The 57,671-nt window shown below is 50.6% G+C and carries 50 protein-coding genes (2 of these 50 running past the window's edge); 26 read left to right on the top strand and 24 right to left on the bottom strand.

Features of this window, described 5'->3' with window-relative positions; all coding sequences use genetic code 11:
* Window positions 1-1,580 carry the 5' portion of a SusC/RagA family TonB-linked outer membrane protein gene (locus HGH92_RS15250; protein WP_168871669.1) on the bottom strand. 1,579 nt of this gene lie to the left of the window's left edge, so the window shows 1,580 of its 3,159 coding nt (coding positions 1-1,580); its start codon is at window positions 1,578-1,580; its stop codon lies off the left edge, out of view.
* A 991-nt stretch (window positions 1,581-2,571) separates the two neighbouring features.
* Here HGH92_RS15250 and HGH92_RS15245 point away from each other — a divergent pair.
* The 7 genes from HGH92_RS15245 (at window position 2,572) to HGH92_RS15215 (ending at window position 13,108) form a co-directional block, all read left to right on the top strand.
* Window positions 2,572-3,210: an RNA polymerase sigma-70 factor gene (locus tag HGH92_RS15245; protein WP_168871668.1), complete on the top strand. Its 639-nt coding sequence runs from the start codon at window positions 2,572-2,574 to the stop codon at window positions 3,208-3,210.
* A gap of 148 nt (window positions 3,211-3,358) precedes the next feature.
* Window positions 3,359-4,330, top strand: a complete 972-nt coding sequence (locus HGH92_RS15240; RefSeq protein ID WP_168871667.1) for a FecR family protein — start codon at window positions 3,359-3,361, stop codon at window positions 4,328-4,330.
* A 179-nt stretch (window positions 4,331-4,509) separates the two neighbouring features.
* On the top strand, window positions 4,510-8,097 hold the full coding sequence (locus HGH92_RS15235; RefSeq protein ID WP_168871666.1) for a SusC/RagA family TonB-linked outer membrane protein: 3,588 nt from the start codon (window positions 4,510-4,512) through the stop codon (window positions 8,095-8,097).
* Between the two features lie 21 nt (window positions 8,098-8,118).
* Complete coding sequence (locus tag HGH92_RS15230) at window positions 8,119-9,576, top strand: RagB/SusD family nutrient uptake outer membrane protein (protein ID WP_168871665.1); 1,458 nt, start codon at window positions 8,119-8,121, stop codon at window positions 9,574-9,576.
* Between the two features lie 21 nt (window positions 9,577-9,597).
* Window positions 9,598-10,452, top strand: a complete 855-nt coding sequence (locus tag HGH92_RS15225; RefSeq protein ID WP_168871664.1) for a putative zinc-binding metallopeptidase — start codon at window positions 9,598-9,600, stop codon at window positions 10,450-10,452.
* Between the two features lie 34 nt (window positions 10,453-10,486).
* Window positions 10,487-11,797, top strand: coding sequence for a DUF4302 domain-containing protein (locus HGH92_RS15220; RefSeq protein WP_168871663.1), 1,311 nt, complete (start codon window positions 10,487-10,489; stop codon window positions 11,795-11,797).
* 24 nt (window positions 11,798-11,821) lie between these two features.
* Window positions 11,822-13,108 carry a DUF4302 domain-containing protein gene (locus HGH92_RS15215; RefSeq protein WP_168871662.1) on the top strand — a complete coding sequence of 429 codons (1,287 nt, stop codon included), beginning with the start codon at window positions 11,822-11,824 and terminating at the stop codon, window positions 13,106-13,108.
* 89 nt (window positions 13,109-13,197) lie between these two features.
* On the opposite strand, the gene HGH92_RS15210 is transcribed toward HGH92_RS15215, so the two are convergent.
* The gene (locus HGH92_RS15210) at window positions 13,198-15,327 is read right to left on the bottom strand and encodes a thiamine pyrophosphate-dependent enzyme (protein ID WP_317166415.1); all 2,130 of its coding nucleotides are present in this window, start codon (window positions 15,325-15,327) and stop codon (window positions 13,198-13,200) included.
* An 81-nt stretch (window positions 15,328-15,408) separates the two neighbouring features.
* Here HGH92_RS15210 and HGH92_RS15205 point away from each other — a divergent pair, with 81 nt between their 5' ends.
* Window positions 15,409-15,852 (top strand): MarR family winged helix-turn-helix transcriptional regulator, encoded by a 444-nt coding sequence (locus tag HGH92_RS15205; protein ID WP_168871661.1) that lies wholly within the window; start codon window positions 15,409-15,411, stop codon window positions 15,850-15,852.
* A gap of 101 nt (window positions 15,853-15,953) precedes the next feature.
* Here HGH92_RS15205 and HGH92_RS15200 read toward each other — a convergent pair whose 3' ends face one another.
* The 4 genes from HGH92_RS15200 to HGH92_RS15185 form a co-directional block, all read right to left on the bottom strand.
* Window positions 15,954-16,565 carry a fumarylacetoacetate hydrolase family protein gene (locus HGH92_RS15200; RefSeq protein WP_168871660.1) on the bottom strand — a complete coding sequence of 204 codons (612 nt, stop codon included), beginning with the start codon at window positions 16,563-16,565 and terminating at the stop codon, window positions 15,954-15,956.
* Between the two features lie 58 nt (window positions 16,566-16,623).
* A complete protein-coding gene (gene pth / locus HGH92_RS15195) occupies window positions 16,624-17,199 on the bottom strand; it encodes an aminoacyl-tRNA hydrolase (RefSeq protein WP_168871659.1) in 576 nt (191 codons plus the stop codon).
* Between the two features lie 65 nt (window positions 17,200-17,264).
* Complete coding sequence (locus HGH92_RS15190) at window positions 17,265-17,855, bottom strand: 50S ribosomal protein L25 (protein WP_168871658.1); 591 nt, start codon at window positions 17,853-17,855, stop codon at window positions 17,265-17,267.
* 38 nt (window positions 17,856-17,893) lie between these two features.
* Entirely contained in the window at window positions 17,894-18,850 is a 957-nt protein-coding gene (locus tag HGH92_RS15185; protein WP_168871657.1) for a ribose-phosphate pyrophosphokinase, read from the bottom strand.
* 219 nt (window positions 18,851-19,069) lie between these two features.
* Here HGH92_RS15185 and radC point away from each other — a divergent pair, with 219 nt between their 5' ends.
* Together radC and HGH92_RS15175 are read left to right on the top strand one after the other, a co-directional pair.
* Entirely contained in the window at window positions 19,070-19,777 is a 708-nt protein-coding gene (radC, locus tag HGH92_RS15180) for a RadC family protein (protein WP_168871656.1), read from the top strand.
* A gap of 55 nt (window positions 19,778-19,832) precedes the next feature.
* Entirely contained in the window at window positions 19,833-20,816 is a 984-nt protein-coding gene (locus tag HGH92_RS15175) for a Gfo/Idh/MocA family protein (protein ID WP_168871655.1), read from the top strand.
* Window positions 20,817-20,949: 133 nt separating this feature from the next.
* Here the strand turns inward: HGH92_RS15175 and HGH92_RS15170 are convergent, their stop codons facing one another.
* The 4 genes from HGH92_RS15170 to HGH92_RS15155 form a co-directional block, all read right to left on the bottom strand.
* The gene (locus HGH92_RS15170; protein WP_168871654.1) at window positions 20,950-21,630 is read right to left on the bottom strand and encodes a 2-C-methyl-D-erythritol 4-phosphate cytidylyltransferase; all 681 of its coding nucleotides are present in this window, start codon (window positions 21,628-21,630) and stop codon (window positions 20,950-20,952) included.
* A gap of 128 nt (window positions 21,631-21,758) precedes the next feature.
* Entirely contained in the window at window positions 21,759-22,808 is a 1,050-nt protein-coding gene (queA, locus tag HGH92_RS15165) for a tRNA preQ1(34) S-adenosylmethionine ribosyltransferase-isomerase QueA (protein WP_168871653.1), read from the bottom strand.
* A 102-nt stretch (window positions 22,809-22,910) separates the two neighbouring features.
* A complete protein-coding gene (locus HGH92_RS15160; protein ID WP_168871652.1) occupies window positions 22,911-24,659 on the bottom strand; it encodes an ABC transporter ATP-binding protein in 1,749 nt (582 codons plus the stop codon).
* A gap of 20 nt (window positions 24,660-24,679) precedes the next feature.
* Complete coding sequence (locus HGH92_RS15155) at window positions 24,680-25,450, bottom strand: AMP nucleosidase (RefSeq protein ID WP_168871651.1); 771 nt, start codon at window positions 25,448-25,450, stop codon at window positions 24,680-24,682.
* Window positions 25,451-25,535: 85 nt separating this feature from the next.
* Between HGH92_RS15155 and HGH92_RS15150 the strand changes: the two genes are divergently transcribed.
* Entirely contained in the window at window positions 25,536-25,976 is a 441-nt protein-coding gene (locus HGH92_RS15150) for a type I restriction enzyme HsdR N-terminal domain-containing protein (protein ID WP_168871650.1), read from the top strand.
* Between the two features lie 103 nt (window positions 25,977-26,079).
* Here HGH92_RS15150 and HGH92_RS15145 read toward each other — a convergent pair whose 3' ends face one another.
* The 4 genes from HGH92_RS15145 to HGH92_RS15130 form a co-directional block, all read right to left on the bottom strand.
* A complete protein-coding gene (locus HGH92_RS15145) occupies window positions 26,080-27,498 on the bottom strand; it encodes a Glu/Leu/Phe/Val family dehydrogenase (protein WP_168871649.1) in 1,419 nt (472 codons plus the stop codon).
* Window positions 27,499-27,538: 40 nt separating this feature from the next.
* Window positions 27,539-27,772, bottom strand: a complete 234-nt coding sequence (locus HGH92_RS15140; protein WP_168871648.1) for a CcmD family protein — start codon at window positions 27,770-27,772, stop codon at window positions 27,539-27,541.
* On the bottom strand, window positions 27,769-28,431 hold the full coding sequence (gene ccsA, locus HGH92_RS15135) for a cytochrome c biogenesis protein CcsA (protein WP_168871647.1): 663 nt from the start codon (window positions 28,429-28,431) through the stop codon (window positions 27,769-27,771). Before ccsA ends, HGH92_RS15140 begins: the two co-directional genes overlap by 4 nt.
* Window positions 28,432-28,574: 143 nt before the next feature.
* The gene (locus tag HGH92_RS15130) at window positions 28,575-29,237 is read right to left on the bottom strand and encodes a heme exporter protein CcmB (RefSeq protein WP_168871646.1); all 663 of its coding nucleotides are present in this window, start codon (window positions 29,235-29,237) and stop codon (window positions 28,575-28,577) included.
* Window positions 29,238-29,406: 169 nt separating this feature from the next.
* Here HGH92_RS15130 and accC point away from each other — a divergent pair, with 169 nt between their 5' ends.
* On the top strand, window positions 29,407-30,897 hold the full coding sequence (gene accC, locus HGH92_RS15125) for an acetyl-CoA carboxylase biotin carboxylase subunit (protein WP_168871645.1): 1,491 nt from the start codon (window positions 29,407-29,409) through the stop codon (window positions 30,895-30,897).
* A gap of 56 nt (window positions 30,898-30,953) precedes the next feature.
* The gene (locus HGH92_RS15120) at window positions 30,954-31,439 is read left to right on the top strand and encodes a GtrA family protein (protein ID WP_168871644.1); all 486 of its coding nucleotides are present in this window, start codon (window positions 30,954-30,956) and stop codon (window positions 31,437-31,439) included.
* Between the two features lie 110 nt (window positions 31,440-31,549).
* Here HGH92_RS15120 and HGH92_RS15115 read toward each other — a convergent pair whose 3' ends face one another.
* On the bottom strand, window positions 31,550-32,119 hold the full coding sequence (locus HGH92_RS15115) for a thymidine kinase (protein WP_168871643.1): 570 nt from the start codon (window positions 32,117-32,119) through the stop codon (window positions 31,550-31,552).
* A gap of 89 nt (window positions 32,120-32,208) precedes the next feature.
* Here HGH92_RS15115 and HGH92_RS15110 point away from each other — a divergent pair, with 89 nt between their 5' ends.
* Window positions 32,209-33,102 (top strand): hypothetical protein, encoded by an 894-nt coding sequence (locus tag HGH92_RS15110; RefSeq protein ID WP_168871642.1) that lies wholly within the window; start codon window positions 32,209-32,211, stop codon window positions 33,100-33,102.
* Here HGH92_RS15110 and HGH92_RS15105 read toward each other — a convergent pair.
* Window positions 33,072-34,331, bottom strand: coding sequence for a 3-deoxy-D-manno-octulosonic acid transferase (locus tag HGH92_RS15105; protein WP_168871641.1), 1,260 nt, complete (start codon window positions 34,329-34,331; stop codon window positions 33,072-33,074). The two genes, HGH92_RS15110 and HGH92_RS15105, sit on opposite strands and share 31 nt — an antisense overlap.
* A 125-nt stretch (window positions 34,332-34,456) precedes the next feature.
* Here HGH92_RS15105 and HGH92_RS15100 point away from each other — a divergent pair, with 125 nt between their 5' ends.
* Genes HGH92_RS15100 through rfbD form a run of 6 tightly spaced genes read left to right on the top strand, consistent with a single transcriptional unit; the run spans window position 34,457 to window position 40,376 of the window.
* A complete protein-coding gene (locus HGH92_RS15100) occupies window positions 34,457-35,581 on the top strand; it encodes a DegT/DnrJ/EryC1/StrS family aminotransferase (RefSeq protein WP_410493931.1) in 1,125 nt (374 codons plus the stop codon).
* On the top strand, window positions 35,578-36,888 hold the full coding sequence (locus HGH92_RS15095; RefSeq protein ID WP_168871639.1) for a UDP-glucose dehydrogenase family protein: 1,311 nt from the start codon (window positions 35,578-35,580) through the stop codon (window positions 36,886-36,888). Before HGH92_RS15100 ends, HGH92_RS15095 begins: the two co-directional genes overlap by 4 nt.
* Before the next feature lie 24 nt (window positions 36,889-36,912).
* The gene (locus HGH92_RS15090) at window positions 36,913-37,857 is read left to right on the top strand and encodes a UDP-glucuronic acid decarboxylase family protein (RefSeq protein WP_168871638.1); all 945 of its coding nucleotides are present in this window, start codon (window positions 36,913-36,915) and stop codon (window positions 37,855-37,857) included.
* Window positions 37,858-37,875: 18 nt separating this feature from the next.
* Window positions 37,876-38,931 (top strand): dTDP-glucose 4,6-dehydratase, encoded by a 1,056-nt coding sequence (gene rfbB, locus HGH92_RS15085; RefSeq protein WP_168871637.1) that lies wholly within the window; start codon window positions 37,876-37,878, stop codon window positions 38,929-38,931.
* An 8-nt stretch (window positions 38,932-38,939) separates the two neighbouring features.
* Entirely contained in the window at window positions 38,940-39,494 is a 555-nt protein-coding gene (rfbC, locus tag HGH92_RS15080; RefSeq protein WP_168871636.1) for a dTDP-4-dehydrorhamnose 3,5-epimerase, read from the top strand.
* A 15-nt stretch (window positions 39,495-39,509) separates the two neighbouring features.
* Entirely contained in the window at window positions 39,510-40,376 is an 867-nt protein-coding gene (gene rfbD, locus HGH92_RS15075) for a dTDP-4-dehydrorhamnose reductase (protein ID WP_168871635.1), read from the top strand.
* Window positions 40,377-40,428: 52 nt separating this feature from the next.
* On the opposite strand, the gene HGH92_RS15070 is transcribed toward rfbD, so the two are convergent.
* Window positions 40,429-41,124 (bottom strand): hypothetical protein, encoded by a 696-nt coding sequence (locus tag HGH92_RS15070; RefSeq protein WP_168871634.1) that lies wholly within the window; start codon window positions 41,122-41,124, stop codon window positions 40,429-40,431.
* 180 nt (window positions 41,125-41,304) lie between these two features.
* On the opposite strand from HGH92_RS15070, the gene tyrS reads away from it, so the two are divergent.
* The gene (gene tyrS, locus HGH92_RS15065; RefSeq protein WP_168871633.1) at window positions 41,305-42,585 is read left to right on the top strand and encodes a tyrosine--tRNA ligase; all 1,281 of its coding nucleotides are present in this window, start codon (window positions 41,305-41,307) and stop codon (window positions 42,583-42,585) included.
* Window positions 42,586-42,658: 73 nt separating this feature from the next.
* On the opposite strand, the gene HGH92_RS15060 is transcribed toward tyrS, so the two are convergent.
* The gene (locus tag HGH92_RS15060; RefSeq protein ID WP_168871632.1) at window positions 42,659-43,951 is read right to left on the bottom strand and encodes an amidohydrolase family protein; all 1,293 of its coding nucleotides are present in this window, start codon (window positions 43,949-43,951) and stop codon (window positions 42,659-42,661) included.
* Window positions 43,952-43,965: 14 nt separating this feature from the next.
* Window positions 43,966-47,031 (bottom strand): amidohydrolase family protein, encoded by a 3,066-nt coding sequence (locus HGH92_RS15055; RefSeq protein WP_168871631.1) that lies wholly within the window; start codon window positions 47,029-47,031, stop codon window positions 43,966-43,968.
* A 195-nt stretch (window positions 47,032-47,226) separates the two neighbouring features.
* Between HGH92_RS15055 and HGH92_RS15050 the strand changes: the two genes are divergently transcribed.
* From HGH92_RS15050 to HGH92_RS15035, 4 genes are all read left to right on the top strand, one after another.
* Entirely contained in the window at window positions 47,227-47,658 is a 432-nt protein-coding gene (locus tag HGH92_RS15050) for a hypothetical protein (protein ID WP_168871630.1), read from the top strand.
* A 9-nt stretch (window positions 47,659-47,667) separates the two neighbouring features.
* Entirely contained in the window at window positions 47,668-48,984 is a 1,317-nt protein-coding gene (locus tag HGH92_RS34180) for a glycerate kinase (RefSeq protein ID WP_317166443.1), read from the top strand.
* Between the two features lie 114 nt (window positions 48,985-49,098).
* A complete protein-coding gene (gene uxuA / locus HGH92_RS15040; protein WP_168871628.1) occupies window positions 49,099-50,274 on the top strand; it encodes a mannonate dehydratase in 1,176 nt (391 codons plus the stop codon).
* A gap of 227 nt (window positions 50,275-50,501) precedes the next feature.
* On the top strand, window positions 50,502-50,966 hold the full coding sequence (locus HGH92_RS15035; RefSeq protein ID WP_168871627.1) for a MarR family winged helix-turn-helix transcriptional regulator: 465 nt from the start codon (window positions 50,502-50,504) through the stop codon (window positions 50,964-50,966).
* 93 nt (window positions 50,967-51,059) lie between these two features.
* Here HGH92_RS15035 and HGH92_RS15030 read toward each other — a convergent pair whose 3' ends face one another.
* Window positions 51,060-51,983 carry a hypothetical protein gene (locus HGH92_RS15030; protein ID WP_168871626.1) on the bottom strand — a complete coding sequence of 308 codons (924 nt, stop codon included), beginning with the start codon at window positions 51,981-51,983 and terminating at the stop codon, window positions 51,060-51,062.
* Between the two features lie 142 nt (window positions 51,984-52,125).
* Between HGH92_RS15030 and HGH92_RS15025 the strand changes: the two genes are divergently transcribed.
* Window positions 52,126-53,418: a hypothetical protein gene (locus tag HGH92_RS15025; protein ID WP_168871625.1), complete on the top strand. Its 1,293-nt coding sequence runs from the start codon at window positions 52,126-52,128 to the stop codon at window positions 53,416-53,418.
* On the opposite strand, the gene HGH92_RS15020 is transcribed toward HGH92_RS15025, so the two are convergent.
* The 4 genes from HGH92_RS15020 to HGH92_RS15005 all read right to left on the bottom strand — a co-directional run.
* Window positions 53,407-53,649, bottom strand: a complete 243-nt coding sequence (locus tag HGH92_RS15020) for a hypothetical protein (protein ID WP_168871624.1) — start codon at window positions 53,647-53,649, stop codon at window positions 53,407-53,409. The two genes, HGH92_RS15025 and HGH92_RS15020, sit on opposite strands and share 12 nt — an antisense overlap.
* Before the next feature lie 54 nt (window positions 53,650-53,703).
* A complete protein-coding gene (locus HGH92_RS15015) occupies window positions 53,704-54,855 on the bottom strand; it encodes an alginate lyase family protein (protein WP_247654950.1) in 1,152 nt (383 codons plus the stop codon).
* 77 nt (window positions 54,856-54,932) lie between these two features.
* Window positions 54,933-56,726: a glycoside hydrolase family 36 protein gene (locus HGH92_RS15010; protein ID WP_168871622.1), complete on the bottom strand. Its 1,794-nt coding sequence runs from the start codon at window positions 56,724-56,726 to the stop codon at window positions 54,933-54,935.
* Window positions 56,727-56,734: 8 nt separating this feature from the next.
* Window positions 56,735-57,671 carry the 3' portion of an alpha-L-fucosidase gene (locus tag HGH92_RS15005; RefSeq protein WP_168871621.1) on the bottom strand. It continues 923 nt past the right edge of the window, so 937 of the gene's 1,860 nt are visible here — the last part of the coding sequence; its start codon lies beyond the right edge, outside the window; it ends in the stop codon at window positions 56,735-56,737.

The raw sequence follows: 57,671 nt of genomic DNA, 5'->3' as shown, positions 1-57,671 counted from the left end.
TAGTTTTCAAAGGACCAGAAAGATTCGCGGTCATTGGCCACAATGGCAATACCTTTCTGGGAAGCGGAGATATCCAGCAGGGAGCGGCCATTCCATTCGTTACGGCCACGTGTCACGATGTTGGCGCCAAGGGTGCTGCGCAGTTCGAGGCCTTTGGCCAGCGTCAGGTTAGCGTAGGCGTTACCGAGGGTGGTCTGTGTGTTCAGGATGTATTTTCTGTCTGTCAGGATCTGTACCGGGTTGGAACCGCCTTCAGCGCCTGGGTACATCTTGTTGTTGGTCCAGGTGCCGTCCGCCAGTTTCAGCGGCAGGAAGGGCAGCGCTTCGGTGATCATACGAACGGAGTTAAGACCGCCGGTACCAATGTCCACGAGGTTTTCTTCCTGGTTGTTATAACTGAGTGAACCGCCTACTTTCAGCCATTCCTTGATTTTGGTGTCGATGGTAAAGCGTGCGGAATAACGTTTTAGATAGGAATTCAGCAGCAGGCCGTTATCATCGAGGTAACCGAGGTAGAGACCGTATTGTGTATCAGGATTGCCACCAGAGAAACCTAACTGATGGTTCTGTGTAAGTTTATGCTGGATGGATTCTTTGAACCAGTCAGTATCGTACAGCGGGTTACCGTCTTTATCAAAGAAGCGGGAGTCCGTTCTTTTCAGCGCAGGGTTGCTGCTTACGTAGTTGCCGGCGTCCCATCCTGGTTTATCATAGATCTGTGCATTTTTCCAGCCCAGTGTTTCCAGGTCGAGGTATTCTTTGGCGTTGAGCATTTTCACGCGGTGCGGGCCCGGTGTATTGATGCCGAAGTAGTTGTCGTACGTTACGCGGCCGCCGGTAGCAGACCCTTTTTTGGTGGTCACCAGCACTACGCCGTTAGCGCCTCTGGCGCCGTAGATGGCGGTAGAGGAAGCGTCTTTCAGTACTTCGATGGATTCGATGTCATTCGGATTGATATAGTCAATCGCGTTAGAGTTCTGTGTCTGGTTGCCCATGGGGAGTGCCACTCCGTCCACTACGTAGAGTGGGTTGCTGGTGGTGTTGATAGAGCTGAAACCGCGGATGCGCACTCTTGTCTGGCCGCCGGGGCGACCGGAGTTGGTGCTTACCTGTACGCCGGGCATACGGCCGCTGAGCGCCTGGTTCACCGAAGGTGCAGGACGTTCCTGCAATGCGCCGGCCCTTACGGAGGCAACGGCGCCGGTCACGTCGGATCTTTTCTGTGTACCATAACCGATTACCACCACGTCCTGTAATGATTTCACGTCGGTACTCAGTGCGGCATTGAGCGTGGTAGCGCTGCCTACCAGTTTTTCAGTGGGTGTGTAGCCAACGAAAGTAAATATGAGGGTGGTGTTATTACCGGGTACGTTAATGGTATAGCTGCCGTCAGGGCCGGATTGTGTACCGGTGTTGGTGCCTTTCACCTGCACTGTCACGCCAGGAAGCGGCGTGTTGTCCCGTGCATCAAACACCTTACCGGTGATCTTCTTTCCCTGGGAGAAGGCCAGCAGCGACAGCAATAGCAGGAAGCTGCTCTGCAAGCTGGTCCGTACCAGGAAGGTCAGTTTTTTCTTCATACATGTTTGTTTTTTGGTTAATAAAGGTTCAATGCTAAAGAGTTTTCGCTAAAACGATTTTGCAAAGAAGGCCCGTTATCCCTTCCGGATGATTTTAGGAAGGGAAGCATTGCTGAAATACAGTAAGGACAGGCAGCCTGCGTTGTATCTGCGGACGGTGGGCCGTCTGAAGCACATGCCGGTGGTTGATAAAGCACATACGGGCGGTCATGTCACAAAAGGAGTGATGCGAAAACTCCTGATACCCGGAAAAAGTATCCACTTGTTGACAATCTGCTGTATGGGCTGATGCTGCCACACAGGGCAGTTGTACCAACTACCCCGCTACCTGGGAAAATGTACACGGTAAAGGCTATACGAAGATGCCGTGGAAGCATTGAGTTGATTTACTTCCGGCAATCCGGAAAAGGGTCCATCAATGAACGTGGTACCATTGTGGAATTTTCAAGGTGCCTTTTGTTAACGTGCTAAAACGATTTTGTTTAATGATTGATCATTCCCCTGATGTACAAAAACGATTTTGTTTTAATTAATGTGATAAATACCTGTTTACACTGCCAGACAAGGCAGTTGCCTGATTCAAAAAAATATGGCTTACAACCTCTAACGTGAAATGCGACGGGAGCTGAATCGATTTAGTACTCCTGCCGGCTACAAGTGATTTTCATTTAACAGTGCTACCATTACAAGTGAATAATTTTTTAGATTTAGATCTGAGCTGGCATATTATCCACATACTTTTTTGGCTTTTTCACTACAGCTCTGAACATAAAAATATAATTATTTCCAGATAACTAAAACGTTTTTGCAATTTTTTTTATCACTGGTAGCGGGTTGATGATAAATTACCCGCCAACTGACAAAAGAACAGAAAAAAACGAAATAACCCATATGAAGCCCGCCTGCCATTCTTTTCTTTCTTTCCCATTAACTGAATTATGATTTTTTTTATACCTTATACCCTGATACCTGGAAAAGAGTAGGAAAACTAATGGTGAGAACCAGCGATATTGCCCAACTGAGCGAGGCTGCATTGATCAGGGAAATTCATGCGAAAAACAGGCAGGCCTTTACCTATGTATATGAACGTCACTTCCGGGAACTGGTGATGGCGGCCTTCCGCTACTGCAAAGATGCAGGCATCGCACAGGAACTGGTACAGGAAGTGTTCATCAGAATATGGGAAAACCCTGCCCTGCTGGATGAAAACGGCGCCCTCCGTGCCTACCTGTACAAAGCAGTGATCAATCATGCGCTCAACTATCTTAAGCGGGAAAAAAACATCGCCCGCCATCACTCCCTTATTGCCGAATCACTGACAGACAGCTACCTGCATAACCTGCAGGAGGAACAGGAACTGAAAATGCGCATCTGGCAGGAAATAGAAAAACTGCCGAAACAATGCTCAAAAGTGTTTAAAATGAGCCGCTTCGATGGCCTCAAATACCGCGAGATCGCAGCGCAGCTTCAGATCTCCGAGAAAACAGTGGAAAACCACATGCTCCACGCCCTTAAAACACTCCGCGAAAATCTTTTTTACCGCCAGGACAATTCCCGCGATTACACCGCCAACCTCCGCATGCTGCAACTCTTCCTTGCACTTGCAGGTGAACTGGCAAGCCGGCTGTAATCCCCGCCCGGCCTGCGGCTACCGCTGTACTCCCCGCCTCTGCTCTTCTCCTTATTATATTATATAAATATTAATGTGAAAATTTTTCGTTCGCCACTGGGGGTATCCCCTCCGCTGGATTGTAACAATACACAAAGGCTTCTGTCCAATGGAAAAAGAAACGATCAACTGGCTGCAACTGGTGAAATACCTGAACAACCCGCAGGACGCTGCCCTGGAGCAGCAAGTGCGGCAATGGGCCGCCGCTTCCCCGGAAAATGAAGCCACCTTCCTGCAGGTGCAACAACTATGGCAACTGTCACCAGACCTTAAGATACTGGACCAGCTGGACACCCATGCGGCCATCGCACGGCTCCAGGAAGCCCTGCCGGAAGAAAAAACCATCCAACTGCCTGCACGCCGCTATCGCTGGTTCCGCGCAGCTGCTGTCATCATCCCTGTTGTGGCCGCCGCAAGCTGGTACTACTACCACACCAGCACGGTCACCTACAAAGAAAAAGCGACACTGGCATCCATCGACTCCCTGCTCCTGCCCGACCAGTCACGCGTTTATCTCGATAAGAACAGCCGGGTACGCTACCCGGAAAGAATGCAAAAAAACAGGACAGTCATCATGGAACAAGGCACCGCCTATTTTGACGTGGCCACACAAACAACAACGCCCTTCGTGGTTAAAGTCGGACAATCCAGCATCACGGTACTGGGCACCGCTTTTAACATACAAATGGAAGACCGCCGTATAGGCGTCACCGTCAAAACAGGCAAAATCAGGTTCGCCTCCGGCCATGCCAATGCAGCGGAGACCATCCTCACCGCCGGCGAAGGCCTTCACTTCGATCCGGCCACCGGCAGCCTGGAACAGTATAATGCCATCAACAGTAACGCAGACGCCTGGATCACTCATGAACTCGTTTTCGTGGATGCCCCACTGTCAGAAGTATGCAAAAAAGTCGAAGCGCTTTATCAGGTTAAAATCAACCTCCGGGGAAAAATCCCCGTGAAAAAACTGAATGCAACATTTAAAAACAATAAGCTGGAAGAAGTATTGGAGGTGCTGCAAGCTACCTACCCTATCACGGTAGTGCACCGCAACCGGGAAATTACGATCACCGGCAGGTAACACCTGCCGTCTGGCCTTTCTCCGTTGTTTAGCAACCCAATGTGTCAACTGAAATCGTACATCGCAGTTCTGTCAACCCGGAAATGCAATTAACATCCTGCAGGCTATGTACCCGCTCCCCGTGGAGCGCATCGCCTATGCCTGCTCCCGACCCGTTTAACCTATAATAATTATATACGATGTTTGAAATCCTTTACAAGAAGAAGAGACCAAAATCGAAGCTGCTCCTTGCCCTATTGACAGTGGCATGCCTGGAAAACCAGGCTGCGCCACTGACCAATGAGCAAAACCGGGAGAAACTGGAAGTCATCCTCGGCAGGATGGAGAAAAAGTACAACGTCGTATTTGTATACGATGCCGCGGTCATCAACAAAAACATGAATGTCGAAATAGACCCCGATAAAATTTCTATGCAGCAGGCGCTTAATCTGCTCGAGAGCAAAGGCATAGCACATAAAGTAATCGGCGATAAGATCGTGCTCACACGCCCCGCCGAAGTAATCGCGCCACAACAGGAGGTCATCACCGTTAAAGGACGCGCGGGCACACGCGCGGAAAACGGTGATGCTTCCTTTGTGCCCGGTATCAGCATCGTGGAAAAAGGCACCGGCAACGGTATCGCCACAGACAGCAAAGGAGAGTTCACCATCCGCGTGAAACCCGGCGCCACCCTCGTCATCAGCATGGTAGGCTTTAAAACACAGGAAGTGAAAGCCACCGCAGATAAACCTATTATCATTACCCTCGAAGAAAACGTTACGAATCTTAACCAGGTAGTCGTGACCGGTTATCAGACTATCGACCGCAAACTCTTCACCGGTTCAGCAGCTACCCTCAAAGCCAATGACGTGAAACGGGAAGGTATCACCGACGTAAGCCGCATGCTGGAAGGCCGCGTGGCCGGCGTTTCCATCCAAAACGTGTCCGGCACCTTCGGCGCGGCACCTAAAATCCGCGTCCGTGGCGCCACCTCCATCACCGGCGACAACAAACCGCTCTGGGTGGTAGATGGTATCGTGCTGGAAGATGTGGTCAACGTCTCCAATGAACAACTCTCCACCGGAGACCCCACCACCCTGCTGGGCTCTTCTGTGGCCGGCCTCAACCCCGACGACATCGAGAGCTTCCAGATCCTCAAAGATGCCGCCGCCACGGCCATGTACGGCGCCCGCGCCATGAACGGCGTAGTGGTCATCACCACCAAAAAAGGACGCGTAGGCAAACCACTCATCTCCTATACCGGTAACTTCTCCACCTATATCAAACCAACATATAAAGATTTCAATATCATGAACTCCGCCGACCAGATGTCGGTATATAAATCCATGGAAAGCCGCGGATTCCTGCAATACGGCGACCTCGCCACCAGACAGGACGGCGGCGTATTCACCAAACTGGCGGAAAATATCAACAACAGAACAGTTTACAATGACGAGAAATCCAGAAATGAATTCCTCAAAAGATACGCACTGGCCAATACAGACTGGTTCGATGTATTATTCCGCAACTCCCTCCTGCAGGAGCACTCCCTGAGCATCTCCTCCGGTACGGAAAAATCACAGCTCTATTTCTCCACCAGCTTCCTCAACGATAACGGCTGGACCATCGGCGACCGGGTGAAACGCTTTACCGGCAATGCCCGCGCCAACTTCAACATTTCACCTAAACTGAATATAGGCCTCATCACACAAGGCTCCATCAGAGACCAGCGCGCTCCCGGCAGCGTCGGAAGGGTCAGCAATCCGGTAGAAGGAAAATACGACCGCGATTTCGATATCAACCCTTTCAGCTACGCCCTCAATACCAGCCGCACCATGACCGCCTACGACCAGAATGGCAACCTGGAATTCTTCCGGCGTAACTTCGCTCCGTTCAATATCATCAATGAACTGAACAACAATACGCTCGACCTCACCATGGTGGACATCAAACTACAGGGCGAAGCCGGCTATAAAATCACACCTACCCTCAAATACAGCTTCCTCGGCGCTTTGCGTTATGCCAAAACCAACCGGGAACATAAAGTGAGAGAAAACTCCAACATGGCCATGGCCTACCGCGCTGCCGATAACGCCCATGTGATGGAGAACAATAAATTCCTCTACCGCAACCCCGATGATCCGGAAGCTTATCCTGTGGTAGTACTGCCCTATGGCGGTTTCTACAATACCAATGATGATTACCTCGTTAGCTATAACATCCGTAACTCCCTCGAGTGGAATAAAACCTATAACAACACGCACATCTTCGTGGCCTATGCCTCGCAGGAATTAAGATATGCCAACCGCCAGAACAAATTCTCCAATGGCTACGGTTACCAGTTCGACAAAGGCGGCGTGCCCTATGTAGATCCCCGTATCATCAAACAGGCTGTGGAAAGCGGTTTTGACTTCTACGGCATGCAGAACTACTATGACCGCTTCCTCGCCTACATGGCCAACGGCGCGTATTCCTATAAAGGCAAATACAACCTCAACGGTACTATCCGTTACGATGGTTCCAACCTGCTCGGCAAATCCCGGACTGCCCGCTGGCTGCCCACCTGGAACATCAGCGGTTCCTGGAACGTGGACACAGAAGAGTTCATGAAAGCGGTACAGAACATCAACCGCCTTACGCTTCGCGCTACATACGGCCTCACTGCCAGCCTGGGCAGGGCCACCAACTCCAGCCTCGTTACCCGCAGCGGTAAAACATACCGCCCTTACCTGCCGGAAATCGAGTCCGTGATCAATATCATCGACCTGGAAAACGCGGAACTCACCTGGGAAAAACAATATGAAACCAACGTAGGCATCGACCTCGGCATGTTCAAAGACCGCCTCACCGTTACCCTCGACGGGTATAACCGTAACGGCTTCGACCTTATCAGCCCTATCCGCACCTCCGGTATCGGCGGCCAGTTTGTCAAAAACGCCAACTATGCCGACATGAAATCCCATGGTGTGGAACTGACTGTCGGCGGCGCTATCGTACAGCAGAAAAACTGGCAATGGAGAACACAGCTCACCGCAGCCTATAACGAAAATAAAATCACCAACCTGAAAACAAATCCCAACATCTGGGACCTGATCGGACCTGATGGAGGCCCTATGCTTGGACGCCCCTACAGAGGCCTCTACTCTATCGACGTGAAGGAACTGTCCTCCCTCGACGGCACCCCGGTGTTCATCAATGAAAAGGGTGAAAAAGTAAATGAGGTCAACCTCCAGAGCGATGCCATCAACTACCTGAAGTACAGCGGCCCGATTGATCCCAAATTAACCGGAGGCTTATATAACTCCGTGCGTTATAAAGACTTCACCTTCTCTGCCCTGTTTACCTTCAGCGCAGGAAACGTGATCCGCCTCAATCCCGCCTTCCAGCAGAAATACACCGATCTAACGGCCATGCCGAAAGAGTTCCTCGACCGCTGGATGATGACCGGCGACGAAAAACAGACAGACATCCCTTCACTGTCCGATCTCCGTGTGATCAACAGGCTGAGTGGCGTAACACCGTATTATACCTATAACTATTCTTCTTCACGTGTTGCCGACGGAGGTTTCATCCGTCTGAAACAGGTGTCGCTGAGTTACAGCCTGCCGCTGAGATATACCTCCGCAATAGGCCTCAACAATGCGTCGCTCAGCCTGGTGGCCAACAACCCGTGGCTGATCTATGCCGACCCCAAACTGAAAGGCCAGGACCCTGAGTTCTTCCAGTCCGGTGGCGTGGCGTTACCTGTTCCTAAACAATACACCCTGTCCGTAAAAGTTGGTTTTTAACCTGAATGAAAAGTTTTGGATATGAAAAGAAATCTCGTATATATATCAGCGTTAGCAATCATGACCGTTGCGCCCGGGTGTAAAAAATACCTCGAGCAACTGCCAGATCAACGTACCGAAGTGAATACACCTTCCAAGGTGGCCGAACTCCTTACCTCCGCCTATCCCCGGGCCAACTATATTCCGTTCATCGAAGCCATGTCTGACAATGCCAACGATAAAGGTACAGACGATAATACCCGCTATAATCGTCAGCCCTGGTTCTGGGAAGTGTCGTCAGACAGGGACCAGGACACGCCGGACTTCTACTGGCAAAAAGCATATGCCGCCATCGCCGCCGCCAATCAGGCCCTGGAAGTGATCAACCAGGCCAGCGACAAAGCCGCCTATAGCGCATCCAAAGGAGAAGCGCTGCTCTGCCGGGCATATGCACACTTTATGCTGGTCACCATTTTCTCCCAATCATACGATGCCGCCACCGCTGCTAAAGACCCGGGTATCCCCTATGTCACCAAACCGGAAAAAATAGTGGTGGAAAAATATGAAAGGAAAACAGTAGCGTACGTGTATGAACAGATCGAGAAAGACCTCACAGAAGGATTGCCATTGATCGATGACAACTCCTACACCAACGCGCCCTCCTATCACTTCACCACATCAGCCGCACACGCTTTTGCGGCACGTTTCTACCTGTTCAAAAAAGAATACGCCAAAGTGGTGGAACATGCCAACCAGACCTTCCCGGCAGGCAAGGCACTGCCTTATCTGCGCCCGGTAAACTCCACCTACAACAACATGGAAGAACTGGTGCTCAGAAAGGAATATACCAGGGCCACACAGAAAGCAAACCTGTTGCTGGCCGAATCCCAGTCCTGGTGGGCAAGGAACCTGCGGACCAACCGCTACGGCTGCGACCCCGTTCTCGGCGCCATGCTCAACAGCCGTGATAACCCTTCCGGTGCAAGACTGAGCTATAAAGTATACTACTCACGGCCGGAAGACTACTTCGTTCCCAAGTTCTATGAACTGTTTATCCGTGTGGACCAGAACGCCAACATCGGCGACGGATGGGATATGATACCATTGTTCACCGCCGAAGAAGTGCTGTTCAACAGAGCGGAAGCCAATACCGAGCTGGGCAACTTCGATGCCGCCATCGCTGATATCAACGACTTCCTGAGCCAGCGCGTGGATGGTTATGTTGCCAGCGCACATAACCTCTCCGTAGGCAAGGTTAGGAACTACTACCGCACGGTAGACAGCCGCTCGGCCATCATCCAGGCAATCCTGTATTACAAAAAGGTAGAGTATATATTCGAAGGTCTCCGGTGGTTCGATATTCTCCGCCACAAAATACCGGTCGTACACACCTCTTTCGATGGTAAGACCAAAATGGTGCTGGGCGCCAACGACCCGCGCCGAATGGTGCAAATACCACAGGAAGCGCAACTGTCCGGCCTGGAATTAAATCCACGATAACCACCGCTCAAACTTGTAAATATGAAACGTCATTATATCATTCCCATACTGGTAGCAGGACTGATCACCGTTCTTTCCGGCTGCAACAAAAAAGAAAACCTGGATATCTCCAACCTGTTCCCGGAAAACACAGGGCAGCCAACAGCGCTCGACAACTGGATCACAGATAATTATACCAAACCATACAATATCGAGGTCAAATACAAGTGGGACCCTTATGCGGTAGCCACCGACAAAACCCTTATTCCCATTAAAGAATCGATGGTAATACCGGTGATGGACCTCATACACAAAACCTGGGTGGAGCCTTATATCAAAGAAGTTGGATTACCCTTCTTCCTTAAATACAGCCCCAAACAGATCATACTGGTAGGCAGCCCCCGGTACAACTCCAACGGTACCATTACCCTCGGGGAAGCGGAAGGCGGTAAAACCATACAGCTGTTGCGGCTCAACGAGTTCAACAAAAAAAATGAAGGGTTCGTAAAGTTCCTGTTGCACACCATTCACCACGAGTTTGCACACATCCTGCATCAGACCATCTTCTATCCCAAGGAATACAAATCCCTTACCGCCAGCGGTTATACCGGTACCTGGAACAACACCACCGACCAGGAGGCGCTCGATCTCGGCTTCATCACGCCCTACGCGCGTTCCAAGGCAGATGAAGACTTTGTGGAAATGGTGTCTACCATGCTCACCGAAGGCAAAGACGGCTTTGAAGCAATAGTTAACCAGTCTGCTACCGACCACGGCAAAGACATGTTATACCAGAAAGCACAGATCGTCAGAAACTATTTCCAGAACAGCTGGAAAATAAATTTCGACAGCCTGCAGGCAAAAACATCCACAGCTATTGCAGAAGCGATCAAGTAGTTTTTAAGTAAATGACTATAACTATTACGGATATATGAAAAAATTTATCATAGCAGGAATGGTGTTATGCACATTGGCTACATCATGCCGCAAAGACAATGACGGTTCCGTTTTCGGCACCAGGCCGGAAGAACGGATGAACACCACCCTTACGGCCTATAAAAAACAACTCACCGGCGGTGCCAACGGCTGGAAAGCCTATCTTTTCCCCGATGGCGGCGAAGGCTTCGGCTTCTATTTTAAATTCGGGGAGAATGATCGGGTGAACATGCTGGGCGACCTGACACCCGTCACCGGGCAAGACCTCGCCGAGAGTTCCTACAGAATGGGCGCCTTACAGCGGCCATCACTGGTATTTGACACCTACAGTTATATCCATATGCTGTCAGACCCGGATGACAGGGTATTTGGCGGTCTGCGTGGCAGAGGTTACGATGCCGACTTTGAATTTGGGTATGACTCCACCCGTACAGACACCGTATTCCTTACCGGTGCCGCCAACAAGAGCAAGATGCTGCTGGTAAGGGCCAGCGCCGCAGAGGAAACAGCCTACAAGGCAGGCGGCCTCAATACGATCCGGGACGCAGTCGGAGACTACATTGATCAACATTCAACATTGTATGTTTCCACGGCCGACGGTAAAAAGGTACAGACGGCCATTGTGCCCGACTCCCGTGTATTTTCACTGATATACGAAGAAAACGGCACTGCTAAAACGCTGTCTATCCCCTACGCCTATACGTTAACCGGCATCATCACCAAAGATCCTTTTAAAATCGGCAACAGCTTTTACCAGGAAGTATTTTTTGACGCCGGGAAACAGGTGCTGTATCTGAAGGATAATGGTAAAACCATCGAGTTCCAGGAAGCAACAGGTCCTATCTTCGACCTTCATCTGCTCCTGGGCATCGCCTACGGACAAATCAGCGTTACCGACGCTTCGCAGGGTTCTTTCTCTCCCGGCTTCCTGACCATGTGGAAAACAATCAAAGCCAGGATACCCACTACCGCCGCCAATCTGCAGCTCACCAGCATGAACTTCATATTCAATACAGCCAATCAGCAGCTGGTTGTCCTTGTGGAAGTATACCAGGGAGCCAACAGGTTCACCGCTCCTTTCATATACGACTATACGAAAAGTAAAGACGGCGTATTTTCTTTCACTCCACAGGATGTTAAAGGAGACGTGGCTTCCATTATCCTCCCTGCGATGCAGCCTTTGCTGGATAAACTGGCCACCGGCAAATACCGGGTGGATTATTTCTCCATGCCTGGCAATCCCCAGATGGGCCGCATTCTTGGCGTAGATGATCCTGCTTTCATACTGGGTGGCACACTCAGATAATTCGTTCAACCGTAATTGTTCCAAATGAAAAAAATCGCTTTATATACACTCTTGTGCGCTACGGTAGTGGCGTCTTGCCGGAAGGACAATTCACTCGACATTCCGGTCGAGCCGTCCTTCCCTGATCCGTCCAAACAGCTCGACTCCTTCAAAACCATATTGGGCACAGCGCCTGACGGGTGGGTAGGCGCGCTTGTTCCCGGCAGCAGCAATCAACTCTTCAGCGTATACCTGCAACTCGACAATGGAAAGGGTGAAGCCACCCTGTACTCCGACCTTAGCGCCACCAGTGCCGCCACGCCCAGCAAAAGCCCTTTTAACGTGTACGTTACCCAGAAGGTCAATCCCACCATTAGTTTCGGCGCCGGTTCACAGCTGGGGGACATCAAACTGGTCACCAAAAGAGGCGTGGACACCGCCTATGCGTTCCGGTATGTCAGCGGCGATACCCTGGTGCTGCTTGGCAACAAGTACAGTGATGAGCTCCGTTTGGTAAAAGCTGGCGCCCAGGTAAAAACAGCCTACACCAGTGGTAAACTGCAGGCTGTGATCAGCCAGGCCACCGATTTTATCAATAACGCCGGCTATCTGTCACTCAAACAAAACAATGCGCCTACCATGGTGTATTTCAACGTGTCTGACAAAAGCGTAGGCTTCGCGGCCGTAGCCAATGATATCAAAACCTCCGCCGGTAGCGGTTACGCCTATACGACCACCGGCATCCTGTTGCGTCATCCCGTACAGGCGGGAGGCCAGGCCTTCACTACCCTGAACTGGGACAGCGATGCGCTCAATTTCTATGCAACAGTCGACAAAGCAAAAGCTTACCTGGAGCAGGGCGCGCTTCCTCCGCTGCCAGCGCATTACCTGCTGGGCACTGAGCTGTCCGGCCTGCAAACGCTGCCATCTCCCGGCTCACTGGCGCTGCCCGGCTGGTCAACCGATTTTAAGGCCATCTGGAATGACATGGCCAACAAGTTCAAAGCCCGAGGTTTCCCGTTATCCAAAGTGGTATTTGATTTCCAGGTGCCCGGCGTACTGAATGTGAATATCACCTTCGCCAGTTATGTAGGCAGATATTCCTTTAAATACACCAGGACAGCAAACGGAGTATATACCTTCACTCCATTGCCTTTTGCAACTGATGCGCAGGGCAGCAATGCCAATGCCCTCAGCCCGCAGGCCAAGCCACTGACGGATATGTTGACCAACAACAGGCTGGCCATCAGTTATGCCACCTTTCCCGGTGGTTTCCTCATTGGCTATACCAGTGTAGACAAACCATCTATCGGCTTCACCAGTATTTGGTAAATATTCATACTATCCTTACCCGATAAAAAAGAGAGAGGCCCTGTCAGTGTTCTGGCAGGGCCTCGTTGCATAAACGTATGGGTTAGTTCTCAGTAGGACATTAATGCTTGTATCATTGCCTCCACCTTGGCCGCATTAGGCAGCATAGCGGCTTCCAGGCTGGTGTTAAGCGCCACCGCCGGCAGATCGAGCGCCCCCAGCATATGCACCGGGGCGTCCAGCTGCCGGAAACATTCTTTTTGAATACGGCCGGCCAGTGCCTGTGTAAAGGAATTATTGAGCTGCTCTTCCGTCAGCAGCAGGCATTTGCCATGTTTGCGGACGGTTTGAAACACCAGTTCTTCATCCAGTGGGAAGAGGGTGCGCAGGTCCACTATTTCCACATTTCCGGGGAACGCGCGTGCTGCGGCCTTTGCCCAGTATACGCCCATCCCGTAGGTGATAATACATACAGATTCCCCACGTTGCACATCTTTCGGGTGTGCCTGCAATACCACATTAGCTTTGCCCAATGGCAGCACATAATCTGCCGCCGGCTCTATGGTCATGGCATCCTGGGTACCGGGCACCTTGCTCCAATAAAGCCCTTTATGCTCCAGCATCACTACCGGGTTGGGGTCCAGGAAGGCCGCTTTGAGCAAACCTTTCATATCTGCCGCATTGGAAGGGTACACCACTTTGATGCCTTTGATGCTCAGTAAAGTGGATTCAATACTGCCGGAATGATAGGGACCGCCGCCACCATAAGCGCCGATAGGCACCCTGATCAGTGTTTGCACCGGAAATTTGCCCTGGCTCAGGTAGCAGGATTTGGATATTTCCGTCACCAGCTGGTTGAATCCCGGATAGATATAGTCCGCGAACTGTATTTCCACAATGGGCTTTACGCCGGTGGCCGACAGACCCGCCGTAGCGCCGATAATATACGCTTCCTGGATGGCGGTATTATATACACGGTGGTCACCGAATTTATCACCAAGGGTAGCTGCTTCGCGGAACACGCCGCCCAACCGTTTACCCACGTCCTGCCCGAAGAAGATGGCTTCGGGATATTGCTGCATAATTTCTTCCACAGCATGAAGGGCAGCGTCCACCATCACCACTTTGCTGCCATTGGCCGGTACGCGCGTTCCTGCCTCCTGTGTGACCGCAGCAGGCGCAAACACATGCTCACGGACAGTTTCGGGGGCCGGTTCGGCCGCTTTCACGGCCGCCGCAAAAGCAGCTTCAATATCTTCAATGGCTGTTTGTTCTATCTCCTGCAGGGTAGCCTCTGCCACGCCATGTTTCAGCAACAACGCCCGTAGTTTCGGTACAGGATCTTTGGCGGTGTGTTTTTCAAGGTCTTCAGCGGTACGGTACCATTCTTTCCGGACACCGGAAGTATGATGCCCTAATAACGGTACATTAGCCTGCACAAGGATCGGCTTGCGTTCCTGTCTCACATACCCGATAGCCGTTTCCATAGCGGCATAGCTGGCCGTAAAATCGCTGCCGTCCACCCGCATCCGTTCCATCCCCTTAAAGCCGGCGGCATATTCATACGCGTCCATGGCGCGGGCTTCCGCGGCAGTGACCGAGATGCCCCAGTCGTTGTCCTGTACAAGGTAGATGACCGGCAATTGTTTCAGGACGGCAAACTGAAAAGCTTCGCTGACTTCCCCTTCCGTCACGCTGCCATCGCCCAGGGAACAAACTACTACCGGCAGTTCGCCGTTAGGACCTGTCGGTAACAGCTGAGAGTGGATGGTTTCCAGGTATTGTACGCCCTGTGCCATTCCGGTAGCGGGTATTACCTGCATGCCGGTGGCGCTGCTTTGATGGGGAATCCGGGGTTTGTCCGGCCGGCGGCTGTTGGGGTGGTTGTAATAGGACCTTCCGCCGGAGAAAGGGTCGTCTGCTTTGGCCAGCAGCTGCAGCATCAGTTCATATGGTTCGAAGCCCATGGCCAGCAGCATGCTCTCATCGCGATAGTACGGGCTGACAAAGTCCCACGGCCGTAACTGCATTCCAGTGGCAATCTGGATGGCCTCGTGCCCCCGTGAAGTGGAGTGCACATACTTGCATATCGGCCGGTTGGCCTCGTAGGTAGCGGCCATCTGGCCCGCCTGGCACATCCACCGGTAAGCGGCCAGTAACTCCGCCAGCTCGCTCTTTTTCCCGTGCTGGCCGTTAGTACCGGCTTTTAAAGTTGAAACGCTTGTACTATCTTTAAACACGTAAAACTGTTTTGGTGATGACGATGGTGGTTTAAGCAAAATAGTTGCTATAACAACTATTGCTATTGCAAATTAATTAATATGGCTGATACTTTTATCAATAATCCCTCTTTTTTTAAGCTGGATGCGACCCTGAAAAAACTGCGCAACTATTGGCAGAAAATGTTCGATTCCCGCCAGATGGACATTACGGTGGACCAGTGGTTGCTGGTCGAGAACCTGTACAAGCATAAAAAAACGACCCATAACGAGCTGGCCCGTAATACCTCCAAGGATATCACCACTATCTCCCGTATTATAGAATTACTGGTAAAAAAAGGGCTGGTAAAACGGGAAGCCGATACTTATGACCGAAGGAAGGTATATCTGCAGCTCACGCCGGAAGGAACGGAAAAATACAAACAGGTAAAGCCGCTGGTACATGAAATGCGGAAAACAGGCTGGAAATCGCTGACAGAAGCTGACTATGCGGAGTTAACAAGGATACTGGACACGATCTATAACAATGTCCCCACAAAAATCTGATTTACGGATTTGTGGATTTTTTGATTTAGAGATTTAAAAAAGCGCGATGATGATTTCGCTGCATTCCAAATCTCTAAATCGCAAAATCAAAAAATCGTAAGTTATTTTACGGCGAATTCCAGCAGGCTGTCATTTTCGATAAACGCCTCAAAGGAATCACCGATCGCGGTAGGCCCTACCCCCGCCGGCGTGCCGGTAAAAATCAGGTCACCTATATTCAGGGTAAAGAATTTCGAAATATAGGAAACAAGAAAATCGAAGGAGAACAGGAGATCTTTGGTATTGCCCTGTTGTACCAGTGTCTTGTTTTTATACAGGCAGAAGTTAATGTCCTTCTTGTCCATCTCCGGTGTGATGGGAATAAAGTTGCCTACAATGGCGGAGTTATCAAAGGCTTTGGCTATTTCCCAGGGCAGTCCTTTGGCTTTTTGTTTATCCTGCAGGTCACGGGCAGTAAAGTCGATTCCCACAGAAATTTTATCATAATATTTATCAGCGAATTTTTCCTGAATGTGTTTGCCGTTTTTGCTGACGCGCAGTACGAGCTCACATTCGTAGTGCAGGTTGGTGGTAAACTCCGGATAATAAAACGGGTGGCCGTTCTGCAGCAGCGCGTTCTTGGGTTTCATGAACAACACCGGTTCAGTTGGCACCTCATTTTTTAATTCTTTGGCATGGTCGGCATAGTTCCTGCCTACGCAAATAATTTTCATAATGCGTGAGTTTTAGAAGATAAATTAAGCAGATAGCGGGCAGATTTGCAAATTTACTTTACAGCGGAAAAACCATTTTATTGTACTCGTTCATGGTACGGGCCAGTCCAATCCCTGCAAAACTTTCGATGATATCGCAACAGGCATTGATTTTTTGCTGCACGACCGGTATTTCCGTCGGTTTCCATTTGCTCAGTACAAAATCCGCCTGCCGTCCTTTAGGATAATCGTTGCCGATGCCGAAGCGCAGTCGTGGGTACTGATTAGAGCCTAAAGACTCCTGGATGCTTTTCAGGCCGTTATGGCCGGCATCGCTGCCACCCGGGCGCAAGCGAAGCACGTCCAGCGGAAGCGCCAGTTCATCCATCACCACGAGCAGGTTTTCCATAGCGATCTTTTCTTTGTCCATCCAGTATTTGACGGCGCGACCGCTGAGGTTCATGTAGGTGGTGGGTTTGATAACGATAAACGTTTTGCCTTTCCATTTACAGGTTGCCACTTCTGCCAGCCGGTCGTTATCGAAGCTGGCGTTATGTTTGGCCACAAAAGCGTCTGCCACGTCAAACCCTATATTGTGGCGGGTATGACGGTATTCTTCTCCAATGTTGCCCAAACCGGCGATCAGGTATTTCATCGTGTTTCAAATTAAAAAGCCCCTCTACAAGTAGAGAGGCTTTTTGGAAAAATATTTCTAAAAGATTATTTCTTTTTAGCGTCTTTTTCAGCAGTAGCTTCTTCCTGGCGCAGCTGACGGGTCATTACCACAGAAGCGATAGGAATACGCGGAGAGTTGGTGATTTCGATACCTTCCACTTTCACGTCTTCAACACGGATGTTGGCGTTCAGTTCCAGGTTTTCGATGTTCACTTCGATGTTCTCAACCAGGTGTTTAGGCAGAGCTTTTACTTTCAGCGCTTTCAGTTTGCTTACCAGTTTACCGCCGGCTTTTACACCTACAGAAGAACCAACCAGTTTGATAGGCAGGGTTACAGACACAGCTTTGTCTTCTACCAGCTCCATGAAATCAACGTGAGCCAGTTCGTCTGTTACCACATCAAACTGCAGATCTTTCAGTACGCATCTGTAAGTTTTAGCGCCCAGTTTAATTTCTGCGATCTGGAAAGCAGCAGTGTAAACCAGGTTTTTGAATGCTTTGGCAGGAGCTGAAAAATTAACAGTTTCTGCACCCCCGTAAATAACACAAGGCACTTTTTCCTCAGAACGGATCTGGCGGGTGGCTTTTTTGCCGAATTCGCTCCTGAGTTGTCCTTCGATGGTTATTGTATTCATTGTTTATACAGTTTATATAAATGATAAAATATACGTTGTTATTGCTTGCGGTGGCTGTGAATGAACAGGCTGGTAATAGACTTGTTCTCATGCATGTTGCGGATAGCCACTGCAAAGAGCTCTGCCACAGACACCACTTTCACTTTAGAACTTTCCGGACGGATGGGAATGGTATCACATACCACGATCTCCTCCAGTACGGAATTTTCGATGTTTTCATATGCTTTACCGCTGAACACCGGATGGGTACAGAAAGCGCGAACGCTTCTGGCTCCTTTTTCCTTCAGCAGGTTAGCTGCCTTAGACAGCGTGCCGGCAGTATCGCAAATATCGTCAATGAGCACAATGTCCCTGTCTTTCACATCACCGATCACTACCATGGATGCTATTTCGTTGGCTCTTTTGCGGTGTTTGTCGCAAATCACCATCTCAGCATTGAAGTAGGAGGCCACTTCACGCACCCGGTTGGTACTGCCCACGTCAGGGGACGCAAAGGTAAGATTTTCCAGCTTTAATTGCTCAATATAGGGAATAAAAATAGCGGAACTGTCCAGGTGGTCTACCGGGATATCGAAGAACGCCTGGATCTGCGGCGCGTGCAAATCCATGGTAATCACCCTGTTAGCTCCTGCAGAAGTGAGCAGATTGGCTACCAGTTTAGACCCGATCGCCACCCTGGGCTTGTCTTTCCTGTCCTGCCGCGCAAACCCGAAATACGGGATAACCGCCGTAATGTAACCGGCTGATGCACGTTTTGCCGCGTCAATCATCAGCAACAGCTCCATCAGGTTGTCTGACGGTGCGTTGGTGCCCTGCACGAGAAAAACATAGTCACCACGGATACTTTCCAGGAAAACGGGCTGAAACTCGCCATCACTGAACTTCTGAATTTTTAACTTACCGAGGCTGTTGAGTCCGTTGCCGTATCTTTTGGCAATTTTCTCAGCCAATGCCGGATTACTGTTGCCTGTGAAGATTTTAACTGAAGGTTGCATACTGCTAGTAGAAAAGAGGTGGCAAAACTATGATTTTTTAGGGCTACCGGCGTGATTTTTTTTCGATCAAAAATTAGATTTAATTTAATTTAAATATCTAATACTTTTTAAAGTAAATAATTATGTGGTTTTTTCGATGATTTTCATCAAAAAGAAAGTAGGGAATGAGTGGCCAGGGTCCGGAGAAGATTACGTAAATTCGGAGAAATGCAATGAAATATGTTTGTTAGCCCGAAACCACAACCCCATGTGGCCATCCGTAAATGGGCGGATGCCGAAAAACCCAGGGAAAAACTGCTCCAGCATGGTGCAGCTATCCTCTCCGATACAGAACTGCTCGCCATTTTGCTTCACACCGGCCACAAGAACAAATCCGCCCTCGACCTGGCACGGGAAGTATTACAGCTGGCACATCACAACTTACCGGAACTGGGCCGTATCAGCGTCCGGAAGCTGCAAAAGCTCCGCGGCATGGGCAGCGCCAAAGCCGTTACCGTCATCGCCGCCATGGAACTGGCACGGCGCAGGCAGGCAAGCCCCATTCACAAAAAAACCGTTATCCGCGCAGGCGCAGATGCCGCCCTCTTCTTTAAACCCATCCTGGCAGACCACTCCTTCGAAACCTTCTACGTCATGTTCCTAAACCAGGCCAATAAAGTGCTGAACTACCGCTGCATCAGCACCGGCGGCATGACCAGCACCATCGTGGACACCCGCATGATCTTCCGCGAAGCCCTCGAAGCCCAGGCCTGTAAACTGCTCCTCTGCCACAACCACCCCTCCGGCAGCCTGCGGCCCAGCCAGGCCGATATCCGCATCACCCTGAAAATAAAGGAACAGGGCCAGCTCTTTGACATAGATGTCCTGGACCATATTATCGTGTCAGAAACAGGCTACTACAGCCTCGTGGAAGAAGGTGTGATATAAAAATCAAAAAATAACCAAATGTATTTACTTTCGCATTTATTTATTAAGAACCACTATGCTCAAAATAGGAATCTTCGGGGTAGGACATCTGGGTAAAATTCATCTCTCCCAACTTTCAACCATGAAAGACGTGGAAGTAGTTGGCTTCTATGATCCCAGCGACGCCAACGCGGCCAGCGTGGCAGAGCTATACAACATCACCCGGTACACTACAGCGGAAGAACTGATCCTGGCCGTAGACGCCATCGATATCGTAGCGCCTACTACCCTCCACTTTAAATTATGTGAACTTGCCATCCGCAATGGCAAACACATCTTCGTGGAGAAACCCATGACCAACACCATGGAAGAAGCTAAAACACTGGTGAAACTGGTGGATGAAGCCAACATCAAATTCCAGGTAGGCCATGTGGAACGCTTCAACCCCGCCTTCCTCGCCTTAAAAGGCTATGACCTGAAGCCCATGTTCATCGAAGTGCACCGCCTCGCAGAATTCAACCCGCGCGGTACCGACGTGAGCGTGATCCTCGACCTCATGATCCACGACATCGACATCGTGCTCAGCATCGTGAAATCTACCGTTAGCCGTATATCGGCCAGCGGCGTAGCTGTCATGAGCGACACACCCGATATCGCCAACGTACGCATCGAATTCCATAACGGCTGCGTGGCCAACCTTACCTCCAGCCGCATCTCCCTGAAGAAGATGCGCAAAATGCGCCTCTTCCAGAAAGATGCCTACATCGGTATCGACTTCCTCGATAAAAAATCAGAAATCATCAAACTGAAAACACCGGAAGACGAAGGCCTCTTCACCCTCGATATCGAAACCAACAGCGGTAAAAAAACCATCGCGATCGATAACCCGGAAGTAAAACAATCCAACGCCATCCGCATGGAACTGGAACTCTTCCGCGACGCCATCCTCCAAAACAAACCCGTGGCCGTAAACGCCATCGACGGCCTCCAGGCACTGGACGTGGCCCATCAGATCCTGCAGAAAATCAATAAGAGCCTGAACGAAACCGCTAAAGCGTAGGGTTCACGCCAAAACGCAAAGCAGCAAAGGCACGAAGAAAATAGTAAACAAACAAAGGGGCGAAGATCAAATATGACCTTCGCCCCTTTGTTTTCCTGTAAGTCTTGTAAAAACCTTTGCGCCTTTGTGTGATCTACCCGCGCAGGTCCAGGAAAGCCTTCGCCATCACCAAATCCAGCGGTTTCGTGATCTTCAGGTTCGATTCCTCCCCCTGCACCAGATGCACGAAATGCCCAAAATGCTCCACTACCGTAGCCTCATCTGTAAACAACGGATCATAAGGCTGCTCAAAAGCCGGTAATATCCACGACGACACAAACGTCTGCGGCGTTTGCACAATGCGGAAACGCCCCCTGTCCACCGCCCTGTTATGCTCCCCGTTCACCTCCCGGACACTGTCTTTCATATCAATCACCGGGATAGCGCTGCCATGGCTGCATGCAGCTTTATAACAGGTACGCACCAACGCCGGCGATACCAGCGGTCTTACCCCGTCATGCACAAATACCACTCCCTCTTCCTTTACCTGCTGTAAGCCGTTTTTCACCGAATGGAAGCGCGTTTCACCGCCCTGGACCATGGTAATGGCCGGAATATTATCAAAAGCCTGCAATAAATTGTTGGCATAACTGATATGATTCTCCGGCAATACCAGCACAATATCCATATCCGGATAAGCCTCCGTAAAAGCTGTAATAGTATGATACAGTACCGGTTTGCCTGCAAGGTCCAGGAACTGTTTGGGTACAGCGCTCTGCATCCGGGAACCGGAGCCGCCTGCAACAATGATGGCTGTTTTTTTTCTATTGCCCATAAAAAAATTACGAATTACAAATTACGAATTGAGGGCTTACTTATCGAAGGTTTACTTAATAACCTTTCAGACAGTAAGCCCTCAATTCGTAATTTGTAATTTGTAATTCGTAATTCCGATAGTCGTTATCAGATAATCAGCATGGCATCACCATAGCTGAAGAAACGGTATTTTTCCTTGATGGCCTGCTGATAAGCTTCCATGATCAGATCGTATCCCGCAAAGGCACACACCATGATCAGCAAGCTGGTTTTAGGCAGGTGGAAATTGGTTACCAGCGCATTCGGAATAGCGAAATCATACGGCGGATGGATAAAGGTGTTGGTCCAGCCTTCTGCCGCTTTCAGGTGGTTTTGCGCAGTAACGGAAGATTCCACGGCACGTACGGAAGTAGTACCGATAGCGCAGATCCTGCGGTTTTCCTCTTTCGCTTTGTTCACCACTTTTACCGCATGCTCCTCGATGTGGAAATACTCAGCATCCATTTTGTGTTTGCTCAGGTCTTCTACTTCGATCGGGCGGAAAGTTCCCAAACCGGTGTGCAGCGTTACTTCTGCAAATTTCACCCCTTTAATTTCCAGGCGTTTGATCAGCTCACGGCTGAAGTGCAGACCAGCAGTAGGCGCTGCTACGGCACCTTCATACTTGGCATACACGGTTTGATAACGCTCTTTGTCTTCTTCTTCCGGTTTACGCTTGATATATTTAGGCAGCGGCGTTTCACCCAGTGTGTCCAGCACCTGTTTGAACTCGTCGTCATTACCCTCAAATAAGAAACGGATGGTACGGCCTCTGGAAGTAGTATTATCAATTACTTCTGCCACCAGTGACTCATCGTCACCAAAATACAATTTGTTGCCTACACGGATTTTACGTGCCGGGTCAACAATAACGTCCCACAGGCGATTCTGCTTGTTCAGCTCACGCAGCAGGAAAACCTCAATTTTTGCTCCTGTCTTCTCCTTACGGCCATACAACCTTGCCGGAAACACTTTGGTGTTGTTGACAATCATCACATCCTTGTCATTGAAATAACCCAGGATATCCTTGAATACCTTGTGTTCAATTTTTCCGGTAGCGCGATTTACCACCATTAAGCGTGATTCATCTCTTGTCTTGGAAGGGTGCTGTGCGATCAGGTTTAAAGGGAGATCGAATTTGAACTGTGATAGTTTCATATTACGGTATGAATAAGAAATTTTTAGTGGGTGCAAAGGTACTGATTATTACCTATTCCATCAAAAAATGACATATAAGTATGATAATCATTTATATATGCATTACATTCCTTTAGGAATGGCAGCAATCAGCTGCTGCGTGTAAGGATGTTGCGGATGACCATACACCTCGTCTGCCGGTCCTGTCTCCACAATTTTTCCCTTCTGCATCACCATCATCCGGTCACTGATAAAGCGCACCACCGATAAGTCATGCGAGATGAAAATGCAACTGAAGCCAAACTCCTCACGCAGCCGGATCAGCAGATTGAGCACCTGCGCCTGCACGCTCACGTCCAACGCCGCTACCGACTCGTCACAGATGATGAAAGAAGGATCTACCGCCAACGCCCGGGCTATCACCACCCGCTGACGCTGTCCACCGGAAAACTCATGCGGGTAACGGTTAAAATGCTCCGGCAGCAGGTTCACTTTCTCCAGCAGTTCCAGCACCTTTTCTTTCTGCGTCCGCTCACTGCCATACAGGCCATGCACCTGCATCGGCTCCAGTATGGCCGCCCCGATGGACTTGCGCGGGTTCAGGGAAGCATACGGGTCCTGGAAAATCAGCTGCATATCTTTCCGCAGCGCCCGCATACCTGCGGGTGACAGGCTACGCAGGTCCTGCCCTTTATAAACAATACTTCCACCGGTTGGTTCTATCAACCGTAAAAGAGATCTTCCCAAAGTTGTCTTGCCACAGCCGGATTCTCCCACCAGCCCAAGTGTTTCACCGCTCACTACGGTAAAGCTGACATCATCTACCGCTTTGTACCATTGCAACACTTTGCCTGTAATACTTTTCTTCACGGGAAACCAGGTCTGCAGCCCGTGTACCTCCAGCAGCGGCGGACTGCCGGCCAGCAACGCCTGCCGGGCCTTTAATGCACTGTCACTGACGATCAGCCTGTTGACCACCTCTGCTATGGCGCCAGCCTTTTCCTGTATACGCCCCTCTGCGTCTGTCTCCATAAAATCGCGGGTCACCGGTAACCTTGACAGGCGCTTGTCCAGCGGTGGCCGGCAGGCCAGCAGCCCTTTGGTATAGGGATGCTGCGGATGCAGGAACACCTGTTGCACCGGCCCTTCCTCTACGATATTGCCTTTGTACATCACCACCACTCTTTCTGCCAGTTCAGCCACCACGCCCAGGTCATGTGTGATAAACAGCACGCTCATATCCATCTGTTGCTGTAGTTCTTTCAGCAGCTCCAGTATGGCTTTCTGTACTGTCACGTCCAGCGCGGTGGTAGGTTCGTCAGCTATCAGCAGGCGTGGCTCACAGGAGATGGCCATCGCGATCATGACGCGTTGTTTTTGTCCGCCGGACAGTTCATGTGGATAACGGTCCATAATGGCCGCAGGATCGGGCAGTTTCACCCGGGCAAAGAGCGCTTTCGCCTGCTCACGGGCTTCTTTCAACGGAATGCCTTTGTGCAGCCGGATAGCTTCTGTGACCTGGGCGCCACAGGTATGTAATGGATTCAGGGAGGTCATGGGCTCCTGGAAGATCATGGCAATTTCATTGCCACGGTAAGCCCGCATGGCAGTGTCGGAGAGCTGCACCAGGTCTGTAACCTGACCGTCGGCATGATGATAGAGGATCTTCCCGCGGGAAATTTTCCCCGGCGCCTGGATCAGGCGCATCACGGAGAGAGAGGTAACGGATTTTCCGGAACCGGATTCTCCTACTACCCCAATGATCTCTCCCCTGCCTACAGACAGGTTCAGATGGTTGACAGCTTTAACGGTGGTATCGTGTGCATGGAAGGTGACTTCCATATCTTGTATCTCCAGGCGCGTAGAATGCATGCCCGGAAGATACAACAATTCTAAAAACGCAGGTGCTTCACGGTCTGGTGACTGTCGATCAGTTTCTGCAGGGATTCAATACCGATTTTGAGGTGGCGTTCCACAAATTTGGTGGTTACTTTTTTATCGCTTTCTTCGGTCTTAACGCCTTCCGGGACCATGGGCTGGTCGGATACGAGCAGCAGTGCGCCGGTAGGGATTTTGTTGAAGAAGCCCACAGAGAAAATAGTAGCTGTTTCCATATCTACCGCCATGGCCCTTACGCGTTCAAGGTATTGCTTAAATTCAGCGTCATGCTCCCACACGCGGCGGTTAGTGGTGTAGCAGGTACCGGTCCAGTAATCGTGGCCCAGTTCACGGATGGTGGTGGAGATAGCCTTCTGCAGCGCAAATGCCGGCAGTGCGGGCACTTCGGCCGGGAAATAGTCATTGGAAGTACCTTCACCCCGTATAGCCGCTATCGGTAGTATCAGGTCGCCGATGGCATTTTTCTTTTTCAGGCCGCCGCATTTGCCCAGGAACAGCACGGCTTTGGGATGGATGGCACTGAGCAGGTCCATTACAGTGGCGGCGCCGGGGCTGCCCATACCAAAATTGATGATGGTAATGTCGCCGGCAGTAGCGCACTGCATGGGTTTACCAGCGCCGATCACTTCGACGTTGTTCCATTCGGCAAACATGGTCAGGTAATTACTGAAATTGGTAAGGAGAATGTGAGACCCAAAGCGGTCCAGCTTTTCACCAGTGTAGCGGGGAAGCCAATTAGCTACAATTTCTTCTTTTGTCTTCATAGCCTTTTGACAAGCAAATATAGGGTTTTATTCGCTATTCTCCATATTATCCCCCTATCTTCGTACCAGTATAAATATCAAGGTATTGATCACCATTAACTTTCCACCACCGGATTTCAGGATTAGCAGGGAGCAGGACAAGGAACTGATTTTTGACCGCTACCGGAAGAAGTTTGTACGGCTTACCCCGGAGGAATGGGTACGGCAAAACTTTCTTAACTACCTCGTTAAGTCCATGGGATATCCGGCTTCCCTGATCGGGATTGAGCGGGAGATCATGCTGGGGGAACTGAAAAAGCGTTTTGACATTGTAGTGTACAACCGTAATATGGAACCCTGGATGCTGATAGAGTGCAAGGAGATGAATGTGCCTATCAGCCAGCAAACGCTGGAACAGGTGGTGCGTTATAATATGGTTATTCCGGCCACTTACCTGGTGATGACCAACGGTACCCATACTTTTTGCTGCACTTATCAGACGGCGTCAAGACAATGGGTCTTTCTGGAGGCCATACCAGCCTTTTAAAAGCTGACAGCAACCTGTCTCAATAAAAAACAGCGAAGCGCCTGACGGTCTTCGCTGTTTTTTTATAATAGCTAACTTCAATAATAACCAGATGATCTGTTGATCAAGGGAAGATACCCAGTTGCTCGTAAGCGGCGCCCACTTTATTGATAGCTACCACGTAAGCGGCGGTACGCATATCATGGATTTGCGGGTTGGCCATCATCACGTCGCGTACTTCGTGGAGGGCGGCGTGCATGGTTTCTTCGAGGCCGGAGTAAACCAGGTCTACTTCGTCTGCACCATGGGCGATGAATTTTCTTTCTTTATCAGACACTTTTTTGCCGGTCAGGTCTTCGATGGTTTGCAGGATGTGCATGTTCATGTTTTCATCGAAGCGTTTGCCCAGACGGCCATAACGTACGTGGCTCAGGTTTTTCAGCCATTCGAAGTAGGAAACGGTCACACCGCCGGCGTTCAGGAACATGTCAGGTACTACGATAACACCTTTTTTGTTCAGGATTTCGTCAGCTTCCGGTGTGAGCGGGCCATTGGCAGCTTCACCGATGATTTTTGCCTTTACGTTGGGAGCGTTGTGTTTGTCGATCACATTTTCCAGGGCTGCAGGGATCAGGATTTCGCATTCCAGTTCCAGGCCGTCTGTATTTTTATTCAGGTTGGCAGAGCCAGGGAAGTTGATGATAGAGCCGGTTTCTTTTTTGTGTTTCAGCACTGCGTCAGGATCGAGGCCGTTTTCGTTGAAGATGGCGCCGTCCCATTCGATAAGGCAGATCACTTTGGCACCTGCTTCGTGGAAATATTTGGCAGCGTGATAACCTACGTTACCCATACCCTGTACCACTACGCGTTTGCCTTCGATGCCGGTAGTGAGGCCGAGGCGTTCCATGTCTTCTTTGATGTTGCACAGTTCGCGCAGGCCGTAGAACACACCGAGGCCGGTAGCTTCGGTACGTCCGCGTACGCCGCCCTGAGATACCGGTTTACCGGTAACGCAGCCGTAGCCGTCGATTTCACCCGGGCGGAGGCTCATGTACGTGTCCAGTATCCAGCTCATTTCTCTTTCGCCGGTACCATAGTCAGGAGCCGGAACGTCTGTACCGGGTCCGATAAAGTTTTTCTTTACCAGTTCCGCGGTATAGCGGCGGGTAATAGCTTCCAGCTGGAAAGGAGTATAGTTGCGGGGATTGATTTTGATACCGCCTTTAGCACCACCGAAAGGCACGTTTACGATCGCGCATTTGTAGGTCATCAGGGAAGCCAGTGCCATCACCTCATCCTGGTTTACTTCATCGCTGAAGCGGATACCGCCTTTACAAGGCAGTTTGTGATGAGAGTGCTGTACACGGTAAGCTTCAATTACCTGTACGCCATCGCCGATTCTTACCGGAAATTTGATCTGGTAAACGGCGTTACAAGCCTTGATCTGTTCCAGAATACCTTTGTCCCACTTGGTGAATACCGCGGCTTTGTCGAAACTTCTTTCCACACTCTGGAAAAAGCTATAATGCTGATCTTGCGACATAATATGTATTGTTTTGGTATAACGATTAGATTATCACGGATTATTTTTTGTCCCGCTGCTCCAGCTTGCTGATCTTTCTGTCCAGGTTAATGAGGAAGAGTACTATACCCAGAAAGATGATCACTAAAACGCCCACGATCACATATATCTTGTCATTGCTGCGGAAGAACTGGTTTAAAGCCCCATGCTCCGTATCCTGTTGTTGTGCATTTGCCAGTACAGACACCAGCAGGAGGGTGAGTGTCAGGCAAAATGAAAACGCTCTGTTGATCATTTAAAAATATTTTTAAGCTCTAGTTTTTTATAGCGGACCACCAGGGTGTAGATCCACACGCTCAGGAGGGTCCAGCCAATAAAGGCGGGGTACAGTACCATTTTCATACCGCCATCTGTATCTTTTGAAGCAAATCCGGGCGTGGTGGCGCTTCCCGGGTGAAGGGAATCCACCATGCGTGGGATGATGTACGTCAGCGGGATGAGCAGGGCGAAGGCGAAAATGTTGAACACCGCAGAGATACGGGCTCTTTTATCAATATCATGGATGGAGATGCGCAGTACCAGGTAAGCCATATAGATGAGGATGGCGATGGCGGTGCACATCTGTTTGGGATCGTCTGTCAGTGTGCCGCCCCAGGTATAGGTAGCCCAGAGGGAACCGGTGGCAAAACCCAGCACGCCAAAAAAGGCGCCTACCCGTGCAGCACTGGAGGCATATACGTCTCTTTTCAGATCATATTTGGACAGGTAAAGAAGGGAGTTGACAACGGAGATGGTGAACATGGTATACATACATATCCACATTGGCACATGAAAAAACAATCCACGGGATGATTGTCCATTGGTTCCTATGATTGGTATCCTGATAGTGAACCCGGCGATAATTACATAAATCAGAAGCAGTATCGCTAATGCTTTCCACCAATGTCTGGCCATTTTTAATAGCTATATTCCGGGGCAAACCTACACGTTTTATCCTTAATCGCAAAGATTTTACGCGATTTTAAGTTTATCCAAAATCCTGAATTACCCGTTAAAATCCGTTTATATAAGTAGCAGAAATATTCGATATTTCAAAATCAGTCTTTCCACAGAAAGGGGAAGAGCACCATGGTAAGGGCGATGGTAAGGACGTCCATTCCTCCCAGCAGGAAGAACATCTTAGGCAGTCCCGGCTGGTACACCGTCACAAAAGCCGATAAGGACACATTGGCCAGCAGCATCAGCATGGGCATCATCAGGGGGAAGCCCATGACCGCCATCAGGGCCGCGTTGTGGTTGGCCTGGGCCGCGATGGCCGCCAGCACGGTAAACAACAGGCTCAGGCTCGTGCCGCCCAGCAGTACTATGCCTACAAAATACCAGGTATTATGAAGGGGATTGCCCAGGAACATAAAGCTGCACACCAGTGCGATCAGGCTCATCAGCATCATCAGGATAACATTAAAGATGAGTTTGGCCGCGATGAACACCCTGGCAGGCACCAGTGAATAGAAATACAACAGCCGGCCTCTGTTCTCCTGCATGAAACTTTTAGCGATCGCGTTCACCGCCACAAACAGCTGTATCACCCAGAAAAGGGCGTTCCACAACTTATCGTCCGGCTTGCCCATCATGAGGTTGATCACAAAAACAGTGGAAATGATATACAACAGCACCCCATAAAACGCGTATTGCTGCCGCAGTTCCAGCACCAGGTCTTTCCGGACGAGGGTATATATTTGGTGGACGGATTGTTTCATCCGGCGAAATTACGAAGAACCAATTACGAATTACGAATTATGAATTACGAATTAAGGAGCCGCTTGTAGCGCGGTTACCAAGGAAACGCGCTGTGAGGAGGCCCTTCATTCGTAATTCATAATTCATAATTCGTAATTGCTTATATTAGCTGCCTGTTAAAATTTTTGCATGAAAAAGATCCTGGTAGCCAATCGTGGAGAAATAGCCTTACGCATCATGCGTTCTGCGCATGAAATGGGAATCAAGACAGTAGCCGTTTATTCTGAAGCCGACCGCACCATGCCTTTTGTGCAGTATGCCGATGAAGCGGTATGTATAGGACCGGCACCTTCCAGCCAGTCATACCTGCTGGGAGAAAAGATCATTACAGTGGCTAAAGAAAGAGGCGCAGACGCTATCCATCCGGGCTACGGGTTTCTAAGCGAAAATGCGCGTTTCGCGCAACAGGTGACCGACGCCGGTATCACTTTTATCGGTCCTGCTGCCGCCTCCATTGAGGTGATGGGCAGCAAACTGGCCGCCAAACAGGCCGCGCAAAAGTTCGGGGTGCCGATGGTGCCTGGTACTGAAACGCCGCTACGCAGCGTGGAAGAAGCGCGGGAAGTAGTGAAAAAAACCGGTTTCCCTATCCTGATCAAAGCTTCCGCCGGCGGCGGTGGCAAAGGCATGCGCGTGGTCAACGTTCCCGAAGAACTGGAAGAACAGATCCGGCTGGCTAAAAGTGAAGCCCTCAGCGCCTTTGGCGATGATGCCGTTTTCATTGAAAAATATGTGGGCGCTCCCCGCCACATTGAAATACAGATACTGGGCGACCAGCATGGCAACTGTGTATACCTCTTTGAGCGGGAATGCTCTATCCAGCGCCGCCACCAGAAACTGATAGAAGAAGCACCATCGTCCGTACTAACGCCCGCTATCCGGGCCGCTATGGGCAAATGCGCAGTGGACGTGGCCAAAGCCTGTAATTATTATGGCGCCGGCACCGTGGAATTCCTGGTAGACGAGCAACTGAATTTCTATTTCCTCGAGATGAACACCCGCCTGCAGGTGGAACACCCTGTCACAGAGCTGATCACGGGACTCGACCTGGTGAAGGAGCAGATACGGGTGGCCCGCGGCGAAAAACTGTCGTTTTCGCAGGAAGACCTCACCATCAACGGACATGCCATAGAACTGCGTATATGCGCCGAAGACCCGGCCAACAACTTCCTGCCGGACACCGGATGCCTGGAAACATATGTGCGCCCGCAGGGCTACGGTGTACGGGTAGATGACGGCTACGAACAAGGCATGAACATCCCTATCTTTTATGATCCGATGATCGCCAAACTTATTGCCTGGGGCAGTACCCGCGAAGAAGCGCGCCACCGCCTTATCCGGGCCATTGAAGAATACCAGGTGAAAGGCATCCGCACCACCCTCCCCTTCGGCTACTGGGCACTGCAACAGCCGGCGTTTATTGAAGGCCGTTTTGATACCAATTTTATCAATAAATATTATACGCCGCAAGCCTTGCTGGAAGAGCGCCCGGAGATAGATAAACTGGCGGCCATACTGGCTGCACAGGTGTGGCAGCAACAAAACGTAGCTTTACAGTCAGCGACCGGTTATGAAAAACAGCCCTCATCTGCCTGGAAAAAAAGAAATATGTTAAGATAAGTTTAAATAGGTCGGCGAAAAATTCGAAAACGACTAACTTTGCGCCAGCTTTTAACATGTTACGCAGGATCATACTACAGATAATCGACTTTTTCTATCAGCCGTTTGCCCGGGTAATGCCCCGGCAGACCTTTCGCTACCTTGCCTGTGGTGGCGGAAATACGGCTATGGATATTTTTCTATATTTCATCTGCTACAACTTTGTGTTGCAGAAGGAAATGATACATCTTCCCTTTATTGACATCAGCGCCCACATCGCGGCCCTGTTTATGTCTATGGCAGTGACGTTCCCTACAGGCTTCCTGCTCAGCAAATACGTGGTGTTCTCGGATTCCAATATCCGGGGCCGTGTACAGCTGTTCCGCTACTTCCTGCTGGTGGGTATCTGCATTCTGCTCAACTACTTCTTCATGAAGCTGTTTGTAGACAAACTGCACTTCTATCCTACCGTGGGCAAGATTTTTACTACAGCGCTGGTAGTCACTTTCAGCTATCTCACCCAGAAAAAATTCACTTTTAAGGTAAAACAAACCGCCGGCTGAGGCCAGCACCTTAAAAGTCCCGGGGCGGAAGCCCAGGGCAACAATCTATTCATAAAAACGTATGGCCGGTCTCTGAGCAGACCGGCCATACGTTTTTATGATGTATACTGTTATTTCACCTCGTAGTAGCAGTGCCTGCAACGGGGCTCGTACAGGTCTTTTTCGCCCAGCAGCAGCGTTTCCGTTGATGCCGATTTGCGGTAGGAATAATTGGCGATGTTGCCGCAGCATACGCAGATGGCATGCAGTTTTGTGATATAATCGGCTTTGGCCAGCATAAACGGTATCTGCCCGAAGGGCTTACCGGTATAATCCATATCCAGTCCGGCCACTATTACACGGATGCCCTGTAACGCCAGCTGGTCGCACACATTGGGCAGCTCCGCATCGAAAAACTGTGCTTCATCTATGCCTATCACGTCCACTCCCTGCGCAAGCAACAAAATTTGCTGGGAGTTCTCGATGGGTGTGGAAACAATCTTATTTTCATCATGTGATACTATACTACCTTCATCATAACGTGTATCTATCACCGGTTTAAAGATCTCTACCTTTAAGTTGGCAATACGGGCACGTTTCAGGCGGCGGATCAGCTCTTCGGTTTTTCCCGAGAACATAGAGCCGCAAATTACCTCGATCCAGCCCCTCCGTCCTCCTGCAAGAGAAGGTTCAATAAACATATTGTATTATTTTGATTATTAATTAATTAAAATACGCTAATTTTATCTAAATAAAATAATTCCTATCACTAAGCGTTAACAATTAAGGCATGGAAAAAATAAATGCATTAATTGAGAAGTTACAGGAATTGAAAAATTCCGGTGCAGACCTGCAGGCGATTTCATACTATGTACAGTTGCTGCAGGCAGAGGTGTTGTATGTGCGTAACAAACAACAGCAGCAGGAGATGCAGAACAGACAAGACATTGCTGTGATCATGCCTGTGCAGGCCCCTTTATCCGTACCGGTTACAACCGCAGCGCAAACTACAACATTACCGGCAGATAAACCGGAAGTACCCGCTGCAGGTTATCCACAATCCGTTGTGGCAGCAGATCCTGTTCCTTCCAAACCGGAACCGGTAATAACGGCCCAACCTATTCCCACGCTGGCCGCCAATACACCTCTCCCTGCCAGAGAGCCTTTACAGGAACCTGTTTCCCAGGATCTTCCTGTCAGGGAAAAAGAAAAGGAAAAAGAGAAAGAAAAGGAGAAGATGCCCCCGGCCACCCTGTTCGACCAGACCGAGGCACCGGCCCCTCCGCCGCCAGCCCCCACACCAGCGCCGGCTAAATCCCAGACAGTGCCCGACACCAACGGCATCCGCAAAGACCTTAATGAACTGGTAGGCAACCATAGCGGCCTTTCCCTGAACGACCGCCTGCGGCAGCAACAAACGGAAGTGGCCCAGAAACTGGGCGACATGCCAGTGAAAGACCTGCGCGCAGCCATCGGCATCAACGACAAGTACCAGTTCATCCAGGAACTGTTTCGCGGTGACACTGACCTCTACGAACGTTCTGTCAAAACCATTAATGAATGTAGTACCCTGCAGGAAGCCGATTATTGGATCCAGCGGGAAATCAAGATCATTCAGGGATGGCAGGATGACCATCACCTGGTAAAGCAGTTCTATTCCCTGCTGAGGAAACGGTTTTCCTGAATGTATTGCAGGATTTTTCCGGTAGCCCCTTTATTGTCCATCACATAGTTGCCCGCTACAGACGCGGTTTTCTCATAAAAAGCGGGCTCGTTCAGCAGCCGTTTCATATAGTCGTCGAGGTTAGTGAGCCCCGACACGGCCAGCGCGCCTTTCAGCGCCACCAGTTCCACCGCCTCAAAATATTTGCTGTACTCCGGACCGATGATCACGGGTTTACAGTATACTGCCGGTTCCAGCAGGTTATGGATACCGTCTTTTCCAAAGCCGCCGCCTACATAGGCGATATATGCGTAGCAGTACAGGGCAGTGAGCATACCTATATTATCGATAACCAGCACATCGGAGGGAGCTGCGCCCGCCTTCAGGGCGGACCAGGTCACTGCTGAGGGAAACAGGGACTGTATTTGCCGGATATGTGATTCGTGGATTTCATGGGGGGCGATGACCAGTTTCATGCCCTGACGGTCGGCCTGCTGCCACCAGGAAGCCAGCAGTTGCTCATCTTCCGGCCAGGTGCTGCCCGCCACCAGCAACCGGTGGCCACCTGCAAACTGCTCCATCAGCGGCAGGGAAACCTGTTCGGTAAGCAGCGCCGCCACCCGATCGAACCGCGTATCCCCACTGATGCTGGCCGTTTGAATGCCAATACCCTGTAAGAGGCGCAGGGACGCTTCGTTTTGGACGAAGATATGCGTCAGTTGTTGCAGCAACCGGCGGAACATGCCGCCATATCCTTTGAAAAAAATCTGGCCTTCCCGGAAAATACCCGATACGAGCAGTACCGGTATTTTTCGTGTATACAGTTCCGTGAGGAAATGGTACCAGAATTCATATTTAATAAAGATGGCCAGCGCAGGCCTGGCGATGTCGATAAAATCCCTTGCATTGCGGTAAGTATCGAGCGGCAGGTAACATACATAGTCAGCACCGGGGTAGTCTTTTCTGACTTCGTATCCGGAGGGCGAAAAAAATGTTAACAAAATTTTATATCCGGGATACTGCCGGCGGAGTTCTTCCAGTACCGGCCTGCCCTGTTCAAACTCGCCGAGGGAGGCGGCATGTACCCAAATCAGCGGGTGCCGGCCGATACCGGCCTGCTGCATCCGCGAACGCCAGTGTTGACGGCCATTCAGCCATAAAGATGCCTTCTTTTTACCGCCCATGGCTGCCAGGCCTACTCCTGCCCTGTACAAACGGATACCTGTATTATAAATTGCCCTTGCTAACATTCGCCTGCGTACTTTTACTGAAATTTAATCGTCCTGCAAAGATAATCCCCACCCAATCCCAAAATTTGTAAATTTGCACACTTTAAACAAAATAAAAATATACATATTATATGGTGCCTATTCAGATGGTTGACTTGAAACGCCAGTATACGAAGATTAAACCGCAAGTGGACGCTGCTATCCAGGAAGTACTGGAAAGTGCCGCTTTTATTAACGGCGGGGCCGTGCAGAAGTTTGCGGAAGAGCTGCAGCAATATCTGGACATCAAGCATGTGATCCCATGCGCCAATGGCACCGATGCCTTACAAATCGCGATGATGGCACTGGACCTGCAGCCCGGTGACGAAGTGATTACTCCTTCCTTTACTTTTATCGCCACCGCAGAGGTGATAGCCCTCCTCCAGCTGAAGCCCGTATTTGTGGACGTAGACCCTAAAACTTACTGTCTTGATGTGGCTGCCGTGGAAAAAGCGATCACCCCTAAAACCAAGGCAATCGTGCCGGTACACCTGTACGGGCACGTGGCAGACCTCGAGCCGTTGATGGCTGTTGCCGCCAAACACAACCTGTATGTAATTGAAGATAACGCACAGGCCATCGGCGGTAACTATACCCTGGCAGATGGCACCGTGAAAAAAGCCGGTACCATTGGCCACATCGGCTGCACCTCCTTCTTCCCTTCCAAAAACCTGGGATGTTATGGCGACGGTGGCGCGCTGTTTACCAACGACGACGCCCTGGCAGCCAAAATCAGGATGGTGGCCAACCACGGCCAGTCAGCCCGCTACTATCACGACGTGGTAGGGGTCAACTCCCGCCTTGATTCTGTACAGGCAGCGGTATTGCGTATCAAACTGCCGTTACTCGACGAATACATCAATGCCCGCAGGGCCGTGGCAGATGCCTATGACGCCGCTTTCGCCGATATGCCACAGATCACTACGCCTTATCGTGCCGCCAACAGCTATCATGTGTTTCACCAATATACCATCCAGTTAAACGGAGCAGACAGGAACAAGCTGCAACAATACCTGGCAGAAAAACAGGTGCCGTCCATGATCTATTACCCCGTACCAGCCCATCGTCAGAAAATGTTCGAGCATTTTGGCAGTGCGGCCTTTGATTTACCCGTAACCGATAACCTCACCACCAAGGTGATTTCCTTGCCGATACACACTGAAATGGACAAAGATCAGTTAGATCACATTATTCATTCTGTCAAATCATTTCTAAATCATCCCCCAGCATGAAGATTACAGTAGTAGGCACCGGTTATGTAGGGCTGGTAACCGGTACCTGTTTCGCCGAAACAGGCAATGAGGTTACCTGCGTAGATATCGATGTCAACAAAGTAGCGAAATTATCCGCCGGCCAGATCACCATTTATGAGCCGGGACTGGAGAAACTGTTTGAACGCAACCTCAAGGAAGAACGTTTGTTTTTCACCACCAGCCTGGAAGAGGGCATCCGCCATGCGGAAGTTGTTTTCCTGGCGCTGCCAACACCGCCTGGTGCAGACGGTGCTGCTGACCTGTCTTTTGTACTGGGAGTAGCAGACCAGCTGGGCAAACTGATGACCGATTATAAGGTGATCGTTGACAAAAGCACGGTACCGGTAGGTACGGCCGAAAAAGTGACAGCAGCGATTGCACAACACTGCAAGACGCCTTTCGATGTAGTGTCCAATCCGGAGTTTCTGCGTGAAGGCGTGGCTGTCGACGATTTTATGAAACCCGACCGTGTGGTCATCGGTACCAATTCCGAAAGGGCCCGCAAAATCATGGGTGAGCTCTATGCTCCTTTTGTGAGACAGGGCAACCCGGTTATATACATGGATGAAAAATCCGCTGAGCTGACCAAATACGCCGCCAACTCATTCCTTGCCACTAAAATCTCTTTCATGAACGAGATTGCGGTGTTGTGTGAAAAACTGGGCGCCGATGTGGACATGGTCCGCAGAGGCATTGGCAGCGACGACCGTATCGGAAAGAGATTCCTGTTCCCCGGTATCGGTTACGGCGGCAGCTGTTTCCCGAAAGACGTACAGGCACTGGTAAAATCTTCCCGGGATGCCAACTACGACTTCCGGATACTGAACGCCGTTATGGACGTCAACGAAAAACAGAAGCTGTTTTTGTTGCCTAAAATAAAAGCCTTCTTTAATGATGACCTGAAAGGCAGACATTTCGCATTATGGGGACTGGCATTCAAGCCTAACACAGACGATATCCGCGAAGCGCCTGCCTTGTACATCATCGATGCCCTGCTGGCCGCCGGCGCCACCGTGACCGTGTTTGATCCTGAAGCGATGGAAAACGTAAGGCAGGTAGTAGGCGATAAAATAACATATGCCGACCATCAGTACACCTGCCTGGACAAGGCCGATGCACTGATCATTGCCACCGAGTGGAGCGTGTTCAGAACACCGGATTTCAACAAGATCTCCGCTGCCCTGAAACACAAAGCCATCTTCGATGGCCGTAATCTTTTTGAAGTAGCGCGTATGAAGGAAATGGGATACCATTATGAGAGTGTAGGCCGTGCTGCCATTGCTTAACGATCACCACATACCCCTGAATACATGGAAAAAAAGAGAATCCTGATAGCCGGCGCCGCCGGCTTCCTGGGCTCGCATCTGTGCGACCGCTTCATTAAGGAAGGTTTTCATGTGATTGCCATGGACAACCTTCTTACCGGCAATATCAAAAACATTGAACACCTGTTCCCCTTGCAGGATTTCGAATATTATCATCATGATGTGACCAAGTTTATCCATGTACCGGGTAAACTGGATTATATCCTTAATTTCGCTTCGCCGGCCAGCCCTATAGATTACCTGAAAATGCCGATCCAGACCCTGAAAGTAGGATCGCTGGGCACACACAACCTGCTGGGACTGGCCAAGGAAAAGAAAGCCCGCATACTGGTGGCTTCCACTTCCGAAGTATATGGCGATCCCAACGTACATCCGCAAACCGAAGAATACTGGGGAAATGTAAACCCTGTAGGGCCACGGGGCGTGTACGATGAAGCCAAAAGATTCCTGGAATCCATTACCATGGCCTATCATAATTTTCATGGCGTAGAAACCCGGATCGTCCGTATCTTTAACACTTACGGCCCACGTATGCGCCTCAACGATGGCCGTGCATTACCGGCCTTTATGAGCCAGGCGCTGAGCGGACAGGACCTGACCGTGTTCGGGGACGGCAAACAAACCCGTTCTTTCTGTTATGTAGATGATCTCGTTGAAGGTATTTACCGGCTGCTGCTGAGCGATTACCATCTGCCCGTGAACATCGGTAACCCGGAAGAGATCACGCTTAACCAGTTTGCAGAGGAAATCCTCGCGCTGACAGGTTCCAAACAACAGATCGTTTATCACCCATTACCCAAAGACGATCCTAAACAGCGGCAGCCGGACATCACCAAAGCCCGCACCCTGCTGGGATGGGAACCGAAGGTGGGCAGACAGGAAGGATTAAAGATCACCTACGAATATTTCAAACAAGCATTATTAAAATAAAAAATTATTATCCATTCCATGAAACGGAGAATACTTATTACTGGCGGGGCAGGCTTCATTGGGTCACATGTAGTCAGATTATTTGTCACCAAATATCCCGACTATCAGATCGTGAACCTGGATGCATTAACTTACGCCGGTAACCTCGAAAACCTGCTGGATGTAAAAGATCTTCCAAATTATATTTTTGAAAAAGGAGATATTACTGACGAAGCGTTCATCGATCAGCTTTTCGAAAAGTACCAGTTTGATGGCGTAATACATCTTGCTGCTGAAAGCCATGTGGACCGCTCTATTATGGACCCACTGGCTTTCATCAGGACCAACGTAATGGGCACGGCCGTATTACTCAATACCGCCCGCAAATACTGGAAAGACAACATGGACAACAAACTGTTTTACCATGTGTCTACCGATGAAGTATATGGTTCACTCGGTGAAGAAGGTTTTTTCCATGAGACAACAGCCTACGACCCGCGCTCACCGTACTCTGCGTCCAAAGCCAGCTCCGACCATTTTGTAATGGCTTATTACCATACTTACCATCTGCCGGCCATTATCTCCAACTGTTCCAATAACTATGGATCACACCATTTCCCTGAAAAGCTGATCCCGCTGGCGATCCATAACATCAAGAACAACAAGCCGGTACCCGTATATGGAAAAGGAGAAAATGTGCGTGACTGGCTGTATGTAAATGATCATGCACGCGCCATTGATACTATCTTCCACAAGGGCCGCATTGGTGAAACTTACAACATTGGTGGGTTCAACGAATGGAAAAACATAGACCTGATACAGCTGTTGTGCCGTATCATGGACCAGAAACTGGGCCGCCAGGAAGGTACTTCCGCCCAACTGATCACTTTTGTAAAAGACCGTGCCGGCCATGACCTGCGCTACGCAATAGACGCCACCAAGCTGAACAAGGAACTGGGCTGGGAGCCATCCCTCCAGTTTGAAGAAGGCCTGGAAAAAACAGTAGAGTGGTACCTTGCCAACGAAGAATGGTTACAACACGTGACCAGCGGCGATTATCAAAATTATTATCAGGAGCAATATCAAAAGAGATAATTATAGTTATGCCATTTTCAGAAACCGGACTTCCCGGATTGATCATATTTGAGCCAACCGTATTTGGAGACCATCGTGGATATTTTTTCGAGAGCTACAATGCTAATACCTTTCGTGCTGCCGGCATAGAATACAATTTCGTTCAGGACAACCAGGCACGCTCTACCTACGGAGTGTTGAGAGGGTTACACTATCAGCTGGAACCTTACGCACAAACCAAACTCATCAGAGTACTGGAAGGTGCTATCGTAGACGCAGTAGTTGACCTCCGCAAAGGTTCGCCTACCTATGGCAAGTCCTACGCGATAGAGCTTAGCGCAGCAAACAAGAAGCAATTGCTGGTCCCTAAAGGATTTGCTCACGGTTATTCCGTTATCAGCGAAACCGCCGAAGTCATGTATAAATGTGATAACTTCTATCATAAAGGCAGTGAAGGCGGCATTATCTTTAATGATCCGGCGCTGGACATCGACTGGGGCATTGACCTGGAAAAAGCGCTGGTTTCAGAAAAAGATCTCCTACTGCCCAAACTGGCAGATGTTACCCATAACTTTGTCTTTTAACAGCAGCTATTTGTCATGAAAAATATTCTTATTACCGGCGGAAACGGCCAATTGGGACAATCCCTGAAAAGCGCGTCAGCAGCTTATCCACAGTTCAACCTGCTCTTTACTGATGCCAACGAACTGGATATCACCAGCGCTGAATCGCTGGCCGCTTATTTCAGCGCCAACCAGATAGATGCCTGTATTAACTGTGCCGCCTATACGGCAGTAGATAAAGCGGAAGCTGATGAGGAAAATGCCTTTAGGCTCAACTTCCAGGCTGTTTTATCACTGGCGGAAATCTGTGCACAGCATAACGCCCAGCTGATACACATCTCCACCGATTACGTGTTCAACGGCAAACAGAACGTGCCTTACGCAGAAACCGACGATACCGACCCACAGAGCATCTACGGCGCATCCAAACTTCGCGGAGAAGCGGCAGCCACCGGGTACAACCCCGATACTATCGTGGTACGCACATCCTGGCTGTATTCCGAGTACGCGGTCAACTTCGTGAAACGTATGCAGGAACTGATGCGGGAAAGAGAAGAGCTCAGCGTAGTGTTTGATCAGGCAGGTACGCCTACCTATGCAGGCGACCTCGCCGTTGCCCTGCTGGACATCCTGCAATACAAAGCAGATCATTCCGACGCTTCACTCGGTGGCGTTTACCACTATAGCAACGAAGGCGTAACCAGCTGGTACGACTTTGCCGTTACCATTAAGGAGCTCACCGCTGCTACCACCACAGTACTGCCTGTTACTTCCGACAAATACAAGACAGCTGCCTCAAGGCCTGCCTACAGCGTACTGAACAAAGAAAAAATCAAAAACACCTTTGGCATACATATTCCCTACTGGCGCGACAGCCTGGTGAAATGCCTCCGGAGGATGTAAATAAAAAACGGCCTTGTAGTGATACAAGGCCGTTTTTATTTAAGTAGTGCCGTTATTTTTTGAAACTGGTGATCATCGTCGAGCCAGCCTCTTTTCCTTCTCTGTAAGATACCGTCTTCACCATCCCGAACCCGGGCGCAAACCATTCAGTGGCTGTCAGGTCCATGGGCACACTGTTTCCCAGCATCTGCATTTTAAACGAGAGGTTGTAGTTGATTTTATAGCAGTTCCAGCTGCCGGCAGGAGTGGTCACCTTCTCTTTGCCTACCACTTTCCGGTTGCTCACGGTGTAGGCAATGCCAATGTCCATACCGCCCATATTACCGGCCATTTCAAATGTCCCCCCTTTCAGCTCCTGTCCTACCTGCATATTAGCCGGATAATTCAGGAACGCATTGGTGGTTTTAGCTTCCATTTTCAGGTCTTTCAACTGGGAGAGTGAAGGCATGCCTATTTTCATATCCAGCGCAATACCGTCACCACCGCATTTGAAAGTGCCCTGGCTGGTGGTGATCATCTTATCGGATTTATCAAATACCGTTGCCGTGAAATTGGAGGTGGTGCCTGTTGCCTCCTTCTGTACATTGCTCACTTTATAAACCGTTTTGCCCACTGCGGCGTTGCTTCCGTCGTACATGGTCATTTCCACCTGCGCATTGTTGAGCAGGTAATAATAACCGGCACAATCCTGTGCTGACAGTGACCCGGCCAATAGTAACATCAGGATAAAACACCATCCTTTTTTCATAACAAATAAATTTTGGAGATAATATATAACAAGGTATATAAATATGATTGCAACCAGCCTGATCATGGCTTCCGGTTAAAAATACGGCATTTCCGCAAGCTGCCGAAAAAACAGTGCTTTACAGCTTATCTCCCCTGTTCAGACATTTTTGTGTAGGTTTGCAAAAATTGTTATTGAATCATGAATCTGATAGAAGAACTGCGCTGGCGGGGTATGCTACAGGATATGATGCCTGGCACGGAAGAGCAACTGCAAAAGGAAATGACCACTGCTTACATTGGTTTTGACCCTACTGCAGAGTCATTGCACATCGGTAGCCTGGTACCCATCCTGTTGCTGGTGCACCTGCAAAAGGCAGGACATAAGCCCCTGGCGTTAGTGGGCGGCGCTACCGGTATGGTGGGCGACCCCTCATTCAAGGCAGAAGAAAGGAAGATGCTCGACGATGAAACTCTCCGTAAAAACGTGGACGGTATCAGAAAACAGCTGGAACGCTTCCTGGACTTTGATCCTGCCAAACCTAATGCGGCGGAAATGGTGAATAACTACGACTGGTTTCAACACATTTCCTTCCTCGACTTTATCCGCGATACGGGTAAGCACATCACCGTTAATTATATGATGGCCAAAGATTCTGTGAAAAAAAGAATCGAAGGCGATAACGGGATGTCTTTCACCGAATTTACCTATCAGCTCATTCAGGGATACGACTTCTTTCATCTGTATACCGCCAAAAACTGTAAACTGCAGATGGGCGGCTCCGACCAATGGGGCAATATCGTGACCGGCACAGAACTGATCCGCCGCAAGGCACAGGGCCAGGCCTTCGCCTTCACCTGCCCGCTGATCAAAAAAGCTGACGGCACCAAATTCGGTAAAACCGAACAAGGCACCGTATGGCTGGACCCGAAAAGGACTTCGCCTTATGCGTTTTACCAGTTCTGGCTGCGCACCACAGACGACGATGCAGAAAGCTACATCAAAATCTTCACCTTCATGGAGAAGGAAGAAGTAGACGCACTCATCGCCGAACACAGGCAAGACCCAGGCAAAACCCTGCTCCAGAAAAGGCTGGCACAAGAAGTAACCACCTTTATCCACGGGGAAGATGCCTATAAATTCGCAGTAGAAGCCTCTTCTATCCTGTATAATAAAAATACGGCCGACCTGCTGCTGTCTCTGTCTGAAGAAGACCTGGTGGAGGTAATGGCCGGCGTGCCTCAACATGAAGTAGCGAAAGCAGAACTCGAAGCAGGCAAAGACATCGTTAGTTTCCTCGCGGAAACCGGTATCTTCCCCAGCAAGGGCGAAGCCCGCAAAACCGTGCAGGGTGGCGGTGTAAGCGTCAATAAAGTAAAAGTGCCCGGCGTCGAAATGGTGATCAACACCAGCTCTCTCCTCCGGGATAAATATATACTGCTTCAGAAAGGGAAAAACTATTTCCTCGTAAAAGCGGTGTAAGCAAACTTTATCCACAATAAAAAAGGGAAGATCATCATTGATCTTCCCTTTTTTATTGTGGATACCAACGCGATTATTTGATACCGTACTTCTGTTGATATTTTTCATACAGCTGATGCTGCTTGTTGTCCAGGTTCACTTCCCGGCCCTGGATAAAAGCACGGGTGATCACGCTGGACTTCATATCCAGCATATCGCCGGCACTCACGGCGATATTGGCGTCTTTGCCCGTTTCCAGCGATCCGGCAATTTTGTCAATACCCAGTATTTTAGCGGCATTCAGTGTTACTGCCGACAGCGCCTCTTCACGGCTCAGGCCAAAGGTGCTGGCGGTACCGGCTTCAAAACCAAGGTTGCGCTGTTGCCAGAAACCTTCATTGCTCAGGCAAAACAACACGCCCGCTTTTTGCAGTTGCGCGGCCGTTTTATAAGGCTGATCAATATCATCGTCCTGCATCAGCGGCAGGCTATGCGGCTGCGTGAGCACTACGGCGATGTTGTTTTGCTTCAGGAGATCGGCAATCTGCCAGGAGTCTGCTCCGCCAACAATTACCACGTCCATGTTGAACTCTTTGGCGAAGTCAATGGCGATCAGCATTTCCTTTACCAGTTCACAGTGGATGAACAGTTTCTGTTCACGGCTGAACAGCTTGCGCATCGACTCAAATTTGATGTTGGTGGCAGCATGTTTGTTTTCCTGGAGATATGCTTTCGCCTCGCGGAAAAACACCCTGACGGTTTCAATTTTTTCCAGGCCTTCTTTCACGGGATCTTTGGCCTGAGGACCTCTGAAGCCACGACCAGAGCCTACATTCATCAGGCGGGGCATAAAGAAATGTAGCCCGTTGTCTGTTTTATAGGCAGCATCTTCCCAGTTCCACGCGTCCAGCTGCACCACAGAGGAAGTACCGCTGACAATGCCTCCTTCCGGCGTTACCTGCGCCAGCAGGATCCCGTTGGACCGCAGCGTGTTGATCACTTTGGAATCGGTATTATAGGAGATGATGGAGCGGATGGAAGGATTGATCTCCCCTACTTCGCGGGCATCGACGGTGGCCCTTACGCTTTCAAACTCCACCAGTCCCAGTTTGGTGTCCGGCGCAATGATGCCCGGATACACATGCTGTCCTTTCATATCCAGCACGGTAGCGTCGCCGGAGGTGGGCACGCTGGCGCCGACAGCCGTTATTTTTCCTTTGGCAAAAGCGATGGTGCCGTTTTCGATCACCTGACCGTTGCCAACATGGATAATTGCGTTGGTGAGATATACCGGCTTGTCCTGCGGGCGGGCCGGCAAAATGGTCTCCTGGGCATAGGCGGAACTTACGCCGAAGGCCAGGGCCAGTAGATATATGCTTCTTTTCATGATGTTTCAGTTTTTTATAACCCGGCGTTGGTAGTTAATCCGAGACCTTCCTGGTGACCAGCCTGCAGATCTTCACAATGGTACATTTCGTCTGGTGTGAAGGCGGCTTTCTGTGTAGGCGTGCCTTTTTTCTTTTCGCCCAGCAGTTTCTGTACAAGGCGGTTGCGCTCTGCAGCGATGCGTTGACGCAGCTGCAGGTCATAGTCGCGGTCAAACTCCACGATACCGTCCACGATTGTTTTTTCCGCTTTGGCATAGATGCTCAGCGGATTATCGCTCCACAGTACCAGATCGGCATCCTTACCTACTTTGATGCTGCCCATGCGGTTATCCACATGCAGCAGGCGGGCAGGATTGAGCGTTACCATTTTAAGCGCTTCTTCTTCCGGCACACCACCGTATTTCACGATTTTGCCGGCTTCCTGGTTCAGGCGACGGGCCATTTCAGCGTCATCGGAGTTGATGGCGGTGACCACGCCTACTTTATGCATGATGGCGGCATTGTAAGGGATGGCGTCCTGTACTTCCATTTTGTATGCCCACCAGTCGGCGAAAGTACCGGCGCCGGCGCCATGGGCTTTCATTTTATCCGCCACTTTATACCCTTCGAGGATATGGGTGAAAGTGTTGACGCGGAAATGGAAGCTGTCAGCCACATGCATCAGCATATTGATTTCACTTTGCACATAAGAGTGGCAGGTAATGAAACGTTTGGCGTTGAGGATTTCCACCAGCGCGTCCAGTTCCAGGTCGCGGCGTTTGCCGGCGCCCTGCCTTTCATAGTCACGGGCACGGGTAAACGCATCTACATATACCTGCTCCACGCCCATCCTGGTTTGCGGGAAACGTACGGTATTACGCTCGCCCCAGTTGGACTGTTTCACGTTTTCCCCCAATGCAAATTTGATGAAGGGGTCCCAGTTGGTTACTTTCAGACCTTCCGCATCCTGGCCCCAGCGCAGTTTAATGAGCTGTGACTGGCCACCGATGGGGTTGGCGCTGCCATGCAGCAGATGGGAGGCCGTAACGCCGCCGCTCAGCTGACGGTAGATATTCACATCATCGGGATTGAGCACGTCGCCGATGCGCACTTCAGCGGTAACAGCCTGTGAAGACTCGTTTACGCCGTTGGAGATAGCGATGTGGGAATGCTCGTCAATGATGCCGGCAGACAGGTGCTTGCCGGTACCGTCGATCACGCGGGCATTACCGGCTGACAGGTTTTTGCCGATCTGCGCGATTTTGCCGCCGCGTACCAGTACGTCGGTGTTCTCCAGTTTACCGTCTTTTTCATTGGTCCATACTGTAGCATTTTTAATCAGGATATCCTGTTGCTGCGGTTGTTTGTCCCAACCATAACCGCTAAACGGATAATACAATGGTCCCATGTCCACCGGAGCGCCTTTCCTGGCGGAGTCGCTTTTGGCGGGGGCGGTGCGGGCAAATACGGCGTTCCATCTTACGGTGGCGCCGCTGGTGTCTACCCCGGTGCCGGACCAGCCGTTTTCACCGATCAGGCCACTGAGCCTAACATTGCTGCGGCCATTTTTGACGAGCGGCAAAGACAGGGTCACCAACTTCCCGTTGACATCGATGCGGCCGGGGATGGTGTCTTTCTGTAATACGGCCACCAGTGGTGCGGAGGCGGTGCCTTTCACGTCCAGCGTGAGGCTGTTGCCCGGCGAAAGGGTAACAGTATAGATGCCACGGATATCATTCCATGCGTCCTGCTTAACGAGGTAGCGGTTGCCCTGGACCCAGTTCTGCAGGATGAGGGTATTTTCTTTGAACACCGGGCCGGAAGTGATGAGGAAGTTGGCCAGTTTGCCTGCTTCGAGGCTGCCTACTTTATCATATACTTTCAGTGTGGTGGCGGGTGTTTTGGTGAGGGCATCGAGCGCTTTTTGTTCGCTCAGGCCGTATTCGATGGCTTTGCGTACGTTGCCCAGGAATGATTTCAAATCTTTCAGATCTGCAGCGGTGAGGCAGAACGGGATATTGGCTTTCTCAAAAGCAGCTGGCTGTGAGGGCGCCATCTCCCAGTGTTTCATTTCTGTCAGTGATACAAAACGGGCATCGCTGGGGTCTTCCACGTCGATAGCACCGGGGAAATTCAGCGGCAGGATAAAAGTGGCTTTGGTGGCCGCAATTTCCGCGATGCGCTGGTATTCGTTGCCGCCGGCTTTGATGATGTATTGTACGCCAAATTCATCGCCTATTTTATCTGCCCGCAGGGCATCCCATTTATCTTTTACTTCAAAAATCTGGGGCAGCTGCTGGTTGGCGTTCCAGGCCTGGAGGCTGAGGTTTACGCCTTCTTTGGCGGGTTGTGACCTGTACCATTGCGCGTCGAGGTAAGTCTGGCGCAGCAGGGCGATATATCCCATTTGCGAGTTGGGATAGTTCTGTGTGGAACTGCCTTTGTCGAATGAGTAGCCCGCGGCTACTTTCTCGCGGACAATCACTTTGTTTTCCTTGTCGCCCGCCAGGGTCACCAGTGCGGCGGTGCCGCGGGCCACGCCGTCCATCTGCTGGGTGGCCACTGTTCCGAAGCCGGCTTCCCGCAGGGTTGCTGCTTTGGTTTCATCGGTGGTGAACAGGTCCACTGCATTTATTTCGCTCCGGATGGCCTGGTTCCAGCCATAAGCGCCTTTAGTGTTGGAAAGAAACTGTGGCGGCGCGTTCCAGCCACCGCTAATACGTTTTACGTCGGCCTGGCCGTAGTTGCTGAAGATGTCCACAAAGGAAGGATAGATGTACTTTCCTTTACAATCCACCACCACTGCGTCTTTAGGGATGGCAGCAGCGGGGCCGGCATCTATAATTTTACCGTCGCGGATCACCAGCGTAGCGTTGCTGAGGGTGGTCTGCGCATCTTTAACGATGGTAGCGTGGGTGAAAGCGAAACACCTGTCTTTAGGGTCCGCAATTCCGTTTACCGGAAAGGTTTCCTGTGCATGGGCATAGGAGCCTGCCAACAGTAGCGAGAACACCAACAGCTTGCTGCGGTGCCGGTTCAGGGCATAGGCGACGCCACGGGACAGCAGTGCCCTCCCGGGTTTCTCAAAAGCTCTTTTCATGTTCGGTTTTTTTTCGATTCAGATTTTCAGTTGCTGGTCTTAAATGTAATAAATGATTGCCCGGGGTGTTAGTAATTATCGCTTTTTTTTATGAGCGGTAGCGATGAATAGTTTTTGCATTAACACGAAAAAGGGATAATTTGACAAGGGTTTACCCATTAAGTTTGTCTAAATTTCATTTAATAATAGCTGACTATGAAGATATTTTCGCTTCCCACGGTACTGCTGCTGTGTTGCCTGTTGACCGGCATCCGGCTGACCACCGCTGCACAAACCCAGGACAGCACCAATAACCGTGGACGCTGGGGCGTAGAAGGCAGGGCCGATAAGATCAGCGACAAAATATCCAGAAAGGTAGGCCTCAACCGGGACCAGTACCAGCAGATCTACACCATCAATACTGACATTATCCGTCGTAAGGATGCTATCCACGCCAATACCGGATTGTCCAAAAAAGAAAGAATGCAGCAGCTGAAAGCACTGGAATCTGAGCGCAGCCAGCGTTTCAAGACGGTACTTACCGCTTCCCAGTATAAGAAATGGAACGACTGGGAGATGAGCAAAAAAGAGCATCTGGAAGAAAAGATGGAAAAGAAAAGGCAACGTAAACAGGCTACGCGCCCATAACCAAAAGGTATTATCATTTCAGCCACCGGCGACATACAAACCATCTTCATGCATGCCGTATCAGCTGTACATCCTGTTCAGCTGATACGCCGTCATGTGCAGATAAAAGACCCTTCCACCCTTGTTATTTCGGGAGATGAATATGTTTTGTCCCCACAGGGGCGGCTGATCGTGCTGGGCGCTGGCAAGGCATCAGCTGCTATGGCGCAGGAGCTGGAGAAGGTGCTGGACGGGCATATGCGCCCTGAGGGGCTGGTTGTCACCAAACACGGGCATGGCCTGCCGCTGCAACACCTCACCCTATTGGAAGCCGGTCACCCCGTGCCGGACGAATACAGCCTGGAGGCTTCGCGGCGGTTCCTGGAAATAGCGGCAACAGCCCAGGCGGACGACCTGGTGATACTGCTGCTGTCGGGCGGTGCTTCGGCCCTGCTGGCCGATGTGCCGGAAGGCAGTTCACTGGCGGACGTACAACAGCTGTTCTCCCTGCTGCTGAACAGTGGGGCCAATATTCACGAAATGAACATCGTGCGTAAGCATCTCTCTAAAATAAAGGGCGGATGGCTGGCACAAAACATATACCCGGCCACGTTATGTGCGCTGGTGCTCAGTGATGTGGTGGGCGACGATCTGAGCGTGATCGGCTCCGGGCCGGCAGTACCTGACCCGTCCACCTTTGCCGATACCATGGCCATCCTGAAAAAGTACGGGCTGCTGGCGCAACTGCCACCCGCCCTGCTTCATTACCTTGAGAATGGCATTGCCGGTGTTATCTCCGATACGCCCAAGGCAGACAGTCCTTTTTTCAGGCAGGTACATCATTATCTTGCCGGCACCAATCGTATCGCCCTGGAAGCCGCGGCAGACAAGGCGCGCGAACTGGGGTACCATCCGCAGGTGCTGGCCGCCGATACTACCGGCGACGCCCATACGGTGGCCGACATGCTGACAGCAACCGCCATTGCCTGGCAGGGACCACGCCCCGGCTGTTTGCTTGCCGGCGGGGAAACAACCGTACAGGTCACCGGCACCGGCAAAGGAGGCCGCAATCAACAGCTGGCTCTGGCCGCAGCTATCAGGCTTGCAGCACAGGAAGGCATCACCCTGCTTAGTGCCGGTACGGATGGTACTGACGGGCCTACGAACGCCGCCGGCGCCATCGTTGACAGCCATACGCTGGAACGGGCCGCTGCCCTGCAACTCGACGCACCACATTTTTTACAGCAGCAGGACGCCTGGACATTCTTCTCAAAAGCAGGCGGGTTGCTGATTACAGGTCCTACACAAACCAACGTGATGGACCTCATGATCGTACTGATCACCTAAACACAAAAATCAACACACAGCTTTTGTTATTTAAACTTTGATTATCTGCTGATAGATTCTATTTTTGGGGTTTGATTCATAAGTTCTGGATTTTACTAAAACTAATATTGCATTATGCTGAGAATGGAACAGACATGGCGATGGTTCGGGCCCAATGATCCGGTTAGCCTGTCTGATATAAAACAGGCCGGTGCTACTGGTATCGTAACAGCATTGCACCATGTACCCAATGGAGTAGTGTGGACGACAGAAGAAATTTTAAAGCGTAAATCGGAGATCGAAGCCGCGGGCCTTACCTGGTCTGTAGTGGAGAGCATCCCTGTTCATGAAGATATTAAAACGCAGAGCGGTAATTTCCGGGAATATATTGCCAATTACCAGCAATCTATCCGTAACCTCGCTGCTGCCGGTATCCACGTAGTGACTTACAATTTCATGCCGGTGCTGGACTGGACCCGTACCGACCTGAATTACGAGGTGGCCGATGGTTCCAGGGCACTGCGTTTTGAAAAAGCAGCTTTCATGGCGTTCGACCTGTTCATGCTGAAACGTCCTGACGCGGAACAAGACTATACCCTGGAGGAAGTCTCCCGCGCGAAAGAACATTTCGACAGCATGACCGAAGCGTCCAAACAGCTGTTACAGAAAAATATTATCGCCGGCCTGCCCGGCTCCGAAGAGAGCTTCACCCTGGCACAGTTCCAGGCGGCACTCGACAAATACAAAGGTATTGACGCCACCCAACTGAAGCTGCACCTGTTCTATTTCCTGCAACAGATAGCACCGGTAGCCGAAGAGGTGGGCGTGAAACTGGCCATCCATCCGGATGATCCTCCGTTCCCGATTTTTGGGCTGCCCCGTATCGTGAGCACTGAGCAGGATGCCAAAGAGCTGCTGATCGCCGCTCCCTACGCCTCCAACGGACTGTGTTTCTGCACCGGCTCTTACGGTGTGCGCGCTGATAACGATCTGCCGGGCATGATCGAACGGCTGGGCGATCATATCCATTTCATCCATCTGCGCAGCACACAACGTGACGCACAGGGCAACTTCCACGAAGCCAATCACCTCGAAGGCGACGTAGACATGTTTGCCGTGGTGAAAAACATCCTGGTCACCATGAAACGCCGCAATGTTTCCATTCCAATGCGGCCGGACCATGGGCATCAGATGCTGGACGATCTGCAGAAAAAAACCAATCCGGGTTACAGCGCTATTGGCCGCCTGCGCGGACTGGCAGAGCTGAGAGGCCTGGAAATGGGCATAGCGGGGGCTTTAGGCTCTGATTGACTGACATCTACCAGCATCAGGTCTGCACAAAGAGTAAGGGTGGGGATAAGCAATACCATCGTCGGACTGAGATGCTACGCCAGAGCAGAAAGCATATTTGAGACCATACCGTAATGGCTGATTACGTGTACAAACAGCACTGTTCTTTACCATAATCATATTTGATCGAAGGGTTGACCACATGTCAGCCCTTCGTTGTTTCAACATACCAAACCTACACAGTATTTATGAGTACAACAGAAGAAAGGTACGAAGCATCCCTGGCCAGGAGAAAGTCCAGCCTGGGCCGGCTGCTCAGCCTCGTGAAAAAAGACCTCGACCAGCGACTGACAGAAAGGCTGCTGGACCGGGGCTACAAGAACTTCCGCCCCGGCGACATGGTGGTCCTGATCAACATCGACGATGCAGGCACCATCAACAACGAACTGGCTAAAAAAGCCCGTATCAGCAAACAAGCGATGAGCAAGGTGGTCAAAAACCTGGAAGCAGAAGGCTACATTGCCACCCGCAAACATGACACCGACAACCGCGCCGCCCTTATCTTCCTCACCGATATGGGAAAAATGCTGCTGATAGAAGCCTCTGAGTCTATCAAGGAAATTGAAACAAGCTACGTTGAAATCGTAGGAGAAGAAGACATCGCCTCCTTAAAACAGGTACTCCTGCGACTGCATGCAGGGCTGAACCTGTAACACTGCCATACCCTCTGTACTGTACGCATTCCAAACGCTTTTAACCCACCCCTCAGCGGCCCGGCTTCCGGCGCCGAACGGATATTTGTTGCCTTATTTCAGCGTCAGGTAATAAGTGGCCGCAGTGTCTTTTACCAGATGCGCCGACAAACATTGTTGTAACAACGCAATGGTTTCCTTTTCTGTTTTTTTGTTCAGGTTGATGGTGAGTTTTTTCTCGCAACGGCTTTCAGCAGAAGGGGGTACCGTGATCCGGATATCATAAAAACTGCAAACGGCATCCAGTATCTCGGCTGCCGGCACATTGCGGAATGAGAGCTGTCTTGTTTTCCATGCCAGCGGTGCCTGGCTGGCCAGTTTTTTCCGGGCAGGCGCTTTCGGGTGTTCCAGCGTTCCCTGCATGCTGGCAGTGAGCATCATAGTGTCCGGCCTGTTCCCCGAAATGCCGATTTCGCCGCGGGTCACGAACACTTTCGCGCCTTTGGCAGACGCGTGCACATGAAAGGCCGCAGCAGTCGTTTCCAGCCGGTAATCTCCGGGCACCAGCACCGTACACGAAGTATGGGCGTTGAGATCAAAGAAGACATCCCCTTTTGATACTACGGCATAAACAGATTGTTTGTCACTGCTGTCGAACGAAATGGCCGCGTTTTTGTTCAGTATGATATAACCACCCGGAAGACGTAATGAATCCAGCCGGCCGGTATTGTTGACATGAGCAAACATTTTGCGGGGCGCTGTCTGACGGAAACATAACATCAGTACTGCCACCAGCGCGATGAGGACCGCAGCCGCCACCCATTTTCTGACAGAAAGGAAAGCCGGCGATGCTGTTGTTTTCACCGCAGTGGTCGCAACAACAGGCGCGCCTGAAGCTGTCAGCCATGCTGCCAGCTTGTTTTCCACGTAAAGGGCCTGCTCGGGGCTTTCAGCAACAAAAGCCGCGATGGCCTCCTGTAAGGCAGGATCGTGCGGAGATTGGATAAAACGTATAATCAGCTCATCAATAGCTGGCATAGGTGCAAAAAGTTACTGTCCTGTGGCTGGAAAATCGGTATAACCGGCAAGATACAAAAGCCGGCGCACACAATAAATAATTAGGCCACCTCGGGAAGGTTTAATATTTTTAATACAGACAGAAATGGCAAAAACGATAGGTATGTCACCTGAAATACACTACGACCAGGACTACATTGAGGGCTTGCTGCATCATACCCCCGAAATAATTGATGATATCTACCAGCGTTTCGCCTCTAAAGAGAAACGTTTCATACTGCAGAAAAGCGGCACTGTCAAAGACGCAGCCCATATTTTTGAAGAAGCATTGATGGACATCTACTATTATGCACGGCGTCATCCGTTGCAGGTAAGCTCTTTTGAGCCCTTTCTGCAACTGCTCTGCAAACGTATATGGGAGCGCGAACTGGAGAAGCGGGGACAACGCATTGCCGGTATGGAAGCGGAAGAAAATGCCGCCCTCACCCGCGATGATATGATCGATATAGAAGACGTGCTGAAGGAAGGCGAAAAAAGAAGGCTCGCCTATAGCTTATATCTCCAGCTCAACGACTCCTGCCGGGAATTACTGAGCTGGTCGCTCACCGACTGCCTCCAGGAAGACATTGCTGTTGCCACAAAAATACCGGTACAGGACTTACCTGCCACCAGGCAGGCCTGCTACCTCTCCCTGTTCAAAGACCTCGACGCCCGGCTGAAATCCGGTAGCATGGCCGCAGAAGACCTATCAACAGCCGATCGTTACCTGTCAGGCCAGCTGCCCGAAGCAGAAAATAAACTCTTCGAAGCGCGGCTGAAAACCGATACTACACTGCAACAGCAGGTAAAAAGATTTGACCTGTTCCGCCGGCTGCTGGCACAGCGCGTCTGTAAAGACCCTGACCGCGAAGCCATCCTGCATCAGTTGTTTTCCCGCCGTAACGCCTGGTTTTCACCGAAAGAAAGCACGCCCACGCCTATCCGCAACACTGTTATACTCATCGCCCTGTTCGCCGCCGGCGTGGCCATTATGCTTTACATCAGCCCCTGGCGGAAAAATATCTACCGCCAGTTTGCTTCCACTGAAATGCAGGCACCAGACACCGACAGTCTCCGGCTACCGCGCGAAGCCATCGAAAAATTCAACCGTGGCCACTTCAGCGATGCCATCATCATCCTCGATAAAGTACTGCAACAACATCCCAATAACCTCTACGCCCGCTATTACCGCGGCGTAAGCAAAGTTGACCTGAACCAGCTGGAGCCGGCCAGGGCAGATCTGGTACAGGTATACCAACAAAGCAACGATCTGAAATATGAAGCCGCTTTTTATATGGGACTGAGCTATCTTAAGGAAGGACACAAGCAGGAATGTCTGGACTGGCTACTCAAAATACCATCCCAGGCTCCCAATTATATCAAAGTGCAGAAGCTGATAGAAGAACTAGGCGGATAACCTATACGGATTACTACTGTAATGGATAAAGCTTTCCACCTCTTCTTTAATCAGTTCATATACAGGCGCTTTTTCCCTTTTTATGCGCACCAACTGCTGCAATACAAGAAAGTAAATTTCTCCCCTGCTGCAGCCATCCATCTGGGCTTTAAGAATGTCATTTTTTACCGCTTCACAACTGTTGGCATCCAGTTTCTGGTAAATAACATACAAGTCGTTCATCCAACTCATACCTCTAAAGTTTTTATTTCATAGGAACCTAAAGATATTAAAAAAAATCCTAAATCACAAATAAATCACGGGGTTACGGACAGGCAGGTTCCGGAGCACTTCTTCTACCTCCGGGTCATGGTTTAACATCAGCCAGAGGCGGTAATAATCAGTATTGTTATAAGCGGCTGCGCCAAACAGCAGGAAGGGCTGCGCTACCGGCCACTCGCTCCAATACATCACATCTTTGGGATAAGGCCAGGTACTTTTATCTTTTACATAGGGATACAGGAAAGCGATGCCTTTGGCCATATTACGCTGTTCTGTTGTATACCGCCACAGGTCATTCTTTTTGTCGCTCAGCAGCTGACAGATAGTGCTCATGGCATCGAGGTTAAACAGCGAGTAGCCGTAAGGTTTAGTACGCCGCAGCTCCTGTGGAAAACTACCGTCTTCTGCCATCTGGGCGGGCAACAGCACGGTCTTATACCGGTTAATGCAGAAGTCGGTCCACTTCCTGTTACCGGTGAACTTCGCAAAAGCGGCTACCTGCATCACCCAGCAGGTGCCATGGTTGTTTTTGGCGTTCATCTCATCTTTACCATAGGGATGTGTGGTCATCCAGGTGAGATAGGCCGTAAACCAGCTCTTAAAAGCCGCCAGGTCTGACGGCGGTATCATACCTGCCTTTTCCATAATGTGCAACGCCTGCACCACTTCCAGCAGATGAATAGTATCGATGATACCGATCCCTCTGCCGGTAGCCCTGCCTTTGATAGCCTGCGCATAAAGCAGGCTAGGGTTCATCCGGGTAGCTTCCTCCTCAAACCAGGCACGGGCATGCACCAACGCATGCTGTAGGTAGGTCTTGTCTTTAGTGGCCACGTAACCCGCTGCCAGCGCGCCCATAATGCGGCTGAAGCGGATCATCACCTGCCGGTGCTCCACAAAATTATCGGGGTTGCTCTGCCCGTCACGCTGCACATACGGGCTGTCAGCATGCGCGGGATTGGGCCACCAGTAATCGCCTTCCGAATAAAAGTCATGTTTGCCGCCCGCACTACGGTCACAGCTAAACGCTGTAATGGTCAGCGGTGTTTGTTGCATGGCCCAGGCCGCCCGCTCTGTAATAGCCGGTCTGGTGTCTTGCAGCACTTTCTTCAGAAAGGGAGACTGCGCCTGTGTTTGCCCCGCAAACAACAACAAGAAGAGTAAGATGTACCGCATGCTATAAAACATTTGTTTCATGAAAAAGCAGCAAAGAAGGCATTTTTGCTTCTTTGCTGCCCGTACCGCTGAGGTTATCAGCGCTTTATGGTGAATACTTTTCCGTCGTGCCCGCCCACTTCCATGGTAAAGCTGCCGGTATGCCGGCCGTAACTCTTCCCTGTCCAGTAATCCAGCACCTCACAGGGCTTGTCCAGTTTTACCGTTAGTTTTTTGGGAGATGTTTGCCAGTTGAGGAAGATAATATTTTTTCCTGTAGTAGTGTTCACTTCCCCCACTTCAAAATCCGTATTGCTGAAAGCCGCAGCCCTGGCGGTGGGCGGCACCGCTTTACGCAACATGTTCAACCGCTCCGGCGTTATTTTCGTAAGATCATCACCGCTGAGCAACATGCCGCCGGTAGCATATATCAGCGCAGCATGGAAATTAAATTCATTGTCAGGCATGTTACCGGTCAGCACCAGGCAGTCGGGATCGTTCCACCACAGGCGGCCATTTTGCCAGGAACGGTACAGGTTTTCACGGCCGGATTTTTCAAACACCGTCCAGGTACGTTTGATGTCCATATTGCTGCGGGAACCGTGTACCAAGCCCAGCGAAGGCCACAGCGGATGGTTACAGCCAAGGATAAACGCATCGCGCGTGCCTTTGAGCACCGCTTCCATACCACGGCGGTAAGCCTCTACCCTCGTGGCCTGCTTGTCGTAATAAACACCACCATGGATAGCGCCCCAGAAATTGGCGTCGAGCTTGAAATAAGTCACGCCCCAATCATTGCGCATAGTGCGGAACAACTGCTCAAAATGCCGCTGTACTTCGGGATGTGTGCCATCCAGCACATACCACGGTTTCAGGCGCCAACCGCCGAAAGTCACCAGGTCACTGCGTAGCGGTTTACCGCTCTTGTCTTTCACCAGCCAGTCCGGATGTTGTTTGAAGATAGTGGAATAGCTGTCGCAGATAAAAGGTGCCACCCATATGGCCGGCTCAAATCCTTTATCACGGATGGTATGCAACACCTGCTGCACATTGCCGCCGAAAGAGTTGCCCACTTCCAGCCAGTCTCCCATATGCGGCTGATAACCATCGTCCAGCTGGATGTATTTCAGCGCCGGGATATTGGTTTTGATGTAATCGAGATTATCGTAAATATTTTGTGCGGTTACTTTAGGACCGAAACAATACCATGAGCACCAGCCGGTAGGCGGCGCTTTAAATTCCAGCCGCGGATGAAAATGATGGATACGGTTGGCGAAGCGGTCCAGCAGGTTATTGCCGTCTTTACCGCTGAGCACCATCAGCTCTTCCAGCTTAAACTCCCTGCCCGGTGCCAGTTCCAGGTCTTCCAGGTCCACCACCGCTTTGATGGTATCGGCAGACAGATAGAACTTGCCTACAAAACGGTTGCTGGAAGTATATCCCAGCAGCAGCTGTGCGTCCTTTGCGGGATACAGGCGCAACAGGTTGTATACCGCCAGGTAGCCATCAGGCTTGGGTATCTTATAGTGGCCTTCATCGGTATAGTTACCCAGGGCCCTGGGGGCCGCCAGTGTGCCAGCCGATTGTGTCAGCATCTGGAAACCTTCTGCATAAAAGGGTGTAGAGGGAGCCAGCACTTTCCCCACAGCACCCAGCACCACTTCTTTCAGCCGTATTGGCTGGCTACCGGTGTTGACTACACGTACATCACACAGTTCGCCGGACCAGTTACGTACTACCTTTACCGTAGCCGGCGCTACTGCGCCGCCTGATTGATAAACGGTGGCAGCACTGGCTTTCAGCGATTTTATAAACTGGTCTGTTTCGCCTGCCCTGGTCAGTAACTGGCCCAGCAGCAAACAGCCCGTCAATATCAGGGATTGTTTTTTCATAACGATCATCATTTTGGTTGCATAGTGATTTCGAATAATTTCATTAACTCCTGCCCGCTGATCCGGTTAGGCTTGATAGTGATCTCATATTCCCCGGCGGGCAGCCTGATGTCTTGCAGGGGCTGTGTTACGATCTCCGTTTTCCTGGCAGATTTCACTTCAGCGTTGATCACATTTTTACCGATGCGGATTTCGTAAGCATTGCCGGGAGGCTGGTCTGTAGCGTATTTGATGCCAATGCTAAATATTGCGTCGCGGGTAGTCCGTATTTTCCAGCTAAGGTACTGGTCCATGTTTTTCCAACCTTGTACATAGTACGCGACCTTTTTACCGTCACCAAAGGAGAAGTCTTTGCCGTGTTGTGTGGCATCGAACGCCCGCAGCACGTTTGTCAGACGGCGGGTATCGAGTACACGTACACTGTCGCCTTTCATATCCTTCATCTCGAGGACGATCACGCTGTTAATACTGTCCGGTGCCGTTTCCGGCAACACGATGCTCAGGTCTTTCGGATTTACGCGGGTTACTTTAACAGGTTGTTTGCTGGCCAGCAGGTAAGCGTTTTCCACTTTGCCATACAGTCCGCCCACATACAAGGGATTTCCCCATTGAAATACATGCAGGTACAGCTTATTGCCTTTTCGGGTACTTTCTCCCCAGGGCTGCGCAGGTAATGGTGTGGCAGTAGTGCCATAGATACTCTCTCCGTTCTGTTGCATCCAGGCGCCAATGCCATGGAGAATAACGGTGTCCCGCGGGTCGATGGTACCGTCGCCTTCCGGCCCGATATTCATCAGCAGGTTGCCTCCTTTGGCTGCCGCTTTGGCCATCAGGCGGATAAAGAAGCTTACCGGCTTGTGACTGCTGTCATAACGGGAATACCCATACGATTCGTTGGTAGTGGGGATAGCCTCCCAGTCGCCGGTGACAGGGTAAAACTCTGCC

Origin of the sequence: Chitinophaga varians (genome assembly GCF_012641275.1) — a bacterium.
In the GTDB taxonomy this organism is placed as follows: domain Bacteria; phylum Bacteroidota; class Bacteroidia; order Chitinophagales; family Chitinophagaceae; genus Chitinophaga; species Chitinophaga varians_A.
This window is presented reverse-complemented; position numbering and strand designations above follow the sequence as displayed.

Coding starts and splice junctions, on each gene's coding strand:
- HGH92_RS15245 (WP_168871668.1), top strand. CDS start 2,572: ATGGTGAGAACCAGCGATATTGCCCAACTGAGCGAGGCTGCATTGATC.
- HGH92_RS15240 (WP_168871667.1), top strand. CDS start 3,359: ATGGAAAAAGAAACGATCAACTGGCTGCAACTGGTGAAATACCTGAAC.
- HGH92_RS15235 (WP_168871666.1), top strand. CDS start 4,510: ATGTTTGAAATCCTTTACAAGAAGAAGAGACCAAAATCGAAGCTGCTC.
- HGH92_RS15230 (WP_168871665.1), top strand. CDS start 8,119: ATGAAAAGAAATCTCGTATATATATCAGCGTTAGCAATCATGACCGTT.
- HGH92_RS15225 (WP_168871664.1), top strand. CDS start 9,598: ATGAAACGTCATTATATCATTCCCATACTGGTAGCAGGACTGATCACC.
- HGH92_RS15220 (WP_168871663.1), top strand. CDS start 10,487: ATGAAAAAATTTATCATAGCAGGAATGGTGTTATGCACATTGGCTACA.
- HGH92_RS15215 (WP_168871662.1), top strand. CDS start 11,822: ATGAAAAAAATCGCTTTATATACACTCTTGTGCGCTACGGTAGTGGCG.
- HGH92_RS15205 (WP_168871661.1), top strand. CDS start 15,409: ATGGCTGATACTTTTATCAATAATCCCTCTTTTTTTAAGCTGGATGCG.
- HGH92_RS15200 (WP_168871660.1), bottom strand. CDS start 16,565: ATGAAAATTATTTGCGTAGGCAGGAACTATGCCGACCATGCCAAAGAA.
- pth (WP_168871659.1), bottom strand. CDS start 17,199: ATGAAATACCTGATCGCCGGTTTGGGCAACATTGGAGAAGAATACCGT.
- HGH92_RS15190 (WP_168871658.1), bottom strand. CDS start 17,855: ATGAATACAATAACCATCGAAGGACAACTCAGGAGCGAATTCGGCAAA.
- HGH92_RS15185 (WP_168871657.1), bottom strand. CDS start 18,850: ATGCAACCTTCAGTTAAAATCTTCACAGGCAACAGTAATCCGGCATTG.
- radC (WP_168871656.1), top strand. CDS start 19,070: ATGTTTGTTAGCCCGAAACCACAACCCCATGTGGCCATCCGTAAATGG.
- HGH92_RS15175 (WP_168871655.1), top strand. CDS start 19,833: ATGCTCAAAATAGGAATCTTCGGGGTAGGACATCTGGGTAAAATTCAT.
- HGH92_RS15170 (WP_168871654.1), bottom strand. CDS start 21,630: ATGGGCAATAGAAAAAAAACAGCCATCATTGTTGCAGGCGGCTCCGGT.
- queA (WP_168871653.1), bottom strand. CDS start 22,808: ATGAAACTATCACAGTTCAAATTCGATCTCCCTTTAAACCTGATCGCA.
- HGH92_RS15160 (WP_168871652.1), bottom strand. CDS start 24,659: ATGCATTCTACGCGCCTGGAGATACAAGATATGGAAGTCACCTTCCAT.
- HGH92_RS15155 (WP_168871651.1), bottom strand. CDS start 25,450: ATGAAGACAAAAGAAGAAATTGTAGCTAATTGGCTTCCCCGCTACACT.
- HGH92_RS15145 (WP_168871649.1), bottom strand. CDS start 27,498: ATGTCGCAAGATCAGCATTATAGCTTTTTCCAGAGTGTGGAAAGAAGT.
- HGH92_RS15140 (WP_168871648.1), bottom strand. CDS start 27,772: ATGATCAACAGAGCGTTTTCATTTTGCCTGACACTCACCCTCCTGCTG.
- ccsA (WP_168871647.1), bottom strand. CDS start 28,431: ATGGCCAGACATTGGTGGAAAGCATTAGCGATACTGCTTCTGATTTAT.
- HGH92_RS15130 (WP_168871646.1), bottom strand. CDS start 29,237: ATGAAACAATCCGTCCACCAAATATATACCCTCGTCCGGAAAGACCTG.
- accC (WP_168871645.1), top strand. CDS start 29,407: ATGAAAAAGATCCTGGTAGCCAATCGTGGAGAAATAGCCTTACGCATC.
- HGH92_RS15120 (WP_168871644.1), top strand. CDS start 30,954: ATGTTACGCAGGATCATACTACAGATAATCGACTTTTTCTATCAGCCG.
- HGH92_RS15115 (WP_168871643.1), bottom strand. CDS start 32,119: ATGTTTATTGAACCTTCTCTTGCAGGAGGACGGAGGGGCTGGATCGAG.
- HGH92_RS15110 (WP_168871642.1), top strand. CDS start 32,209: ATGGAAAAAATAAATGCATTAATTGAGAAGTTACAGGAATTGAAAAAT.
- HGH92_RS15105 (WP_168871641.1), bottom strand. CDS start 34,331: ATGTTAGCAAGGGCAATTTATAATACAGGTATCCGTTTGTACAGGGCA.
- HGH92_RS15100 (WP_410493931.1), top strand. CDS start 34,457: ATGGTTGACTTGAAACGCCAGTATACGAAGATTAAACCGCAAGTGGAC.
- HGH92_RS15095 (WP_168871639.1), top strand. CDS start 35,578: ATGAAGATTACAGTAGTAGGCACCGGTTATGTAGGGCTGGTAACCGGT.
- HGH92_RS15090 (WP_168871638.1), top strand. CDS start 36,913: ATGGAAAAAAAGAGAATCCTGATAGCCGGCGCCGCCGGCTTCCTGGGC.
- rfbB (WP_168871637.1), top strand. CDS start 37,876: ATGAAACGGAGAATACTTATTACTGGCGGGGCAGGCTTCATTGGGTCA.
- rfbC (WP_168871636.1), top strand. CDS start 38,940: ATGCCATTTTCAGAAACCGGACTTCCCGGATTGATCATATTTGAGCCA.
- rfbD (WP_168871635.1), top strand. CDS start 39,510: ATGAAAAATATTCTTATTACCGGCGGAAACGGCCAATTGGGACAATCC.
- HGH92_RS15070 (WP_168871634.1), bottom strand. CDS start 41,124: ATGAAAAAAGGATGGTGTTTTATCCTGATGTTACTATTGGCCGGGTCA.
- tyrS (WP_168871633.1), top strand. CDS start 41,305: ATGAATCTGATAGAAGAACTGCGCTGGCGGGGTATGCTACAGGATATG.
- HGH92_RS15060 (WP_168871632.1), bottom strand. CDS start 43,951: ATGAAAAGAAGCATATATCTACTGGCCCTGGCCTTCGGCGTAAGTTCC.
- HGH92_RS15055 (WP_168871631.1), bottom strand. CDS start 47,031: ATGAAAAGAGCTTTTGAGAAACCCGGGAGGGCACTGCTGTCCCGTGGC.
- HGH92_RS15050 (WP_168871630.1), top strand. CDS start 47,227: ATGAAGATATTTTCGCTTCCCACGGTACTGCTGCTGTGTTGCCTGTTG.
- uxuA (WP_168871628.1), top strand. CDS start 49,099: ATGCTGAGAATGGAACAGACATGGCGATGGTTCGGGCCCAATGATCCG.
- HGH92_RS15035 (WP_168871627.1), top strand. CDS start 50,502: ATGAGTACAACAGAAGAAAGGTACGAAGCATCCCTGGCCAGGAGAAAG.
- HGH92_RS15030 (WP_168871626.1), bottom strand. CDS start 51,983: ATGCCAGCTATTGATGAGCTGATTATACGTTTTATCCAATCTCCGCAC.
- HGH92_RS15025 (WP_168871625.1), top strand. CDS start 52,126: ATGTCACCTGAAATACACTACGACCAGGACTACATTGAGGGCTTGCTG.
- HGH92_RS15020 (WP_168871624.1), bottom strand. CDS start 53,649: ATGAGTTGGATGAACGACTTGTATGTTATTTACCAGAAACTGGATGCC.
- HGH92_RS15015 (WP_247654950.1), bottom strand. CDS start 54,855: ATGCGGTACATCTTACTCTTCTTGTTGTTGTTTGCGGGGCAAACACAG.
- HGH92_RS15010 (WP_168871622.1), bottom strand. CDS start 56,726: ATGAAAAAACAATCCCTGATATTGACGGGCTGTTTGCTGCTGGGCCAG.